Consider the following 55863-nt stretch of genomic DNA (forward strand, 5'->3'; position numbering starts at 1 on the left):
GTCGTATGTTCTATTCTGCTGACAGGACCACACGGGGGTGGAGTGGGAATGTCCGAGCACGAACAAGACGGCCAGGAGCGCGAGTTCGACCTCAGATGGGCGGACGACGCCGAGCACAAGGAGCCCTCGGCCCGGGCCCGTATGCTCGCCGCACGCTGGAAGCACAACCCTCCCGGCCCCGTACCGTTCCGCCCCGACCCCGACCACCGGTCGCCCCGCCGCCGCTCACCCGCCCGCCGCTCCCGCTCGTCGTGGATCTCCACAGCCCTGGTGTTCGGCTGTGTGGCAGCGGTGATCGTGCTGCTCGGGTACATCAACTTCCGGGCGCCGTAGCGGGGCCTGCACCGAAAGGGCAGGCCAGGCGGCTGCTAGCGTCCCGGCGCGTGGACGACAGCGTGTATGTGGGCAACGCGGGTGCGGACGCCGTGCTGGACCGTGGGTGGATTCTCGGGCACTTCAAGGACGTCGGGGATCCTCGTCGGAGTGAGGCCGTCGAGGTCAAGTGGGGTGTGCATCCCGAGGGTGACGAGCGGGCGGAGTGGGTGCGGGGTGAGGAGCGGACCGCGTTGCTGGTGCTGATCAGCGGGCGGTTCCGGGTGGAGCTTCCCGGGCGCAGTGTGCTGCTGGAGCGGCAGGGGGACTACGTCGTGTGGGGGCGCGGGGTCGATCACTCCTGGGTGGCGGAGGAGGAGTCGGTGGTGCTGACCGTCCGGTGGCCGTCCGTGCCGGGGTACGCGGTGGGTGCGGAGGGCTGACGCCTTTGCCACTCCTGGGGTCGATCACGACCCGTTCATGGGAGAGGCCGGGTGCACACTGGCAGTGGGACGAGTGCCTGACTGCGGGGTGATGCAGATGCACAGTCGCTTCCGGAGCGACCGGCGGTTGACCACCCGTATGGGGATCACGCTGTTCCTGCTCGGGTTGTTGTACGTGGGGTTCGTCGCGGCGCTGATCGTGCTGCTCAAGTCCTGGGTGCTGGTCGTGGTGGTCGCGGCGGGGCTGCTGGGGGCTCAGTACTGGTTCTCGGACCGGATCGCGCTGTACGCCATGCGCGGGCGGGTCGTGGAGCGGGAGGAGTTTCCCGAGCTGCACGGGGTCGTGGACCGGCTGTGTGCGATCGCGGACATGCCCAAGCCGGTGGTGGCCGTGTCCGATATGGACATGCCGAACGCGTTCGCGACCGGGCGGAACCCCGACCACGCCGTGGTCTGTGTGACGACCGGGCTGCTGCGGCGGCTGGAGCCTGCCGAGCTGGAGGGCGTCCTCGCGCACGAGCTGTCGCATGTGGCGCACAAGGACGTCGCCGTGATCACGGTCGCGTCCTTTCTGGGGGTGATCGCGGGGTTGATCGTGCGATTCGCCTTCTACTCGCAGTTGTTCGGCGGGGCACGCAGGGACCAGAACACGGCGGTGATCTTCGCGGCGGTGATGGGGATCTCCGCGGCCGTGTACGCGCTGAGCTTCCTGCTGATCCGCGCCCTGTCCCGGTACCGGGAACTGGCCGCCGACCGGGCCGCCGCGCTGCTCACCGGCCGGCCCTCGGCGCTGGCCTCGGCCCTCACCAAGGTCTCCGGCGACATCGCCCGCATCCCGACGAAGGACCTGCGCACGGCCCAGGCCTTCAACGCCTTCTACTTCACCCCGGCGCTGGGCCGCGAGCCCGGTGTCGCGCGGCTCTTCTCGACCCACCCGAGCCTGGAGCAGCGTCTCGACCAACTGGGCCGGATCTCCGCCGAGCTGGGCGAGGCGGCGGCACCCGGAGGGGTGTGACATGGGGCTGCTGGACATCCTGCTCGGCCGGACCAAGCCGGTCGTGGCGGATCTCGACCGGCTCTTCGCGCTGCCGTCGGCGGCCGTGACCCTGGAGGCCGCGGCCGGCTTCACCCCGACCGGGCAGGGCGCGGTCTGCTTCGCCACGGTCGAGGGCGCGGCCTTCGAGCAGAGCCACCGCGAGGTGCAGGCCCTGCTGGACGCCGACACCGAGCGCGACGGCCCACCGGTGGAACTGCGGCAGGACGACTACGGCTACTCCTGGCTGGTCTCGCACCGCGCCCCCGACCAGCTGCACGCGCTCGTGAACGACCTGCACGCCGTGAACAGCCAGATGGAGGTCAACGGCTTTGGCCCGCAACTGCTGTGCTCCCTGGCCGGGTTCCGCGACCGGGCCGGCCGACGGCTCGCCCTGGTCTACCTCTACAAGCGCGGCACCTTCTATCCGTTCGCTCCCCTGTCGGGCGGCGGGGCGCAGCGGCGCGACAACGCGCTGGAGCTCCAGGTGCGGTCGGCGCTCGCCGGCGATCTGCGGATCGAGCAGGATCTCGGCCGCTGGTTCCCGGTGTGGGGAGCGCCCGGGCTGTGACCGCCCCTCACGGGCCTGCGCGGCGTGAGTGAATGGCCGTATGAGTGAGCTGGAGTTGACCCCTTTCACGCACACCATCGGCGATGAACGGCTCAGCGGGCTGTCCGGCGGTGCCGTCGCGTCGGCGAGAGCGACCGCCGTGGTCCTGCACGGCGCGGGCAACGGCAGCAAGGAGCGGCTGATACCGCTGCTGTCGGAGTTCGCCGCGCACGGCTGCCACACGCTCGCCTTCGACTTCTCGGGCCACGGGGAGAGCACCGGCCTGCTGCGGGAGCTGAGCCTGCGCCGACGCTTCGAGCAGGCCGTGTCCGTGATCGACGCGCACGCGCCCGGGGACGTACCGCTGGTCCTGGTCGGCTTCAGCATGAGCGGTCAGACGGTCGCCGATCTCGCCCGGCACTACGGGGACCGGGTGGCGGCCCTGGGGCTGTGCGCGCCCGCGGTGTACGCGGCCGAGGCGTGGGACGTGCCGTTCGGGGAGGGTGACGGACCGTTCAGCGAGATCATCCGCCGGCCCGGCAGTTGGCGTACGTCGTCCGCCCTCGACGTGCTGCGGGCGTACGAGGGACGGGCGGTGCTCGCGGTGCCGGGCACGGACGAGGTCATCCCGCCCGCCGTGACGGAGGCCGTCTCGGAGGCCCTGGCCCGGCGCGCCCAGTTCACCCACTGGGAACTTCCCGAGGCGGAGCACCGGTTGGGCCTGTGGTTCCGGGACCGTCCCGACGACCGGCGGGCGTTCGTCACCGCCGTGCTGACCGGGCTCGGCGAGCAGGGCTGGACGGCGACCCGGGCGTGGGTGGCCAAGCAGCTCCCGGAGGGCCGTACGGTCGACAAGTCGTCTTTCCTGAAGGGTGGTTGGAGCGCCCAGATGCGGCGGCTCACTCTCGACGACGGCACCTCCCTCGCCCTGCGGACCTTCGTGAAGCCCTTCTTCCGGCGGCACGCCCCCGGGCTGCTGGCCCGCGAGGCGGACGTGCTCACGCTGCTGGCCGGGCAGGAGGGCGTGCCCGCCCCGGAGCTGATCGGCGTGGACGCGACCGCCGAGCACTGTGACCATCCGTCCCTGTTGATGTCCGTGCTGCCGGGGCGGGTCCGGGTCGACGAGGAGGACCTCGACGCGCGCGTGGAGCTGCTCGCGGCTCAACTGGCCCGGATCCACCGGGTCGTTCCCGAGGAGCGTCCGCGCGCGTACCAGGCGTGGACGTCGCCGGAGGGCGTTCCCCCTGGCTGGGAGCGGGCCGTGGACGTCATCCGCCGCGATCCCCCGCCGTACGAGGGCTGTTTCCTGCACCGGGACTTCCACCCCGGGAACGTGCTGTTCACGGGCTCGGGGGCCGGTCTGCGGATCGGCGGTGTCGTCGACTGGGTGGAGACCTCGTGGGGTCCCGCCGACCTGGATGTCGCCCACTGCTCGACGGCGCTCGCGCTGCTGCACGGCCCGGAGTACGGCCTCGGGTTCCGTGAGCGCTACGAGGCACACGGCGGCCGGCGCCTGGCCGACGGCCCGGACCATCTGTACTGGCGGCTGCTCGACGCCCTGGCCTACGTCCCCGACGCGGCGAAACTGGCGGTCCCTTGGCGGGAGCTGGGGCGGACCGACCTGACGCCGGAGGTGTTGGGCGGGCGTCTGGAGGCGTATGTGACGGGGCTGATGGAACGGTACGTCTGAGGCCGGGGCCGCCTCGGGCTTCGGGGCCTCGGGGCCTCAGGGCCTCAGGGCCTCAGGGCCTCAGGGCCTCGGGGCCTCGGGGTCTCAGGCCCGTACGTACACGCCCGCGCGTGCCGCGGTCGCGGCGGCCTCGGCGGCCCGGTCGGCCGTGGCGCCGTCGAGCCGGCCGCCGCTGATCAGCAGGTGGTAGTAGAGCGGGGCGGAGACGGCGCGGATCACCTCATGCGTGTCGGTGCCCTCGGGCACCTCGCCCCGGTCGACGGCCTGCCGTACGCAGGGAGCCCATTCCCTGACGCGGATGTCGTAGAAGCGCCGCAGCGCCGCGGCCGTCTTGGGGTCGCCGGTGGCGGCGGCGATCAGCGCCTTGAACAGCGGCCCCTGCCGGGGGTCCGTCAGGGTGCGCTGCACCAGCCGGGCGTTGGCCGTGAGGTCGCCGAGGAGCGAGCCGGTCTCGGTGCGGGGGGCGGACTGCTCGGCCATGTCCAGCAGGAGGTCGGCCACCAGCCCGGTGACCGTCGCCCAGCGGCGGTAGACGGTCGTCTTGCCGACTCCGGCGCGGCGGGCGATGTCGGCCAGGTCCAGGCCGGTGAAGCCCTGCTCGGTCAGGGCGTCCTCGGCCGCCCGCAGCACCGCTTCCCGTACCCGCGCCGTGCGCCCTCCCGGCCGCAGGGTCCCCGGCTCGCCTCCGTCAGCCATAACGGCACTCCTGTTCCATTAACCGTCTCGCCCTGCTACCTTAGTGACCACTAACGGAACTACAGACCCGTTAGTGGAGATCGAAAGGGGCCGAGATGGAATACAGGCGACTGGGCGCGTCCGGACTCATGGTTCCCGCGCTGAGCTTCGGAGCCGGCACCTTCGGCGGGCGGGGCCCGCTGTTCGGCGCGTGGGGCACGACCGACGCACAGGAGGCGCGCCGCCTGGTGGACATCTGCCTGGACGCCGGGATCACGATGTTCGACACCGCCGACGTCTACTCCGCCGGCGCCTCCGAGGAGGTGCTGGGGCAGGCGATCAAGGGCCGCCGGGACCAGGTGATCGTCTCCACCAAGACCGGTCTGCCGATGGGGGACGGACCGGGCGACGCGGGTTCCTCCCGCTCCCGTCTGATCACCGCCTGCGAGGACGCCCTGCGCAGACTGGGCACCGACCACATCGACCTGTTCCAGCTCCACGCCTTCGACGCCGGAACGCCGGTCGAAGAAGTGCTGGCCGCGCTCGACACCCTCGTCCAGGCGGGCAAGGTGCGCTACACCGGCGTCTCCAACTTCTCCGGCTGGCAGGTGATGAAGTCCCTCGCGACCGCCGAGCGGCACGGCCGTCCGCGCCATGTCGCCCACCAGGTGTACTACTCCCTCATCGGCCGCGACTACGAGTGGGAGCTCATGCCGCTCGCCCTCGACCAGGGCCTCGGTGCGATCGTCTGGAGCCCGCTCGGCTGGGGGCGCCTCACCGGCAAGGTCCGCCGCGGAGCACCGCTCCCGGCCGGCAGCCGGCTGCACCGCACCGCCGACCAGGGCCCGCCCGTCGCCGACGAGCACCTCTACGCCGTGGTCGACGCGCTGGACGAGATCGCGGAGGAGACGGGCAAGGCCGTGCCGCAGATCGCCCTCAACTGGCTGCTCCAGCGGCCGACCGTGTCCTCCGTCCTCATCGGCGCCCGCGACGAGCGGCAACTGCGCCAGAACCTCGGCGCCGTCGGCTGGAGCCTGACCCCGGACCAGACGGCGAGGCTCGACGCGGCGAGCCACCGCCCGGCGCCGTACCCCTACTTCCCCTACGAACGTCAGGAGGGCTTCGCCCGGCTGAACCCACCGGTGCTCCCCGCGCCGGGAACACCGGTGGACCGGCTTCAGCGCGCGTAGCGCATGAACGCCCGCACCATGTGGCACGTCGTGTCCGACGGCGGGTGGACACCGATCTGCTCGGCCGCGCAGCGGATCGTCTCGTTACGGGCCTGGTTCGGCATGTAGACGCCGGAGTCGAGCAGGGCGATGGCGAGTCGCATCGCCTTGAGGCGACGGTTGTGCGTGACGTACCACTCGCGCGGCCGGCCCGGCGGCAGCGGCCGCTTCTCCACGGGCGCGTACGGCAGGTCGAGCAGGACGGGACGCTTCGCGGTGGACTGGGTGGGCAACGGCTTCGACTTCAGAGCGGCAGCGGGCACAGACATCCTCCTGTCGCGACAGGGCGGCCACCGGAAGTCCTCTGCGACCCCGGCGCCACCCTCGAACACTGCTTATATTCTACCGCCGGGCACTGACAACGGGGAGTCCGCCAAGCGCGGCAAAAGCCCAGGTAAGCAAGGAAATTGGCGCCACGTCACAGCAGGTCCGCGAGGGGCGCCTGAGGTCGGCTGAAAATCGAACAGCGACGGCAGCGCGTACCGTGGGCGCATGGAGATCTGGATCAATCCGGCCTGTTCGAAGTGCCGTAGCGCCGTGTCGCTGCTCGACGCCGAGGGGGCCGACTACACCGTCCGCCGCTACCTGGAGGACGTGCCGAGCGAGGACGAGATCCGTGGCGTTCTCGCGCGCCTCGGTCTCGAGCCGTGGGACATCACGCGCACCCAGGAGGCGGCCGCCAAGGAGCTCGGGCTCAAGGAGTGGCCGCGGGACGCCGGTTCGCGCGACCGGTGGGTCAAGGCGCTCGCCGAGCACCCGAAGCTGATCCAGCGCCCGATCATCACCGCGGACGACGGCACGGCCGTGGTGGGCCGGACGGACGAGGCCGTGCGGGACGCACTGTCGCGCTGACCACCTCTCTTTTCGCATGTGGCGCAGGTCACTTCATTGACTCCTGTAACTGCTGAGTAACCTCGTTCGGTATCTCGTACATAGCGGCGTACGCTCCCCTACCTCTTCAGGAGGCGCGCATGTCGCGTAGGAGAACTCTCGGCCCAACGAAGAAGATCGCGCTGCTGGTGAGCGCGGCGGCGGTGGCGGGAGGCGGGGCCTTCGTCATGGCGAGCACGTCGAACGCCTCGCCGCCGACCACCAGGTCGGCGGCGGAGTCGACGGCCTGCCTGGGACTCGCCACCGCCCTCGGCAACAACGAGAAGTTCATCGCCGACCAGCAGGCCAATCCCGACGCGCAGTCGGAAGCCCGGATCGCCAACCGCGAGGCGGTCATCGAGGAGATCAAGCGGAAGCAGGAGGCGTCGGGGTGCACGGTTGGGGAGTCGGCTCAGGACTCCCAGGCCGCGCAGCCGTCGCAGCCCGCACAGGGCGGTGAACAAGCCGGCGGTGAACAGGCCGGCGGCGAGCAGGCCGGCGGTGGCCAGGACGCGGCCGAGGGCGGCGCCGAGGCTTCGCAGCCCGCGGAGTCCGCACCGGCGGAAGACTCCGGCGGTGGCGCCGCGGCCTCCGGGCAGCAGGTGTGCAACGGCTCCACCGTCACGCTCTCCGGCGAGGGCGGCGCTCCTGCCGCGTCCAGCAACCAGTTCCCGGTCGGCACACAGCTGAAGGTCACCAACCTGGACAACAACAAGTCCACGACGGTGGAGGTCACTTCGGCCTCCGGCAGCTGTGCGCTGCTCAACAACGCGGCCTTCGAACAGGTCCGTGAGCCCGGCAAGTTCCTGATCCGCCGGGCCGTGATCGAGAAGGTGGGGTGATGCCGGACGGCCGAACGGGTCACTGAGGCGCCGGCCCACCCCTCGGCCGCCCCCTCGGTACGTGTCACCGGTCCTGCTGCTCCCGGCCAGGAGCAGCAGGACCGGCACGTCCGGGTCACGCGGGCGCCGGTCACCGGCTTGACGGAGGGAAGCCGGTGACCGCCCCCCTCCCCCGGGCGGAAACGCCCTCTCGGCGCGAAGAACGGCGCGGGCACACCAGGTAACACGGGGTTCACATTCGAGCAATGGCCGGGAAATCGCCTGTTGACAGGCTGCCGGGCAGTTGACGCGGCGCATCGGTGCCGCAGCGCCGCAGCACCCGCGATACGCGCCCAGACACACCCCCGAAGGATGTGGCCCGTGACCTTCAAGGCTGAGTACATCTGGATCGACGGCACCGAGCCGACGGCCAAACTGCGTTCCAAGACCAAGATCATCACGGGCTCGCCCGCCGGTCTCGACGCGCTGCCGATCTGGGGCTTCGACGGGTCGTCCACCAACCAGGCCGAGGGCCACGCCTCGGACTGTGTCCTCAAGCCTGTCTTCACCTGCCCGGACCCGATCCGCGGCGGCGACGACATCCTGGTGCTGTGCGAGGTCCTGAACATCGACCTCACCCCGCACGCCAGCAACACCCGTGCCGCGCTGGCCGAGGTCGCCGAGAAGTTCGCCGCCCAGGAGCCGATCTTCGGCATCGAGCAGGAGTACACGTTCTTCCAGGACGGCTACCCGCTCGGCTTCCCCAAGGGCGGCTTCCCGGCCCCGCAGGGCGGCTACTACTGCGGTGTCGGCGCGGACGAGATCTTCGGCCGTGAGGTCGTCGAGGCGCACCTGGACAACTGCCTGGAGGCGGGTCTCGCCATCTCCGGCATCAACGCCGAGGTCATGCCCGGCCAGTGGGAGTTCCAGGTCGGCCCGGTCTCCCCGCTGGAGGTCTCCGACCACCTGTGGGTGGCCCGCTGGCTGCTCTACCGCACCGCCGAGGACTTCGACGTCGCCGCCACCCTCGACCCGAAGCCGGTCAAGGGCGACTGGAACGGCGCCGGCGCGCACACCAACTTCTCCACCAAGGCGATGCGCGAGACGTACGAGGCGATCATCACCGCCGCCGAGTCCCTCGGCGAGGGCTCCAAGCCGCTCGACCACGTCAAGAACTACGGCGCCGGCATCGACGACCGCCTGACCGGTCTGCACGAGACCGCCCCGTGGAACGAGTACTCCTACGGCGTCTCCAACCGCGGCGCCTCGGTCCGTATCCCCTGGCAGGTCGAGAAGGACGGCAAGGGCTACATCGAGGACCGCCGTCCGAACGCCAACGTCGACCCGTACGTGGTGACCCGCCTGCTCGTCGACACCTGCTGCTCGGCCCTGGAGAAGGCCGGCCAGGTCTGACCGGCACCACCCGGCTCCCGAGGGGGCGCTCACCGCTCGCGGTGGGCGCCCCCTCGCGTTGTCAGTGGGGCATGCCATGGTGGGGCGCATGGAGATCGACGGGGGCCTCGAGGTCAAGGTGAAGACGGAGAGCGGGCGGGCGCACACGCGGATCGCCGCGCGGGAGCTGCGGGAGTCGGTGGAGCGGATCGGCGGGGACGACGACCACTTCCTCATCGTGCAGCGGATACCGGACCGGCCGATGGTCTTCATCCAGACGGCACGCGACGGGGACGGGGCCTACGACCTCCAGCACCGCACGGGGTCCGTTCCGCACCTGTGGGTGACCCGGCTGACCGATCCAGGCCTCGTCGCCGAGGTGATGGTCCGCTGGGCGCGCCAGGAGGACGGCTGGGACACCGGAGTGACCTGGGAGCGCGAGGAGTTCGGGCTGCCCGCCCCTCCGCCCCCGCTCGCCCCCGAGGTCTCGGCGCGGGCCGAGGGGTACGTCCACGAGATGCTCCGGGACGGCTACCTGGACATCGAGACGATGATCCGCGAGACGGTGTACCTGACGCAGGGCAAGGAGGACTCCTCCCCCGTCTCCCCGGCGCAGGCCCGCGAGATCGTCGAGCGGCTGTGGCTGGAGCGCGTCGACGAGCAGGAGTCGTGGAGCGAACCGACCGACCCGGACCGGCTGGAGCGTGCTTTCGCTGCCCTGGACCGCGCCGGCATCGTCGCCCGCGAGGACTTCACCTGCTGCCGCGGCTGCGGCATGGCGGAGATCGGCGCGGAGGCCGACGGCAAGCCGGAGGTGCGGGGATTCGTGTTCTTCCACCACCAGTCCACACGCGGCGCGGCGGAGGGACACGGTCTGTCGCTCTACTACGGCGGATTCGACGGCTCCGAGGAGACGACGAGAGCCGTCGGGCATGAGGTCGTGGCGGCGCTGGCCGCGGCCGGGCTGTCCGCGGAGTGGGACGGTGACCCGGGCAAGGCGATCGATGTCGGGCCCCTGGAGTGGCGGAAGCGCCTGGTGGGATGAGGTTTCGGCATGCCGGCCGGATGTCCGGCATGTGTCCAAGGTGTGAGAGGAGGGTCCCGGCGCGGGGGCCTCTCTGCTTCAATGGGGCCATGGCCAGCTACCAGAAGTACACCGCGACGGGTCGTCATGACCTCGAGCCCTTCTGGCCGTCCCGTCAGGACTACGACTTCGACCGGGTGTGTTGCCGCGCGACGAACGCGCCGGCCCTCTAACGCCGTACACCCCGGCCTTCGGCCAGCGCGAACCGCGTACGTCCTCGGCGACCCCGACCACGAACTCGCGGCCGTCGACCTCTCCGACGAACTCCTCGCGCGAAAGAGCTGACCTCTCATGGCGACCACTCGTTCTCTGTCCACCGCCACCCTCAACACCCCTCCGACGAACAGCGCCCGGCATCGGCTGCGTGCCGTCGACCGGGACGAGGTGGTGACCGTCGCGGATCTGCTGCCGCCGGGTGCCACCTGGCTTCCGGCGCCGCAGCACACGCTGCCCACGCTGCCGGGCCGGCCGCCGATGGTCGGCTATCTGGTGCTCGTCCCGGCCGACCAGCAGCCGCCGTTCCCGGTGGCGGTGCCGGACCGCCCGGAGCCCGTCGCCCCGGAGTCGGGTCCCGAGCCGGGCGGCGAGCAGCTGATCCGCGTCGACACCGTGCAGCGCACCGCCCAGGTGGCCGGCCGGCCGCTCGACCTCACGTATCTGGAGTTCGAGCTGCTCGCCCACCTGGTGGCGCACCCGGGCCGGGTGCACACCAGGGACCAGCTGGTCGGCACGGTGTGGGGCTACGGGCACGTGGGGGACGGCCGTACGGTCGACGTCCATGTCGCCCGGCTGCGCCGCAAGCTGGGCGCGGAGCACCGCGACACCATCCGGACGGTACGCCGGGTCGGCTACAAGTACGTGCCTCCCGTGAGCCACTGAGCCACCGGCCCCATCCGTCTGCTGACGGCAGATCCCCGTTCCGTACCGCCGCCCCACCGGGCAGAGTCAGCGGCATGAGGCTTCTGATGCTGGGTGGTACGGAGTTCGCGGGGCGGGCCGTCGTGGAGGCGGCCCTGGGGCGGGGCTGGGACGTGACCGTCTTCCACCGGGGGCGGCACGAGGTGCTGGAGGGCGCGCGGTCGCTGCTCGGCGACCGCACCGCGCCCGGTGGTCTCGCCGCCCTCGCCGACGACCCGGGCGAGTGGGACGTCGTCGTCGACACCTGGTCGGCGGAGCCCCGCGCGGTGCGGGACACGGCGCGGCTGCTGCGGGGCCGCGCCGGCCGGTACGTGTACGTGTCGAGCTGCTCGGTGTACGCGTGGGCACCGCCCGCCGGGTACGCCGAGGACGCGCCCCTGGTGGAGGGCGCCTCGGCCGACGCGGAGCAGACCGCGTACCCGCAGGACAAGCGCGGCGGTGAACTGGCCGTGCTGGACGCGTTCGGCGAGGACCGGTCGGTGCTCGTCCGGGCCGGGCTGATCCTCGGCCCGTACGAGAACATCGGCCGGCTGCCCTGGTGGCTGGGCCGGATGGCGCGCGGTGGTCCGGTGCTCGCCCCGGGGCCGCGCGAGCTGCCCCTGCAGTACGTGGACGTCCGGGACCTGGCCGAGTGGATCCTGCACGCGGCCGAGCGGGAGCTGAGCGGGCCGTACAACCTGGCCGGTCCGCAGGGGCACGCCACGACGGGCACGCTGCTGGAGGCGTGTGCGCGGGTCACCGGCGGTGCGGCCGAACCGCGGTGGACGGCGCCGGAGGTGATCCTGGAGGCGGGCGTCGAGCCGTGGACCGAGCTGCCGGTGTGGGTGCCGCCGGGCAGCGACCTGCACGACGCGCTGCACAGCGCGGACGTCTCCCGGGCGGTGGAGGCGGGGCTGACCTGCCGGCCCGTGGCGGAGACCGTGGCCGACACCTGGAGCTGGCTCCAGGACATCGGCGGCACGGCGCCCCAGCGGCCGGACCGGCCGCCGGTGGGGCTCGACCCGGAGAAGGAGGCGAAGATGCTCGCAAACGGCGGAGGCGCATGAGGCAGATGAACCACCCCGTGAACCACCGCGCCGCGTCCCGAGGTGTACGTAGCACCACCCCCTGACCGGGTGTCCCGGCCCCGTGACCCCGCACCCCCGCTCGGCGAGACTGACGCCATGACCATCGACACGAAGAGCGGCTACAGGGCAGCGAAGGGGCGGGGCGTCGCGCTCGCCGCGCTACGGGGGCTGGGGGTGGCCCTCGTCTCGTTACCCGGGGCGGTGCTGTGCTTCACCCTGTCCCTGGTGTCCATGGCGCTCATCCCGATCGGCGTCGGGCTCGTCACCACGCCGTACGTGCTGAAGGGGGTGCGGGCGTTCGCGAACTGGCGGCGGGTGCTCGCGGCGGAGTGGGGCGGGGTGCGGATCCCGCCGGCGTACCGGCCGCTGCCGAAGGACGCCAACCCGTGGTCGGCCACGTTCGGGATGCTGCGCGACCCGGCGACCTGGCGGGACCTGATGTGGCTGCCGGTCGACATGACGGCCGGGTTCCTCACCGCGCTGCTGCCGGCCGCGCTGTGGCTGTACCCGCTGGAGGGCTTCGCGCTCGCGGCCGGGCTGTGGCGGGTCTTCCCCGAGGGGTACTGGTACGGGTTCGTCAAGGTCACCGGGCAGGTGTCCGCGTTCGGTGCCGCCGCCCTGGGCCTGGTCCTCCTCTTCTTCGCGCACTTCCTCACCCCGCGGCTGCTGGACGTCCACTTCCGGCTCACCCAGGCCGTCCTGGGCTCCGGCCAGCGCGAACTGGCCGAGCGGGTACGGGTCCTGACCGAGACGCGGCGCGACGCCGTCGACACCTCCGCCGCCGAGCTGCGGCGCATCGAGCGGGACCTGCACGACGGGGCCCAGGCCCGGCTGGTCGCGGTGGGCATGGACCTGGGCACCATCGAGGCGCTCCTCGACAAGGACCCGGCCAGGGCCAAGGAGCTGATCGCGCAGGCCCGCACGTCCTCGGTCGAGGCCCTCGCCGAACTGCGCGAACTGGTGCGCGGCATCCATCCCCCGGTCCTCGCCGAGCGCGGCCTCGGCGACGCGGTACGGGCGCTGGCGCTGCGGCTGCCGGTGACCACCGAGGTGAGCGTGGACCTGCCCGGGCGGGCGGAGGCGCCCGTGGAGTCCGCCGCGTACTTCGCCGTCAGCGAGGTGCTCACCAACGCGGTGAAGCACTCCGGAGCCGACCGGATCTGGGCCGACCTGCACCACGCCGACGGGATGCTGCGGGTGTCCGTCACCGACAACGGCAAGGGAGGTGCGGTGATCGGAGCCGGTTCCGGACTCTCCGGAGTCGAGCGGCGGCTCGGTACATTCGACGGCGTCCTGGCCGTCAGCAGCCCCGCGGGCGGTCCCACCATGGTCACCATGGAGATCCCTTGCGCGTTGTCCTAGCCGAAGACCTCTTCCTGCTGCGCGACGGGCTCGTCCGGCTGCTCGAGGCGCACGACTTCGAGATCGCGGCGGCCGTCGAGTCCGGCCCCGAACTGGCCGCCGCGCTGGCCGAGCTGGAACCGGACGTCGCCGTGGTCGACGTACGCCTGCCGCCCACGCACACCGACGAGGGGCTGCAGTGCGCGCTCGACGCCCGCCGCGAGCGGCCCGGTCTTCCGGTGCTGGTGCTCTCCCAGCACGTGGAGCAGCTCTACGCGCGTGAGTTGCTGGCCGACGGCAGCGGCGGGGTCGGGTATCTGCTGAAGGACCGGGTGTTCGACGCCGAGCAGTTCGTGGACGCCGTACGGCGGGTCGCCGCCGGGGGTACGGCGATGGATCCGCAGGTCATCCAGCAGCTGCTGGCGCGCCGGTCGGGTGACGACCGGCCGCTGGCGCGGCTGACGCCCCGGGAGCGGGAGGTGCTGGAGCTGATGGCGCAGGGCCGGACCAATGCGGCGATCGCCGGCCGGCTGGTGGTGACGGAACGGGCCATCGCCAAGCACACCGCGAACATCTTCGCCAAACTGGGACTGGAGGTCTCGGACGACGACAACCGCCGCGTGCTGGCGGTTCTGGCGTATCTCGACCACGGCCGGTGAAACCGGACTCGCTGGTTCACCGACCGTGGGGGATCAACAACTCCCGGTATGAAATGGGTTGTTGAGAACACAGAGCCCTCACGAATCTCGCATCAATTTCCGGGACCTCTGAACACCCGTGGGACCCCCTGCGTATGGATGGGAGCCGCTTCACTCCTGTCGGGCGCCTCATGCCCCCGAAAAAGGAAGTCAGAGGAGTTCCATGGGACGCAACACAAGAAAACGCCGGACGCCGATGGCCACCAAGGCCATAGCCGCATCGGCGGCCCTAGCGCTCGGTGGGGGCGGGCTGATCTGGGCAAACTTCTATGCCTCGGCGCATGAGGAGAACTCGGCGAACCAGACGAAGTCCGCGGGCGCTCAGGTCGCCACGATCCAGTGCCCGGACGTAGGCCAGAGTCTGACCGACGTGCCGGACGGCGCGCGCAAGGGCGTGGACAAGGAGCTGGCGAACCTCGACAAGCAGATCAGCGAGGCCTACACCCGGCTCGCCTCCACGCGTCAGGCACAGGCCGGTGACTCCGGCTTCGTCAACAACGCCATCCTCGGCCCGCTGAAGTCGAAGCGGACCGCCGCCATCGACCGGATCGGCATCAACATCAAGCGGGTGGGTGGCCAGGCGCCCGGCAACCTCGCCCAGATGGCCGAGTGCCAGGGCATGAACGCCGACGCGAACACCAATGACGGCCAGGCCGGGGGCGGTCAGAACCAGGACGGCCAGAACCAGGACGGTCAGGACCAGGGCCAGAACCAGGACGGCCAGGACCAGGGTCAGGGTCAGGACCAGGGCGGCCAGGACCAGGGCGGTCAGGACAACGGCCAGGACCAGGGCCAGGGCGGCAACGGCGGTCAGGACGGCAACGGCCCGGCGGCCGCGGACTTCGTCAACATCGAGGAAGTCCAGCCGAACTCCCGCAACCTGCCGAACGGTCTGGCGGCGAACGGTGACGGCGGCTCCACGGGCACCTTCACCACGCAGTGCGGCACCAACGAGAACGAGAACCGCAACTCGGACAACGTGATCGTGGCGCCGGGTGTCTCCAACGGTGCCCAGCACCAGCACGACTACGTCGGCAACCAGGCCAACAACGCCTTCGCGAGCGACGAGGACCTGGAGAACGGCGAGACGACCTGCCAGAACCAGGGCGACAAGTCGACGTACTTCTGGCCGGTCATCCGGATCCAGGACGGTTCGGACGACATCGACGCGGGTCAGCCGGGCGGTGGCCAGGACGGCAACGTCGGCAAGATCGTCGAGCCCGCGCAGGCGGAGCTGAAGTTCGTGGGCAACCGCACCAGCGACGTCGTCGCGATGCCGAAGGCCCTGCGGATCATCACCGGTGACGCCAAGTCCCTGACCAACGGCCTGAACAACGCCAACACGTCCTGGACGTGCACCGGCTTCGAGGACCGTCAGGTGACGGACAAGTACCCGATCTGCCCCGAGGGCAGCAGCATGGTCCGCTTGTCCAACTTCCAGAGCTGCTGGGACGGCCAGAACATCGACAGCGCCAACCACCGCACCCACGTGGACTTCGTGGAAGCGGACGGCAGCTGCTCGAACGGCTTCCAGGCCATCCCCCAGCTCCAGGTCCGTCTGGTCTACGACGTCCCGGCGCCGCAGATCAACAATGGACAGGTCCAGAACGCGTTCGCGGTGGACTCCTTCCCGGAGCAGCTGCACAAGCCGATCACGGACCACAACGACTTCATCAACTTCTTCGACGAGAACGTGATGAACGAGATGGTCCAGTGCATCAACAACGGCGAGAACTGCCAGTAGTAGTCGGCCGGTAGTACTCAGCCAGCGGAAAGCCGGCGGTGGGAATTCCCACCGCCGGCTTTCTCACGCTCGGAAGCCGTGCCGGATGTCCTCATGCCACCTTGATGACAACCTTGCCCGAGGCGTGACCGTTCTCGACGGTGGCGAGGGCGGCCGGGGCATCGGAGAGCGGATGGACCGCGGTGGTCACGGGTGCGAGGAGTCCGTCGAGGGCCAGCCGGGCGGACCGCTCCAGGTTCTCGCGGTCGATGCGACGCTCGACGAAACGCCCACCGAGGTCGGGCACGGACATGTCACCCACGGCGATGACCTCGCGGGGATCCCGGGCCAGCGGAGCGACCGCGCGCAGCGAGGTGCCTCCGACCAGGTCGACGATCCCGTCGAAGCCGTCCGGGACCAGCTCGCGTGCCGCGGCGGCGACGTCCTCGGCGGTGTAGTCGACGAACCGCACCCCGATGGCCTCGGCGTGCTCGCGTTTGGCGGTGCTCCCGGTGCCGATCACGCGCAGCTCGCGCCCGACGGCCAGCCGGGCGACGGCGAGGCCGACGCCGCCCCCGACCCCGTTGACCAGGACCGTGGCGCCGGCCGGGAGGCCGAGCTGGTCGAGCACGTCCACCGCGGTCGTCCCGGCCACCGGCAGCGTCGCCGCCATGGTCGCGGACAGACCCTCCGGGATGCGTGCGGTGTTCGGCGCGGACAGCACCGTCGTCTCGGCGTAGGTGCCGCCACCGGTGAGTGCGAAGCCGAAGACCGCGTCACCCACCTCGAGCCCGTCGACGTCCTCGCCCCGGGCGAGAACGGTTCCGGCTGCCTCCATGCCCAGCACGCGGGGAAACGGACGCCCGCCGTCGAACCCGTCGACCAGACCTGAGCGCACCACGTGGTCGAGGGGATTCACGCCGGCGACGTCGACCCGGATCAGCACCTCGCCGCGACCGGGCACCGGATCGGGACGATCGAAGAACTCCTGCACCTCGGGCCCGCCATACCTGCCGAAACCCCACGCCTGCCCCATCTTCCGCCGCCTCCCGTGCGACCGGCCCGGTGATTCCGGGCGTTGCCGCCATCCTCACCTCTGACATCGATGTGAGGGGCAACCGGCTGAGGCGCAGATCACAGCATCAGGCCGACCGCGCCACCGGTTCCGGGCCCGTGGACAGCTCCGCACGGTGTCGGCTGTTGGCACTGATCAGCACGTCGAGTGCATCCCGGGTCTCGATCAGGTGCGCGATGTCGGCGTCGATCCGGTCGCGCTCGCGCATCATCGCCGTGAACGTCTCCTCGGCGACCCCCAGGTCGTCCGGGACGTCCACACACGGCAGCACGGTCGCGATCACCCGGCTGGACATACCCGCGTCGAACAACTGCCGGATGAGCGACACGCGCTGGACCGCGGCACCGGAATAGTGACGCTGCCCCGCGCCGGAGCGTGAGCTGGTCAGCAGGCCCTGCTCTTCGTAGTACCGCAGTGAGCGCGGACTCACGCCCGTGCGCTTGGACAGCTCGCCTATCCGCATCCGGGAGAGCCTACGCCCGCGCGTGCCCCAGGTTCAGCCGCTGTGGCCGCCACCGTCGTGACCGCCCTTGTTGTGGCTGCCGCCGGGGTTCATGTGCTCGGAGCCTTCCTCCATGGTCCCGCCGAGGGTGCTCTGCAGCGCCGTGACCGTCTTCTGCTGGCCCACGGCGACCCACTTGCGGCCGACGAGGTAGTAGCCGCCGTAGTCCTTCGCGCCGTTCAGCCACTCGCGCTGGCCGCGGTCGGTGGAGAAGGTCGCGAGGACGTACTTCTCCTTGCCCTTCTTGCAGAGGGCCTGGCGGATCGTGTCGGCGTCGGTCTGCATGTTCGGCTTGCACTTGGCCTCGGCCGCGATGTGCTCCAGGCTGCCGGTCACTTCCTTCGGCACGGCCGCCTCGTCCTTGCCGCCGGATCCGCAGCCGGCCAGCGCCAGTATCGCCACCGCGCCGCTCAGCGCGAGCATCGGTCGGGTCACCCTCATCTGTTCCTCCGGTCCTTGTCACGGCACGGTCCGGACGCATGCCGCACGGAGCCCCGGCAAGGGCTCTCGCCTTCGATACGGCTGCGGAGCCCCCAGCGCTCAAATTCCGCTGCCTCCGTAGGCACGCCTGTGCGAGGGTGGCACGGTGAACCAGGACTGGGAAGATCGCGTCACCGCGCTGTGGGCCCGCTTCGACGACTACGCCGAAGAGGAAGCGGACGAGGCGCGCTTCCGTGCCGAGGTCGACGCCCTCGTCGCCGAGCTGCCGGACGGCAGCCCGCTCGGGCCGTTCGAGCAGGCCTGCGCCTGGGACTCCACGGGCCGCTCGGACAAGGCGGTCCCGCTGTACCGGGAGGCGCTGCGGCGAGGACTCGCGGACGCCAGCCCCTACAAGGCCCGCCGGACGAAGATCCAGCTGGCCAGCTCGCTGCGGAACATCGGCCGGGCCGAGGAGGGCGTCGCCCTGCTGTCGCCCGAGCTGGTCGCCCCGTCCGACGAGCTGGACGACCCGGTGCGTGCCTGTCTCGCTCTGTGCCTGTCCAGCCTGGGCCGGGACCGTGAGGCGTTGTCCTTGGCCCTGGGCGCGCTGGCCCCGCACCTGCCCCGCTACCAGCGGTCGATGGCGAACTACGCCCGGCTGCTCGTGGAGCCGCAGGAGCAGCCGGGAGTGTGACGCTCCACGGTCAGGTGACCATCCGACCATTCGCTCGTTCTGCTGAACGTGCAGTCACAGGATGTCGCCCAGCGCCCCGCACCCTCCTCCCCCACCGGCCCGGTCGTCGACGTCGAGCAGGCCGAGGCCGCGCTCGTCGAGCACTACCCGCGGCTCGTGCGGCTGGCCTACCTGGTGCTGCCGCCGGGCCTGGGCCGCAGCAGGCGCGTCGTGACCGCACACGCCCTCACCCAGCGCGCACTCCCCCGCAACCGCACACCGGCACCGGTGATCCCGGCCCAGTCGACCGGCCGTGACGGCGACCCCGGCTACGCCCTGGTCCGCCTCCAGGTGCTGCGCACGGCGCTGGAGGCGGGACTGCCGCTCCGGCGCAAGGCATGGCCCAAGCGGTCCCAGCTGCCGCCGCTGCTGCCCCAGGTGTGGGGCCTGAAGCTGTTCCCCCGGTCCGGCGGCGCCGACGAACTCGCCCTGGACCAGCGGCTGTCCACCCTGTCGGGACCGGCCCGGGCCGCCTACGCGCTGCGCGGCCTGGAGCGGCTCGCGGACGACGAGACGCGCGACGTGCTCACGGCGGCGGGTGTCGCCGACCCGGACGGCGCGCTGCTGGAGGCCGGCGGGATTCCCGCGCAGTACGGGCTGCTCGACTCCCCCGAGTTCGACCCCTGCTCGCTCCAGGCCCGGCCCACGGACCTGATGCGGCGCCGCCAGCATCTGAAGGCCGCGCTGGCGGCCGGGGCGGCGCTGCTGGTGTGCGGGGCACTGCTCGGTCTGCCCGGCGAGGGCTGGGGTCCCGACGGCGCCGCCGCACCCCCGTACGCGCGGAACCCGGCCGCCCAGGCCGCCCTGGACCCGGCGAAGCTGACCCGGGTCCCCCCAGCCGCGTGGCAGAGCTCGGCACGCACCGACTTCTCCGTGTGGCCGGCCCGCGGCGACCTCACCGGCGACTCGGCCCTGCTGCGCCGCGCCCTGGCCGTGTGGGCCCGCCCCGGCGAGGCGGTCCAGGTGTCGGCGACGCCCGGCACCCTGTCCGGCGGCCCGGCCGGACCGCCCCAGCTGCTGTACGCGGGGACGGTCGACGCCGCGCGCGTGGTGATCCTCTACGACGGTCTGCGCCTCGCCCGGTACGCAGAGCCCAAGGACGGCACACAGGGCGCCGCCCTCGACTTCGCCCGGGTCGACGGCGCCGGCCGGGCCGAGGCGGGCGCGGTGGTCCTGGGCCGGACCGACGGCAACGTCCGCTATCTGACGGCCCCCTGGGTGTCGAAGGCGGGCGAGCGGGATCTGCTGAAGCCGGGCTCCGGGGCGATGGACCTCGCCCTCACCGACGGGGTGACCGCGCCGCTGGCCAGCCCGGCCCTCAGGTCCGGTCCGTGCACGTCGTGGAATGTGCTGCAACTGGCCGACGGCAAGCGGACCCGGCTGCTGAGCGACCTCGGCGAACTGGTCCCGGCCCGGCTCACCGGCGGCCGGCCCGGCTCGCCGTCGGAGGCGTCCGGCGCGGCGGCGCTGCGCACCTGGCAGCCGTACGCCTGCTCGCTGGGCGCGGTGCGCTCGGCGGGTGTGCGCAGTGTCAACGCCTGGGCGTTCAACGAGCAGCCGCTGCCGGACGCGAGCGGCTCGGCGGCGTGGGTGTGCACCCGGGCCGAGACGTGGCGGGGCGGCGGGGCGCGGGTGCTGGCGCAGTTCCACACGCCGGGCGGGCGGTACGGGGCGGTGGCGGCGAAGGCCGAGAACGTCCCGGCGTGCGGGGCGCGTGATCCGCATGTGCTGGCCGGGGTGCTGTGGAAGTCGGAGGCGGGCACCTGGTACCTGCTGGCCGCGGGCAGCCGCCGGACCGCGTCGATCCGGGCGACGGGCGGGATCAGCGGGTCGGCGCGGGGCAGTCTGCTGACCCTGCGGGGCGAGCAGGGGGCCCGGGCCGAGCTGAAGGGGACGCTGCGGGACGGGCGTTCGCTGGGCGGGCTGCGCTGACCGGGCCGTTCTCGTGCCCGCCCGGTGCACCCGGCTGAACGTCCGCGATCGATCCGGTCCGTTCGAGGCTGGAATCGATCGGTAAGGTGTTCGTATGACTACCGGGGTTCGCCGCAGATTGGGAGTCGAAGAGCGGCGGCAGCAGTTGATCGGCGTCGCCCTCGAACTGTTCAGCCGCCGCTCGCCCGACCAGGTCTCCATCGACGAGATAGCGTCGGCCGCGGGCATTTCGCGGCCGTTGGTCTATCACTACTTTCCCGGCAAACTCAGCCTGTACGAGGCGGCGTTGCAGCGGGCGGCGGACGAACTCGCGGCCCGCTTCGTGGAGCCGCACGAGGGTCCGCTGGGAGCGCGGCTGCATCGCGTGATGGGCCGCTACTTCGACTTCGTGGACGAGCACGGGCCGGGTTTCTCCGCCCTCATGCGGGGCGGACCCGCGGTCGGCTCCTCGACGACCAACGCGCTCGTCGACTCCGTACGGCAGGCCGCGTATGTCCAGATCCTTTCGCACCTGGGCGTGACCGATCCGCCCGCGCGGCTGGAGCTGGTCGTCCGTTCCTGGATCTCGCTCGCCGAGTCGACGGCGCTGATCTGGCTGGACGGCCGGCGCATCCCGCGGGAGGAGCTGGAGAGCCAGCTCGTGCACGACTTCGCCGCGCTGGCCTCCGTGAGCGCCGCCTACGACCAGGAGATGGGCGCCCTGCTGCGCCGCATCTTCAAGGAGGAGCCGGCCGACGGCCCGTTCGCCGATCTGGCCGGCCGGCTCCTGACGCTGGCGACCTGAGGCCGCTCAGCCCTCGAACTTCCGGTAGGAGGCGTCCAGGTCGCGCACCTCGGCGGAGGCGTGCAGCACGATCCCGTCGGCGGTCTTCACATGGGTGCGCAGCAACTCCAGCGCGGCTTCGGTGAGCCGGGCCTTGGTCTCCTCGGTCCGGCCGGCGAGCAGCGCGATGTGGACGTGCACATGCGCGTGTCCCTCGGTGTCGGGCCCGACCACGACGTCCTCGGTCGGGCGGAACCGGCTCTTGCACGCCGGCGGCTTGGCGGCCGCGATGTCGACGGTCGCCTCGTGCAGCGCCTTGGCGAATCCGGTCCGGTCGAAGCCGTCCGCGAGGTCGGCGGAATAGTCGACGGTGATCTGCGGCATCGGTGACTCCTGGTCTGGGCGGGCAACGGGGTCACCCTAACCGCAGGGCCAGCAGGGCGATGTCGTCCTCCGGGTCGTGGCCGAAGCAGCCCAGGAGCACGTCGCAGAGGGTGTCCAGGCCGGTGGGGGCGTCGGCGGCGGCTGTGCGGAGTTGCTCCAGGGAGGTGTCCAGGGGGATGCCGCGGGTTTCGATGAGGCCGTCGGTGACCATGAGCAGGCGGTCGGCGGGGGTCAGGTGGTGCTCGGTCGGCGGAGGGCGTTCCAGGCCCAGGCCGAGCAGCGGACCGCACGCGTCGACGTACTCCGCGCCGCCCCCGTCGCGCAGGATCAGCGGCGGGATGTGACCGGCGTTGGCGATCCGCACCCGGCCGCTGCCGGGGTCGACCAGGGCCAGGCACACGGTGGCCGTGATGTCGGGGTGGTAGCGCTGGAGCATCCGGTCGAGCCGCCCGGCCAGCACGACCGGGTCGCTCTCGTCCACACAGTAGGCGCGCAACGCGTGCCGTATCTCGACCATGACGGTGGCGGCGTCCAGCGAGTGCCCGACGACGTCGCCGACCGCGGTGAGGACGCCGTCGCCGGTGCGCAGGGCGGCGTAGAAGTCGCCGCCGATCTCGGCCTGCCGGGAGGCGGGCACGTAGCGGACCTCGATGTCGACGCCGGGCAGGTGGGGCAGCTTGTGCGGCCGGGGCAGGAAGCTGTGCTGGAGGGTGAGGGCGACGTGCCGCTCCACCTGGTACAGCAGCAGCGGTTCGGCGGCGAGCGCGGCGGCCTGGGCGAGCCGGGCGAGCAGCCCGTCGTCCGCCGGGCCGCTGATCGCCGTACGCCGTACGGGCGTGGCCAGGCACACGGCCGTACGACCGTCCTGGGCGGTCGCCACGGTCAGCAGGGCGTCCTCCTCGACGCCCGGCCGGAAGATCCCGGCCGGCCACAGCGGCGCGGGGACGACGGCGCTGTGCACACCCGTACGGCCCTCCGCGAGCCGGGCGGCCAGCCGGGCCGCCGCCTGGTGCGCGCCGCTGTCCGCCGGTGCGGGGCGGCTGCGGGCCGTGCCCTCGTAGGGCTCGCCGTCCGGGGCGATCACGAACACCACGGCGGGCGAGCCGGTGAGGCGTGCGGCGCCGTCGGCGGCCGCGGTGGCGAGTTCCCGGGGGCAGCGCGCCGTCTGCACCGTGATGACGGCCTCGGACAGCAGGGTCAGCCGGTGGACGACGGTCTCGGCGCCCGCGGTGCGGCGCGCTCCGCGCACCGCGGCCCGGACGACGGCCTGGATCTCCAGGGGTTCGGCGGGCACGGTCAGATAGGCGTCGCCGCCCGCGTCAAGACCCCGGCAGCGGTCGCCGGGCGCGGTCCGGGCTGCCGAGAAGTGCACGACGGGCAGGGCGGCCATGGGCGGCAGGGCCCGGAGCCGACGGCACAGTTCGAAGCCGCTCATGTCCGGCAACCCCACGTCGACGAGGGCCACGTCGGGCAGGGTGCCGTCGCGCAGCCGGACGTCGAGTTCGACCAGCGCCTCGCCGCCGCTGGCGACGGGCACCACCCGGTGGCCGGCCCGGCTCAGCACCGCGCCCATGGCGTACCGGCTGGCCGCGACGTCGTCCACGACCAGCACGGTGGTGCCGGGGATGTGCTGCGTGCCGTTGCCGTCCATCTCGAGGAGCACCTCGGGGCCTGCGTGGGGGTGCGGACCGTCGGTCGCGGCCCGCACCGTCCAACGTAGTGCGCTATTCCGCGGCCCGGGTGAAGACGGCGACCGTGCGCCCCGGAACGGCGAACGTGCCCGATTCAGCCGCGTAGGAGGACGACTTGACGGTAGGGTCCGCCCCCGCCGCCTGCATCGGGTGCAGCCGGTAGCCGGTTCCGGCGAGCGTGGTGACCTGCTGTTCCTGCCGCTCGGGTGTGGCGTTGAAGACGACGACGAGATCGCCGAGCCGCAGGGTGATCACGCCGGGCGTCTCCTCCTTGCCGGACAGCGGGAAGGAGAGCTTCGACTGCACCTGGCCGGCCGTGGCGAGGGAGAACGCCGGCTCCGTGGAACGGATCCTCAGCAGGTCCCGGTACGCGGCCGAGGTGCCCTCGATCTGCTCGCAGCCGACCTTGACCGCGCTCAACAGGGGCTTGCCGTAAGGCCACTTGTCCTTGTTGTCGGCCGCCATGGGCAGGCCGCGGCCGAAGCCGTTGCCGTCGGCGCAGTTCCAGTGGACGGCGTTGAACCAGTCGCCGCTGTCGTAGGAGTTGCGGTCCAGGGACTTGGAGCGCAGCAGGTCGGTGCCCGCCTGGGAGAGGGCCGGGCCCTGGGAGAGGGTGGCCGTCGCCATGGCGAGGACCTGCATCCGGGCCCGGTCGGACGCGCTCGTCGTGGCGGGCAGTTTGAAGGCGAGGGCGTCGAAGAGCGACTCGTTGTCGTGCGCGTCGGCGTAGGCGAGGGCGTCTCCGGGGGCGGCGGCGTATCCGGCGGGCTGGCCGTTGTAGTCGACGTCGGCGCCGGTGACTTCCTTGCCGTCGGTGTCGGTGAACCGGTAGCCGGCGAGGTTGCCGGAGAGACCGACCTTGATGAGGTCCTGGTAGTGCAGCAGTCGGGCCTTCTGCTCGGCCGGGGTGCCGTTGTGCTGCGAGGAGTTGGGGTCGGTGTACAGGCCGGACGCGAAGCCCTGGACTCCGGGGTCCTCGTCGAAGGGGCCGCCGCCGCGCACGGCGTCACGGGCGCGGTCGGAGAAGGTGGCGATGCCGGTGCCGGCCATGTTCTTCTGCGTGGCCTGCTCGAACCGGGCGTCGTCGGCGATCTCGCCGAAGTTCCAGCCCTCGCCGTAGAGGATGATCTTCTTGCCGTCGACGCCGTCCTTGGCGAGGGTGAGCGCGTCGAGGGCCTTGCGGACCGCGAGGATGTTGGCCTTCGGGTGGTGGCCCATGAGGTCGAATCTGAAGCCGTCGACCTTGTACTGCTTGGCCCAGGTGACGATCGAGTCGACGACGAGCTTGCCCATCATGGCGTTCTCGGTGGCGGTGTTGGCGCAGCAGGTGCTGTTCGCGACCGAGCCGTCGGCGAGGAGCCGCTGGTAGTAGCCGGGCACGATCCGGTCGAGGACGCTCGTCCGCTCCTGGCCGCTCGCCGCGGTGTGGTTGTAGACGACGTCCATGACGACCCGCAGGCCGTCGTCGTTCAGCGCCTTCACCATCTCGCGGAACTGGACCGTGCGGGCCGTGCCGTCCGGGTCGGTGGCGTAGGAGCCCTCGGGGACGGTGTAGTGGTACGGGTCGTAGCCCCAGTTGTAGGCGTCCTTCGCGGCGATCTTCCCGACGCACTCCTGCTGCCGGTCGGAGTCGGCCGGGTAGGAGGCGAGGTCGCAGTCGACGCGCGCCTGGTCGGCCTTCTTCTCCGGGATGGTGGCGATGTCGAACGCGGGCAGCAGATGCACGTACGAGGTGCCCGCCTTCGCCAGCTCGCGCAGATGCTTCGAGCCGTCGCTGTTCTGGTCGGTGAAGGCGAGGTAGCTGCCGGGGTGCTTCGCCGTGCGGTCCTCGACGGAGAAGTCCCGGATGTGCAGCTCCTGGATCTGGGCGTCCCTCAGCGGTACGGCCTTGGGCTTCTTCAGGGACTTCCAGCCACTCGGGGCGAGTGATCCGTCGCCCAGGTCGACGACGAGGCTGCGCTCCGAGTCGGCGGTGAGGGCCAGGGAGTAGGGGTCGGTGACCTTGTTGGTGACGACCTTGCGGACGCTGGGGGCCCAGACCTTCACGACGTACCGGTAGGGCTTGCCCTTCCAGGACTTCGGGCCGGTGACGGACCAGACGCCGGTGGTGGCGTCGCGCCGCATCGGGACGGTGGAGTCGCCGATCTCCAGGGACACCCGCCGCGCGGTCGGTGCCCAGACGGACAGCGTGGGGCGGCCCCGGGAGAACGTCGGTCCCAGGTCTGCCTTGGTCGCACCGGAGTACAGGTCGTCGAGGACACCGGCGATCTGGACGCCCGTCGCCGCGAGTACGGCCCCGTTCCCGGCGTGCTGTGTGGCGACGACCTGGCCGCGCAGGGCGTCGCGGACCCGGTCGCGGTCGCGCGGGTCGACGGTCCAGGCGTCGTACTCCTTCAGATGCGGGAACTTGGCCTTCTGGGCGTCGGTGAGCTCGGTCTTCGCCAGGCGCAGCCACTTCGCGTCACCGGTCAGGGCGCCGTCCTTCACCGCGATCGAGCCGTCGCGGGCGTAGAGGAGCTGGGTGGAGGCGGCCGCGTCGGAGCCGTTCCAGGCGAGGGTGTCCCGGTCGATCCAGACCGCCTTGGACGTGGTCAGGTCGAGCGCGGCGGCGGCACCCACCGGCTGCGGGAGCAGGTACTTCTCCTGGCCGCTCAACAGCCACACCTCGTGGCCGTTCGCCTTGAGGTCGAGCGACTGGTCGGAGGGCAGGTCCTTCTCGTCGCCCTTGTGGAGGATGTAGCTGAGGCTGGTGGCACCGTCGGTGAGCGGTACCTCGAAGACCGCACCATAGGTATCAGTCTTGACCGGCTCGAGGGGGTTCGACCAGTCGGTGGGGTTCGCGGCGCCGGTCCAGACGTGCAGGCCCCAGCCGTCGTACTTCCCGTCGGCCCGGTGGTAGTGCAGGACGGCCTTGGTCTTGTCCGGGGCCGGGTAGTCGGCGGCCGGCTTCTCCGTGCGGACGGTCTCCTTGCCCTGCTCGATCCAGACCTCGCCGGTCTTGGTGACGTCGATGGTGCGGTCGGCGGAGACGTCCTTGTCGCCGTCCTTGTCGATGACCAGGAAGTTGACGTTCGAGGCGCCGGGCTTGAGCTTGACGTAGGCGAAGGCTCCGTAGGCGTCCCGGCCGGTGAAGGGGTGGCTCTCGGGCCATGGCGTGGCCTCGCCGTCGGCGAGGTCGCCCCAGGCGTACAGGCCCCAGTCGGCGTAGTTTCCGTCGGCGCGCTTGTAGTGGACGATCGCGTGGTCGCGGGAGGAGGCGCTGGGCGGCTCCTCGACGGGCGGGGTGCCGGTGGTGGAGGCGGCCAGGGCGCTCGCGGTGCGGCCGGCCGAGTCGACCACGACCGCCTTGTAGCGCAGGGCCGTGCCGGGCGGTACGTCCTTGGCGACCGTGTGCGTGACCTTGTACGGGGCGTGGTCGGCGGAGCCGAGGGTCTGCCACTTGCCGTTGCCGGTCTGGGCCGCGAAGACGACCCGGTTGAGCCGGCCACCGTCGACATCGGCGGAGAGCTCCACGGTGCCGGTGGCACCGGCCGCCGGGGCCTTCAGGGTGATCGTCGGCTTCGTGACCGGCTCGGCGAGCTTGCCGGCCGCCTTGAGGACGATCGCCGAGCCGGCCGGGACGGTGACGGTGAGCTTCTTGTCGCCGTCGCTCTTCAGGGCGGCGTCGCTGCCGTAGACGCCCTTGAAGGCCATGCCGGCCGAGCCGGTGGCGAAGGTCGCGGTCTTCTTCTCGGCGGCGTTGTTGAAGGCGACGACATACTCGGTGCCGCGCTTCGCGTCCGTACGGGAGAAGGCGTACACCCCCGGGCCGTCGGCCGCGTACCGCTCCTGCTGGACGCCGTCGGCGAGGGCGGGATGGGCCTTGCGGAGCTTGGCGAGAGCGCTGATCTGGCGGTAGAGCGGCGCCTTCGTGTCGTAGGCGTCCTCGGCATGGGTGCGGTCGGTGCCGATCCGGTCGTCGTCGAGGTAGTCGGCGGTGCGCGAGGCGAACATGCTCTGCCGGGCGTCCTTGTCGCCGCCCGCGCCCGTGAAGCCCTGCTCGTCGCCGTAGTAGACGACGGGGTTGCCGCGGCTGAGGAACATCAGCTCGTTGGCGAGCCGGTCCTTGGCGAGGATCTGGGCGTCGGTGGCCTTGGGGTCGTCCTGCTTGAGGAAGGTCCCGATCCGGCCCATGTCGTGGTTGCCGAGGAAGGTGACCTGCTCGTACGCGTTGGCCTTGCCGGTCGTGTACGTGTAGTCGTCGCCGAAGACGCCCGCGAGCTGCTGCGCGCTGCCGCTCTGGGAGGCGTACTGGCGGGCCGCCTCCTGGAAGGGGAAGTCCAGCGTGGCGTCGAGCCGCCCCTGGGTGACGTACGGGGAGGTGACGGCGGTGTCGGCCGAGTACACCTCGCCGAACATGAAGAAGTCGTCGCGCCCCTGCCGTGCCGCGTAGGCGTCGAGGGCGGTGGCCCACTGCGTCCAGAACTCCATGTTGACGTGCTTCACGGTGTCGATCCGGAAGCCGTCGACGTCGAAGTCCCGCACCCAGCGCTGGTAGATCCTCTCCATGCCCCGGACGACCTCGGGCCGCTCGGTCCACAGGTCGTCGAGGCCGCCGAAGTCGCCGTGCTCGGAGCTCTCACCGGCGAAGGTGGAGTCGCCGCGGTTGTGGTACATCGTCGGGTCGTTGAGCCAGGACGGGACCTTGGCGTTCTTCTTGGCGGCCGGGGCGGTCGGCGTGCGCGGGAAGGAGCCGGTGCCGACGGGCGGGAACTTCTTCGTGCCGTCCGCGTAGTCGGTGTCGTCGAAGGGCTTGCCGTCCTTGGTCAGGTACGGGAAGGCGCCCTTGGAGAGGTAGTCGTACGACTTCTCCTCATAGTCGACGACATCGGCCGTGTGGTTGGTGATGACGTCGAAGAAGACCTTCATGCCCTTGGCGTGGGCCTTGTCGATGAGGGTCTCGAGGTCCTTGTTGGTGCCGAAGTGCGGGTCGACCTGGGTGAAGTCGGTGATCCAGTAACCGTGGTAACCGGCGGAGGCGTTGGCCCCCGTACCCTGCACCGGCTGGTTCTTGAAGATCGGGGCCATCCACAGGGCGGTGGTGCCGAGGCCCTTGATGTAGTCGAGCCTCTTGGTCAGGCCCTTGAGGTCGCCGCCCTGGTAGAAGCCCTTGTCGGTGGGGTCGTAGCCGGTGGCGAGGCGGGAGCCGGTCAGGCCGCCCTTGTCGTTGCGCGGGTCGCCGTTGGCGAAACGGTCCGGCAGGACGAAGTAGAACTGCTCACGGGTGGCGTCGTGGCGGGCGGGCTCGGCGGCGAGCTTCGCGTCGGACGGAGGCGCCGGTGGGGTGGCCGCTCCGGCGGCGAGAGGCTGGACGAGTGCTGCGGCCAGCGCGGTGGCGGTGACCGCGGCGACCCGTCCGGCACGGGAGGTTCGGCGCCTTGAGGGCGCACGCCATCTCGGTATCACTGACGTGGACTCCTTGCGATTGCGGCTCTCACGGGTCCGACCCCGCGCGACCGTATCGCCGCCGAAACGCTTACAGCAAGAGTCCTGAAACCATCGGAAAGAACTTTCAACAAGTGGAGTTGGTCTGCGTCAGCAGCCCCAGCCGCCACGGGAGCGTGTTGTAGGGGCCGCTCGCCGAGGGGTTCAGGCCCTGGTAGAGGTACTGGAGCCGGCAGGGATTGACCGTGAGGGTCTGGTCGTTGGTGTGACGGACCATCTCGCCGTGGCTGATGTCCTGGCTCCAGGGCGTACCACTGAAGGTGACGTTGTTGGAGCGCGCGAAGGGGTTGGACTCGGTGTCGGCCAGCGGGGTCCAGCTCCCGGCGATGCTGTTCGACGTCCAGGAGCGGAAGTACCGCTTGCCGTTGCCGCCGATCGCCTCGTTGAGCAGCAGATACGTGTTGGAGTCCTTGAGCTTGTAGACGTTGGCGGCTTCCCAGAGGCGGTACTTGTTGGAGTCCTGGAGCGCGATGACGGTGTTGGTGAAGCCGTTCGGGAAGGCGGCCAGGCTGGTCTCCGAGCGGTACAGGTGGCCGTTGTCGTCGGAGGAGAACAGGTAGCACTTGGCGCTGTCGCAGACGTTCCAGAAGTCGACCCAGTAGCCGCTGCCGATGTTGTCCTTGATGATCTGCGGCATGCCGTTCGCGTAGAACTTCTTCGGCGCGGTCCACGACCTGGGGTTGGCGATGTCCGCCGTCGTCGAGTAGGCCGCGTTGTCGCCGGTCTGGTAGACGAGGTACCAGAGCTTCTGCGGCGCGAACCAGAACACCTGAGGCGCCGCCTTGTACCCGGCACCGATCGCCGTCTGGTCCAGGTAGTGGTGCTGCGCGGAGGCGGCCTCCTGCCAGCTGGCGAAGTTCAGGTACACCATGTTGTAGGCGCCGCTGGTGCTGGCGGTGCTGGCGAAGACATGCCAGCGGCCGTTGTGGTACACGACGGACGGGTCCTTGATGGCGCTGAGCTGGTGGGTCGCGTCCGACTTCGGGGAGATCAGCACATTGCTGGAACTCCACTTGAAGCTGCCGGGCAGGGCCGCCGCCCGCTGCTCCGAGGACGCGGCGGACGGCGCCACCAGGGCACCCATTAACAGGGCCAGGCCTCCGATCAGGACTCCCAGATGCCTTGTCAGGCGCATCGTGTCTCCTATCGCTTGAGGGTGTAGGTGACGAGCGAGCGGGCCGGAACCGTGGCCTTGAGCGACCCGCCGGTGACCGGCACGGCCGACTGCCGGGCGGTGCCCTGGGAGCCGTTGGTCAGGTACGGGGTCGCCGTTCCGGTGGTGAACCCGATGTTCTGGAGGCCGAAGGACACCGGGGTGGCACTGGAGGCCGCGTTGAGCGCCACGACCGTCACCGTGCCGTCGGTGTTGCGGAACGCCGACAGCCTGAGGTTGCCGTCGGACGTGGTGGCGCCGATGCGGGTCGCCCCGGGCCGGATGAAGCGGCTGTAGTTCGCCAGGGCCCACAGGCGCTTGGAGACGTGGTAGTTCGCGCCGTCCATCTGGATCAGCCCACGCGTGGCACCGGTCGAGGCGCCGTACCAGTACACATAGCCGCTGGTGTTGCCCTTGGTCAGGGCGTCGTGCACGGCGCCCGCGACCGTGAAGCCGTCGTAGCCGCTGCCGTCGTCCCAGGCCTCGTTCCAGGTGGTGCCGTCGGGCGACCACTCCGACATCCAGGTCCGCTTGCCGGTCGGCAGCGGCCCGTCGATCTTGCTGGCGTACGTGTGGCCGGCGTGCGTGTCGACGAAGCCCCGGGCCGTCGCATCGGCCTCGATGGCGCTGGTGTAGTTCTTCTGCTGGTTCCAGCCGAAGGAGTCACAGCAGACGACCTGGTAGCCACCGGCCCTCGCCACCGGGCCGAAGACCTTGGTGAACTCGACCGCCTGGGCGGGCGTGAGCCGCATGGAGTCGTAGGTGGCCGTCCAGTCGGGCTCGTTGGTGAACCCGAGGTCGTTGATCCGGATGCCCTCCTGGGCGTAGAACTTCGCGTACTGGACCAGGTAGTTCGCGTACGCCTTGCGCCAGTCGCCGCTCGCGCAGCTCGCACCCGCCAGGCCGCACAGGGTGCCGCCGTTCGCGTCGGTGCCGTTGGTCTTCATATAGCCGGGGGCCGTCCAGGCGTCGGCGTAGAAGCGGTTCACGCCGTACGCCTTGGCCTGCTGGGCGAGCCAGACCTGGCCCTTGTCGTTGCGGTCCCACACGTACTTGGGGGTCGCGTTCGGCCCGCCGGGGTCGGTCGGCTGAATCCCCGAGTCGATGCCGAGGCGCAGGATGCTCAGCCCGACACCGGTGCTCCGGCTGAACAGCAGGTCGAGGATCTCGCGTTGGCGCTCGGCGGGCAGGCCCTGCGAGCCGCGCATGATCGCGGCCCGGCCGAAGTGCTCGGAGATGCCGAAGCCGTCGATGGGCTGATGCCGGGTGGCCCCGTCGATGGTCGCGGAGACGTCCGCCCGGGCGTCCGTCGGCGAGGCCCCCGCGGTGACACCGGCGGTGGTCATCAGCACCGCCAGGGACGTCACCGTCCACCGTCTGAGACCTCTGAGTCCGCGCAGCGTGATCCGTCCCGTCATGGGAGCGCTCCCAGTGGTATGAGGTCGCCCCCCGGGGTTTCCGAGGGGCGAGTGTTCGAGATGCTGAACAACGTTCAGGGAGTTGCCACTGTGGAGGGAACGTAGGGCAGCGTTCCGGGAGCGTCAATCCCTCATGCGCCGCAACTGGAGCCCAGCGCTCAGCAGTTGGACCGGCCCGCGTGGATCGCGAGAGCCGTGTTCGCGCCGAGGGTGGCGGTGAACTGACCACCGGAGTTCACGGTCACGGTCGTGTTGTTCTGCACGTTGCAGTACGTCCCCGCCGGCAGCGAGGTCTGGTAGGTCCGGCTCAGCGCACCCGACTCGTGGTTGATCGCCACGAAGCCCTTGCTCCCCCGCCCGAACGCGATGGCGTCGCCCCCGTTGTCCCACCAGTTGGTGACGGCCTGCCCGCGCGTGGCATTGCGGAAGCCGACCATGGATTTGATCTCCGGCCAGTTGTGCTGACACTTCCAGCCATCCTGCCAGCAGGCGTTCACCTGGCCGCCGTTCGGCGGACCGGCGTCATGGTCGCTGAACTCGTAGCCGGAGTTGATGTCCGGGGCACCGTAGGGCCAGGCCAGCATGAAGACGTTGGCGAGGGTGTAGTTGGCGTTGTCCTTGTAGCTGAGGGTCGAGCCGTTGCGCTCGGTGTCGTGGTTGTCGACGAAGACCCCGGAGACACCGCTGCCCATATAGCCCCAGCCCTCGCCGTAGTTCTTCAGATAGGCGAGGTTCTCGTTGTTGAAGACCCGCTTGAGGTCGTAGGCGTAGCGGAACTCCTGGACATCGCCGTTACTCGTGTATTCGGTGGGCTGGACGGCCTCGCCGGAGCCGTGGATGACCTCCTGCTTCCAGTAGACCGACGGGTTGCTCAGCCGGGACTTGATGTTCGCCAGGTCGGCCGTGTCCATGTGCTTGGCCGCGTCGATGCGGAAGCCGTCGACACCGAGGGAGAGCAGGTCGTTCATGTACCCGGCGATGGCCCCGCGGACGTAGTCCTCACCGGTGTCGAGGTCGGAGAGGCCGACCAGCTCGCAGTGCTGGACGTTCCAGCGGTCCTGGTAGTTGCTGATCTGGGAGGTGCAGTCGTCGAAGTCGGGCGCGGAGTACAGGCCCGGATAGCTGTACTTGCCGTACGACGAGCCGCCGGTGCCGGTGCCGCTGCCGGCCGCCATGTGGTTGATGACCGTGTCCGCGACGACCTTCACACCGGCCGCGTGGCAGGTGTTCACCATGTTCCGGAAGGCCGTGCGGTCACCGAGCCGGCCGGCGATCTTGTAGCTGACCGGCTGGTACGACGTCCACCACTGGGAGCCCTGTATGTGCTCGGCGGGCGGGGAGACCTGGACGTAGCCGTAGCCGGCGGGCCCGAGGGTGTTGGTGCACTCACGGGCGACGGAGGCGAAGTTCCACTCGAAGAGGACGGCGGTGACGTCCTTGGTGCCAGGTGGGGAGGCCTGTGCACTGGTCGGGTTCATGACAACCGAAGCCGCGACGAGCGCGACGGCGGAGGCGAGGAATCTGCGCGCCATGTGGGGTTTCCTTCTTCGTTGAAGGTTCTTGCAGCAAGGTTCAGAAACCTTGCGGTGACGCAGATGATAGAGGCCCGCCACCCGAAAGGGCAGCGAGCCGTACGGAATTCAAAGGAACTCAGGCGGTGATCGCCGTGCTCCACCACACGGTGGCGTCGGCGGGCACCTTCGCCTCGTCGTCGACCAGGACGACCTCGCCGCTCGCGACCAGCACCCGGCCGTACGCCGGCATGGCCACCGACTCCCCCGTGGTGTTCGCGACGCACACGAACTCCCCGCGCCGGAAGGCGAGCACGCCCTCGGGCGCCCGCAGCCACTCCACGGACGTACCGGCCCCCAGGTCGGGCTGCTCACGGCGCACGGCGAGCGCGGCCCGGTACAGCTCCAGGGTGGAGCCGGGCTCCCCGGTCTGCGCCTCGACGCTCAGCTCGCCCCACCCGTCCGGCTGCGGCAGCCAGCTGCCCCCGTCGCCGAAGCCGTACGACGACCCGGTCCGGGTCCACGGGATCGGCACCCGGCACCCGTCGCGGAAGCCGTCCTGGCCGGCGCCCCGGAAGTACGCCGGGTCCTGGCGCACCTCGTCGGGCAGGTCGACGACGTCGGGCAGCCCGAGTTCCTCGCCCTGGTAGACGTAGGCCGAGCCGGGCAGCGCCAGCATGAGCAGGGACGCGGCCCGGGCCCTGCGCAGCCCCAGTTCCCGGTCGCCGGCCAGCCGGATCTGGGTGCCGAGCCCTGCCGGGTTGGCGAAGCGGGTGGCGTGCCGGGTCACGTCGTGGTTGGACAGGACCCACGTGGCGGGTGCGCCGACCGGGCGCATGGCGTCCAGGGTGCGGTCGATGACCTCGCGCATCTCCTCGGCGTCCCAGTGGGTGCTGAGGTACTGGAAGTTGAACGCCTGGTGCAGCTCGTCCGGGCGGACGTAGTGGGCGGTGCGCTCGATGGTCGGGGTCCAGGCCTCGGCGACGAAGATCCTCTCCCCCGCGTACTCGTCGAGGATGAGCCGCCACTGCCGGTAGATCTCGTGCACGCCCTCCTGGTCGAAGAACGGCATGACATCGTTGCCCAGCAGCTTCACCTGGTCGTGGGATCCAAGGTCGGGCAGCCCCTCCGCCTTCACCAGACCGTGGGCGACGTCGATACGGAAGCCGTCGACGCCCATGTCCAGCCAGAAGCGCAGGATGGAGCGGAACTCGTCGCCGACCGCCGGGTGCTCCCAGTTGAAGTCGGGCTGCTCGGGGGCGAAGAGGTGCAGGTACCACTCTCCGGGCGTGCCGTCGGGTTCGGTGACCCGGGTCCACGCCGGGCCGCCGAAGATCGACTCCCAGTCGTTGGGCGGCAGTTCGCCGTGCTTCCCCTTGCCGGGGCGGAAGTGGTAGCGCTCCCGCAGCGGCGAGCCCGGGCCCTCGGCGACGGCCCGCTTGAACCACTCGTGCTGGTCGGAGGAGTGGTTCGGGACCAGGTCGACGATGATCCTGAGGCTCAGCTCATGGGCGTCGCGGATCAGCGCGTCGGCGTCCAGGAGGTTGCCGAACATGGGGTCGACGGCCCGGTAGTCGGCGACGTCGTAGCCGGCGTCGGCCTGCGGCGAGGCGTAGAAGGGGCTGAGCCACACGGCGTCCACGCCGAGGTCGCGCAGATACGGCAAACGGGTGCGGACACCTTCCAGGTCGCCCATGCCGTCGCCGTTGCTGTCGGCGAAGCTGCGCGGGTACACCTGGTAGATCACCGCGTCCCGCCACCAGTCGCGGCGCTTGGCGACGGTGGGGGTCATGGCAGGGGCGGCAAAGGGCTGCTGGCTCATGTCGTCCTTGGTGCGTAACAGGATGTCGGTCATGGAAGGCGTGGACGGGGTGTTGGGGCGGCCGCGGCACAGCGGGGTCGGATGAGCACCACGGCCGCCACACCCGCGCCCCTCAGGGGCGCGGGGAACTGCGCGAGCAACCACGACGAAAGCCGCAGCCGAACGCCGAAACGGGGGTCACCCCTTCGTGCCACCGGCGGTAAGCCCGGTCACCAGGTTCTTCTGCACGAGGTAGAAGAAAATGGCAGCCGGTATCGCGATCAGCACAGCCGTCGCGGCCATCAGATTCCGCTGTGCGTCATGCTCACTCACAAAGGTCTGCAGACCGACGGCAAAGGTGTACTTGTCGTCGCTCAGCATGAACGTCGAGGCGAACGCGACCTCCCCGAAGGCCGTGAGGAAGCTGTAGAACGCCGCGACCGCGAGGCCGGGCTTCGCGAGCGGCAGGATGAGCCGCGCGAACGTGCCGAAGGGGGTCAGCCCGTCGACGCGCCCGGCCTCGTCGATCTCGAACGGGATGGTGTCGAAATAGCCCTTCATCAGCCAGGCGCAGTACGGCACGATCGTGGTGCAGTTGACAAGGATGAGACCAAGGTAGCTGTCGACGAGCTGGAGATCCGAGAGGATCTGGTACATCGGCACGATCAGTACCGCGATGGGGAACATCTGGGTGACCAGCAGCACCCACATCAGCTTCCGGTAGCCGGGGAAGCGCATGCGGGAGACGGCGTAGCCGGTGGACGCCGCGACGACGACGCCGATGAGCGTCGTGCCCAGCACCACGACCAGCGTGCTCGTCAGCCAGTCGAAGAAGCTCGTGTCCTTCAGGACGAACGCGTAGTTGTCGAGCGTCATCTTGCCCCAGATGCGCCCGGGGTGCAGGTAGTCGTCCTTGTCCGGGCCGAGGGACAGGAAGACCAGCCAGGCGATCGGGAAGAGCGCGGTCAGGCTCGCGCCGATCAGCACGGCGTGCGAGGCGAGGGAGCCCGCGCGGCTCTGCTCGCCGCGGCGGCGGACCTTGCGCGGGTCGCCCGCGGGGCGCCGCCCGGTCGCCGGGGCGGAGGTCTCGACGGTGGTCGTGCTCGTCGTACTCATGGGAACTCCTGCCTCAGATCGCGAGCTGCTGCTCGTTGCGGTTAAGCCAGCGGCGGTAGAACGAGGTGAAGACGATCAGGAGGGACAGGAGGAGGATTCCGTAGGCGGCGGACTGGGCGTAGTCGCGCGGCTGCTGCCCGAAGCCCAGCTGGTAGGCCCAGGTCACGAGGATCTGGGCGTCGGGGGCGGTGTTGCCGAACAGCAGGAAGATGATGGCGAACTGGTTGAAGGTCCAGATGACGCCGAGGAGGACGACCGTCGTACTGACGGACCTGAGGCCGGGCAGGGTGACGTAGCGGAACCGCTGCCAGGCGTTGGCGCCGTCCATCTCGGAGGCCTCGTACAGGCTCGCGTCGATCGACTGCAATCCGCCGAGCAGCGAGACCATCATGAACGGCACACCGCACCAGGTGTTGACCATGATCGCGGAGAACCGCTGCCAGAAGGTGTCCTCCAGCCACAGCGGCGTCGGCAGATGCAGGAACTCCAGGCCGCTGTTGATGATGCCGCCGTCGGCGAGCATGAACCGCCAGCCGAAGACGGTGACGAAGGTCGGCACCGCCCAGGGCAGCACGAGGATCATCCGGTAGAGGGTGCGGCCGCGCAGCTTCTGGTTGAGCAGCAGCGCGAGGCCGAGACCGATGCCGTAGTGCAGGGTGACACAGGCCGCGGTCCAGAAGACCGTCCACAGGAAGTGCGACCAGAAGCGGTCGTACGACGTCGGGCCCCACAGGATGTCGGCGTAGTTGTCCAGGCCGATGAACTTGTAGGTGGCGTCGATCTCGTTGACGCCGATCGTGCGGGCGGTGTTGAGGCTGGTGGCGTCGGTGAGCGTGAGGTACAGGCCGTACGCCAGCGGGTACAGCACGAGCACCCCGAGGACGATCGCCACCGGGGCGATCATCGCGTAGGCGTACCAGTGCTTGTGGAAGCCGTTCTTCAGCCGCTGGGCCGGCCCGGGGCGCGGTTCCCGCTCACCGCGCCGCTTGCCGGTCGCTCGGTCGATGACGACTGTCATGGTTCGACACCTTCTGGAAGTTCAAGGAGTTCTGGGGACTGCCCAGGCGCAGGCGCGGGCCGGGGCCGCCGGATCCCCGCCCCCGTGCCAGGGGGATCCGGCGGCCACGCGGCGGTCACTTGGAGAAGTCGGGCACCAGCTTGGTGATGGCGGTCTCGGCATCGCCGAGGCCCTTGTCCAGGGACTCCTTGCCGCTCGCGATCTCGAGCAGCTCGTCGTCGAGCGGGACCCACAGGGAGCTGTACTCGGGCAGCGCCGGGCGCGGCTGGGCGGCGGACAGCACGCCCTGGTAGCCGGCGATGCCGGGGTCGGCCTTGACCTCGGCGGTGTAGGCGTCCTCGCGGGTGGGGAGCGTGGAGTTCTTGAGCGCGATGGTCTCCTGGGTCTTCGCCGAGGTCATGAACTTCACGAACTTCAGCGAGGCCTCCTGGTGGGCCTTGTCCGAGCCCGCGTACACGGAGAGGTTGTGGCCGCCGGTCGGGGCGCCCGCCTTGCCGGTGGAGCCGGCCGGGACGGTGGCGATGCCGAGGTTGTTCTTGTCCTTGAAGGCGGAGCCCTTGTAGAAGTTGGTGATCTCCCACGGGCCCTGGACGATCGAGGCGACCTTGCCGCTGACGAACGCCTCCTGGATGTGGGCGTAGGCATCGGCGGTGGTGTCGGCCTTGTGCAGGCCCTTGCCCTTGAAGAGGCCCTGCCAGGTGCCGTAGCCCTTCTTGGCATCCGGCGAGGTCACGGTGATCTTCTTGGCGTCGACGTCGACGGTGTCGGCGCCCTCGCCGTAGAGGAAGCTCTGCGCGTAGTAGGCCTGGGTGGAGCCCCAGTAGCCGTCGACGCCGGTCTTGTCCTTGATCGTGGCGGCGGCCTTCTTCAGGTCGTCCCAGGTCTTGGGGGCCTCGACGCCGGCCTTCTCGAACAGGGCCTTGTTGTAGACGAGGGCGAGGGTGTCCGTGGTGAAGGGGACGCCGTAGGTCTTGCCCTCGTACTTGGCCTGCTCGATCAGGCTGGGCTGGAACTTGTCCTGCTCGGCGAGGGCCTCGGTGCCGTCGAGCGGCGCGAAGAAGCCCTTCTTGGCGAAGGCCGGGGTCCAGCCGACCTCGGAACGCAGCACGTCGGGGGCGCCCTTGGAACCGGCGGCGGTGTCGAACTTGTTCTGCGCCTGGTCGAAGGGGACGTTGACGTAGTTGACCTTGACGTCCTTGTTGGCCGCCTCGAACTCCTTGACCAGGGCCTTGTACGTCGGCGCCTCGTTGGTCGCGTTGGAGGTGTCCCACCAGGTGATGGTGACCGGGCCGCCGGCCTCGTCGCCGCTGTCGCTTCCGCCGCACGCCGTCGCCGCCAGGGCGAGGGACGCCACCAGCGCGGTGGCCGCTATGCCACGCCGCATGAGTTCTCCTTGAGGGTCAGCCCGTTCGTGCTGCCGACTGCGCCGTTGGCCGCCGGGCGTCGGTGAGATTAGCCGCGCTTCACGGACTTGCGAAAGACCTTGCAGCAAAAAGTTGCAAGCGGTGCGGATGGTTACCCCGCCGTGACCTCTCTCCTGCCCCTCCCGGACCCGGATTTGCGGCTGTTCGGCGGGGACTCGGACAGCTGTGCAAGACTCTGCAAGCACTTGCCATCCGCTTCCGTCGGGGGAATCATCCGTTGCGGATCGGACGCCGGCCACGACCTCTTCTCGACCATTTGGGGACCGCGATGACCCAGCAACCCGCCGCCGGCCGTGGGACGGCACGCACCAGGCGTCCCGTCGGTGCGCAAGGAGATCCCCGGCCGCTACAGTCCGGTCCTGTGACCACACGGCTTGCCGACATCGCCGCCCAGGCGGGGGTGAGCGAAGCGACCGTCAGCCGCGTCCTCAACGGGAAGCCGGGCGTCGCCGCCACCACCCGCCAGTCCGTCCTGGCCGCCCTCGACGTACTGGGCTACGAACGCCCGGTGCGGCTGCGCCAGCGCAGCGAGGGCCTGGTGGGCCTGATCACCCCGGAGCTGGAGAACCCGATCTTCCCGGCCCTGGCCCAGGTCATCGGCCAGGCGCTGACGAGGCAGGGCTACACGCCCGTCCTCGCCACCCAGACGCCGGGCGGCTCGACGGAGGACGAGCTCACGGAGATGCTCGTCGACCGCGGGGTCGCCGGCATCATCTACGTCTCCGGGCTGCACGCGGACACCACCGCCGACATGCAGCGCTACGACCGGCTGCGGGCGCAGGGCGTGCCGTACGTGCTGGTCGACGGGTTCTCGCCGAAGGTGCAGGCGCCGTTCATCTCCCCCGACGACCGCGCCGCGATGAGCCTGGCGGTCACGCACCTGGTGTCCCTGGGGCACCAGCGGATCGGGCTGGCGCTGGGGCCGAAGCGGTTCGTGCCGGTGCAACGCAAGATCGAGGGGTTCGTGCGCACCATGCAGGACCAGTTGGGTCTGGGCGCCGAGGCCGTCGAGTCGGAGCTGGTCCAGCACTCCCTGTACACCCTGGAGGGCGGCCAGGCCGCGACCACGGCGTTGATCGAGCGGAACTGCACGGCCGTGGTGTGCGCGAGCGACATGATGGCGCTGGGCGCGATCAGGGCGGCGCGGCAGCTGGGCCTGGACGTGCCGAAGGACATCTCGGTGGTCGGCTTCGACGACTCGCCGCTGATCGCCTTCACCGACCCGCCGCTGACCACGATCCGCAAGCCGGTCCCGGCGATGGGCCAGGCCGCCGTCCGCACGCTACTGGAGGAGATCGGCGGGACTCCGGCCCCCCACAGCGAGTTCGTGTTCATGCCGGAACTGGTGGTGCGCGGTTCGACCGCTTCGGCACCTGGGGATCGCGCTCGCTCCTGACGTCATGGCCTGATCTCGCCGTAGAGAGAACATGCGACCCCGGCCTCGCCGGGGGATGATCGGTGGGGAAGTCCTTTTCTGGCAGACTTTGTGCCTATGGGTGACACGACCGTGACGAAGCCGGAAGGCCGGGAATCGGCCCTTCCGCAGACCGTTACGGCCGAGAGCGGTCCGGGTGCGTCGCGCGGACTGCGCGCCCCGCGCCGGCCCCGGTTCTGGTTCGAGATCCTGCTGATCGCGGTGAGTTACTGGACGTACTCACTGATCCGCAACGCCGTGCCCGAGCAGCGGGGCGAGGCGCTGCGCAACGCCGACTGGATCTGGAAGGCCGAGCACCATCTGGGCATCGCCGTCGAGGAGCCGATCAATCACACCGTGAACGCGGTGACTTGGCTGATCATCGGCATGAACTACTACTACGCGACGCTCCACTTCGTGGTGACGCTGGGTGTGCTCGTGTGGCTGTTCCGTCGCCATCCCGGCCGGTACGCGGCGACCCGTCTGGTGCTGTTCGCGACCACCGCCGTCGCCCTGGTCGGCTACTACCTGTATCCGCTGGCGCCCCCGCGGCTGATGAACGGCAGCGATTTCATCGACACCGTCATGGTCCACCAGACCTGGGGATCGATGGCCTCCGGCGACCTGAAGCACATGTCCAACCAGTACGCCGCGATGCCGTCGATGCACATCGGCTGGTCCCTGTGGTGCGGCCTGACGATCTTCGCGCTGGCGTCGATCCCCTGGGTGCGGGTGCTGGGCCTGCTGTACCCCACGCTGACCCTGGTCGTCATCGTCGCCACCGCGAACCACTTCTGGCTCGACGCGGTGGGCGGCATGCTCTGCCTGGCCTTCGGCTTCACGGTGGCCAGGCTCTGGTACGGCACCCAGCCGTACGCACTGCCACGCCTGGTACCGACGCGATCCGCCTCGCCCAAACGCCGTCAGCGGGGTCGCGCCGGCCGCGGGCCGTCGGCCTAGCGCTCCGCCACCCCGTAGAACAGCTCCTCCACCACGCCCCGTGCCCTGCGGGCCGTGCGGCGGTACGCGTCGAGCATGTCGCCCGCGTGGCCGGGGCCGTAGCCCAGGTAGCGGCCGACGGCGGCCAGTTCTCGGGGCTCGGTGGGGAACGTGTCGCCGGCCCGGCCGCGGACCAGCATCACCGCGTTGCGCACGCGGGTCGCGAGGACCCAGGCCTCGTCCAGGGTCGCGGCGTCCTCCTCCGTGATGAGCCCGGCCGTGCGGGCGGCGGCCAGGGCCTCCCGGGTGCGGGTGGTGCGCAGGCCCGGCTCCGCCGAGCCGTGCCGCAGTTGCAGCAGCTGCACGGTCCACTCCACGTCGGACAGGCCGCCGGGACCCAGCTTGGCGTGCAGTTTGGGGTCGGCGCCGCGCGGCAGCCGCTCGGACTCCATCCGGGCCTTGAGCCGCCGGATCTCGCGTACGGCCTCGTCGTCGAGCCCGTCCGCCCGGTAGCGCAGCGGGTCGATCAGCTCGATGAACCGGCGGCCCAGGTCCTCGTCCCCGGCGACGGGCTCGGCCCGCAGCAGCGCGTGCGACTCCCACGTCAGGGACCACCGGCGGTAGTACGCCTCGTACGACTTGAGGGTCCGTACGAGCGGCCCGGACTTGCCCTCGGGGCGCAGATCGGCGTCGATGAGCAGGGGCGGGTCGGCGCTGGGGATCTGGAGCAGGCGGCGCATCTCGGAGACGACCTTGTTGGCGGCCTGCCCGGCCTCGTGCTCGTCGACACCGTCCCGCGGCTCGTGCACGAACAGCACGTCCGCGTCGGAGCCGTAGCCCAGCTCGTGCCCGCCGAAACGGCCCATGCCGATGATCGCGAACCGGGTGGGCAGGCTGTCGCCCCAGCCCTCCCGCACCACGGCCCTGAGCGTGCCGGCGAGCGTCGCCGCCGTCAGGTCCGACACCGCGCCGCCGACCCGGTCCACCAGCGCGCCCTGGTCGGCCTCGGCGGGCTGCTCCTCGGTGCCGTAGGAGCCGACGATGTCGACGGCGGCCGTACGGAACAGCTCGCGGCGGCGCACCCCACGTGCCGCGGTGACCGCCTGGGTGGCCCCGTCGGCCCGTTTCACCGCGGCGAGTATCTCCTGCTCCAGATGGGTGCGGGAGCGCGGTTCGAGACCGCCGCCGTCCCCGTCGCCGAGCAGCGCCACCGCCTCCGGGGCGCGCATCAGCAGGTCGGGCGCGAGCCGCCCGGCGGACAGCACACGGGCGAGGTTCTGCGCGGCGGCGCCCTCGTCCCGCAGCAGCCGCAGGTACCAGGGCGTCTTGCCGAGCGCGTCCGACACCTTGCGGAAGTTGAGCAGGCCCGCGTCCGGATCGGCGGAGTCGGCGAACCAGCCCAGCAGGACGGGCAGCAGGGTGCGCTGGATGGCGGCCTTGCGGGTGACGCCGGAGGCCAGCGCCTCCAGATGACGCAGGGCCGAGGCCGGGTCGCCGTAGCCGAGGGCGACCATGCGCTCCCGGGCCGCCTCGGGCCGGAGCCGGGCCTCTCCGGGAGCGAGCTGGGCGACCGCGTCGAGCAGCGGCCGGTAGAACAGCTTCTCGTGCAGCCGGCGTACGACGGTGGCGTGGCGCCGCCACTCGCGGTGCAGGTCGGCGACCGGGTCGGCGCGCAGGCCGAGGGAGCGGCCGATGCGGCGCAGCTCGGCCTCGTCCTCGGGGACGAGGTGGGTCCGCCGCAGCCGGAACAGCTGGATCCGGTGCTCCATGGAGCGCAGGAAGCGGTAGGCCTCGTCGAGCTTGGCGGCATCGGCGCGCCCGACGTAGCCACCGGCGGCGAGGGCCTTGAGCGCGTCGAGGGTGGTGCCGCTGCGCAGGGAGGTGTCGGTCCGGCCGTGCACCAGCTGGAGCAGCTGCACGGCGAACTCGACGTCCCTGAGGCCGCCCGGGCCCAGCTTCAGCTGGCGGTCGACCTCGGCGAGGGGGATGTTCTCCACGACCCGGCGGCGCATCTTCTGCACGTCGGGGACGAAGTTCTCGCGCTCGGCGGCCTTCCACACCAGGGGCTGGACGGCGGCGACGTACTCCGCGCCGAGGTCGAGGTCGCCGGCCACCGGGCGGGCCTTGAGCAGCGCCTGGAACTCCCAGGTCTTGGCCCAGCGCTGGTAGTAGGCGAGGTGGCTGGAGAGGGTCCGCACGAGCGGACCGTTTCTGCCCTCGGGCCGGAGGTTGGCGTCCACAGGCCAGATGGAGCCCTCGACCGTGGTCTCCGAGCAGATCCGCATCATGTGCGAGGCGAGCCGGGTCGCGGCCCGCACGGCCTTGGTCTCGTCGGCCCCCTCGATCCCCTCCCCCACGAAGATGACGTCCACGTCGGAGACGTAGTTCAGCTCGTGGCCGCCGCACTTGCCCATCGCGACGACGGCGAGCCGGCACAGGGCCGCGTCCTCGGGGGCCGCGGCCTCCGCGATGCCGAGGGCGGCGCGCAGGGTGGCGGTGGCGAGGTCGGCCAGCTCGGCCGCGGACTCGGCGACGCCGGTGGTGCCGCACACGTCCCGGGCGGCGATGGACAGCAGGCAGCGCCGGTAGGCGACGCGCAGGGAGACCGGGTCGGTGGCCTCCGCGAGACCGGCCTCGAACTCCTCCACCCCGGGGTGCAGGTCGTACGCCTCGTACATGACGAGCGCCTGCCAGTCGCCCGGGTGCCGGGTGAGGTGGTCGGCGAGGGCGGTGGAGGCGCCGAGCACGCCGAGCAGCCGGTCGCGCAGCGGCTTGGCCGCGATCAGCGTGTCGAGCAGTTCCCGGCGGGCGCCGGGGTTCGGCTGGGCCTCCAGCAGCCGGACGAGACCGAGCAGCGCGAGATCGGGGTCGGCGGTCCCGCCCAGCGCTTCCAGCAGCACCGGGTCGTCGCGCAGGAGCACGAGCTCGGCACTGTCCAGGAGCCGTTCGGCGGCGGTGGCGTCGGTGAAGCCGTGCCGCAGCAGCCGTGTGAAGGTACTGCTCCTGCGCCCCGGCGCCGCCGTCATCCCGGGCCTCCTTCGGACTCGCCTCGGTCTTCTTCGGTCTTCTTCGGATCAAGGTCGTACGGCTTTGAGCGTAACCGCAGAGCCCGGGTCGGGCTCCGATGAGTTCGGTGGACGGACAGGGTCTGCCCTGTGAAACGAGAGTCGGGAGGACACTCATGACCACCATGCACCCCGAGACCCGGCTGGACCGCCGCTACAGCGACGAGACGGCCACCGCGACCGACTGGCGGGAGGCCGAAGCGCGGCTCACGGCGGCGGAGCTGTTCTGGATCACGACGGTACGTCCGGACAGGCGCCCGCATGTCACCCCGCTGCCCGCGATCTGGTCGGACGGCGCCCTGCACTTCTGCACGGGCCCGGAGGAGCGCAAGGCGCGGAACCTCGCGGAGAACCCGCACGTCGTGCTCACCACCGGCACGCCCACGTGGGACCAGGGCTACGACCTGGTGGTGGAGGGCGAGGCGAGGCGCGTGACCGCCGACGCGCGGCTACGCGAACTGGCCACCGCGTGGGAGACGAAGTACGGCCGTTTCTGGCACTTCGAGGTACGGGAGGGCTATTTCCACCACGGTGCGGGACACGCGGCCGTCTACGCGGTGGCGCCGCGCACCGTTTTCGGCTTCGGTAAGGGGGAGCCGTTCAGCCAGACGAGGTGGCGGTTCGCCTGATGCCTGACGAAGGAGTCACGCCATGGACTTCACTCTCGAAGTGATCCCGCTGCCCGTCACCGACATCGACCGCGCCCGGGACTTCTACCGGGACAAGGTCGGCTTCCACGTCGACATCGACCAGGAGGTCATGCCCGGGATGCGGATCGTCCAGCTGACCCCTCCGGGCTCCGGCTGCTCGATCGCCCTCGGCGAGTCCATCTGGGAGATGACACCCGGCCCCACCCCGGCCCCCGGCTCGTACCAGGGCCTGCAACTGTGCGTCGCCGACATCAAGGCGGCCCACGCGGAGCTCGTCGAACGCGGCCTCGACGTCTCGGAGCCGGTCCAGTACGCGCCGGACGACGGCGCCACGTTCATGCACTTCACGGACCCGGACGGCAACGGCTGGGCGGTCCAGGAGTACCGCCGCCGGGCGACGGAGCCGCTGCACCAGCTGCTGGCGGACCTCAAGCGACAGGGGGCGTGACGCTGCCGGGCGCCACCGGAGCGAACGAGGGGCCGACGGTCCACGACCGTCGGCCCCATCTGCCGTATCAGCGGGAAAGCCCGCTCTGACCTGCCCCTACAGCGCCGGCAGGTTCTTCCGCAGCTCGAACGCCGTGACCTCGCTGCGGTACTCCTCCCACTCCTGCCGCTTGTTGCGCAGGAAGAAGTCGAAGACGTGCTCGCCGAGGGTCTCGGCGACCAGGTCGCTGCGTTCCATCAGGGTCAGGGCCTCGCCGAGGTTCTGCGGGAGGGGTTCGATGCCCATCGCGCGGCGTTCGGCGTCGGAGAGGGCCCAGACGTCGTCCTCGGCGCCCGGCGGGAGTTCGTAGCTCTCCTCGATGCCCTTGAGGCCGGCGGCGAGCAGGAGGGCGTAGGCCAGGTAGGGGTTCGCGCCCGAGTCGAGGGAGCGGACCTCCACCCGCGCCGAGCCGGTCTTGCCGGGCTTGTACATCGGGACGCGGACCAGCGCCGAGCGGTTGTTGTGGCCCCAGCAGATGTACGAGGGGGCCTCGCCGCCCGCGCCCGCCGTGCGCTCCGCGCCGCCCCAGATGCGCTTGTAGGAGTTGACCCACTGGTTGGTGACCGCGGAGATCTCCGCCGCGTGCCGCAGCAGGCCCGCGATGAAGGAGCGGCCCACCTTCGAGAGCTGGTACTCCGAGCCGGACTCGTAGAAGGCGTTGCGGTCGCCCTCGAAGAGCGACAGGTGCGTGTGCATGCCGCTGCCCGGGTGCTCGGAGAACGGCTTCGGCATGAAGGTCGCCTGGACGCCCTGCTCCAGCGCCACCTGCTTCATGACCAGGCGGAACGTCATGATGTTGTCGGCCGTGGAGAGCGCGTCGGCGTACCGCAGGTCGATCTCCTGCTGGCCCGGGGCGCCCTCGTGGTGGGAGAACTCGACCGAGATGCCCATCGACTCCAGCATGGTGATCGCCTGGCGGCGGAAGTCCATGCCGACGTTGGTCGGGGTGTGGTCGAAGTAGCCGGAGTTGTCCGCCGGCGTCGGACGGCTGCCGTCCAGCGGCCGGTCCTTCAGCAGGAAGAACTCGATCTCCGGGTGGGTGTAGAAGGTGAAGCCCAGGTCGGAGGTGCGGGCCAGGGCGCGCTTGAGGACGTAGCGCGGGTCGGCGAAGGACGGGGAGCCGTCCGGCATGAGGATGTCGCAGAACATGCGGGCCGTACCCGGGGCCTCCGCACGCCAGGGCAGGATCTGGAAGGTCGACGGGTCCGGCTTGGCGATCATGTCGGACTCGTAGACCCGGGCGAAGCCCTCGATCGCGGAGCCGTCGAAGCCGATGCCCTCGTCAAAAGCCTGTTCCAGCTCGGCCGGGGCCACGGCGACGGACTTGAGGAAGCCCAGCACGTCCGTGAACCACAGGCGTACGAACCGGATGTCGCGCTCCTCCAAGGTCCGGAGCACGAACTCCTGCTGCTTGTCCATCTTCCGCTTCCCCATCCTTGCTGGTCAGGCCGCCTTCTCTTCCGTACCACGGGAGGCGGTCGGGCACCTGAGCATCCCACCACACCACCATTTCGTACGCGTTGCGCACCATGATCGCCCGGCCGGCCCGGGGCCGAACGCCTCACGTACGGCAGGTGAACTGCTCTTCCGCCCATAGTGCCTGCTCGCGGCGACATCCGTAACGGCCGGTCCGCTTCGCTGCGCCACTCGCTTAATTTGCATCTCAGATGCAACTTTAAATACCGTGCTCGCAGTCGAGCACCGAGGAGCCCCGATGCTGTCCGAGCAGTCCGCCGCCACCGTCCGCGCCACACTCCCCGCCGTCGGCGGGGCCCTCGGCGCGATCACCGAGCGCTTCTACGCCGGCCTGTTCGCGGCCCGCCCCGAACTGCTGCGGGACCTGTTCAACCGGGGCAACCAGGCCGCCGGCACCCAGCGGCAGGCACTCGCCGGTTCCGTCGCCGCCTTCGCGACGCACCTGCTGGACCGTCCGGAGCAGCGGCCGGACGCGATGCTGCAGCGCATCGCCCACAAACACGCCTCGCTGGGCGTCACGCCCGAGCAGTACGGCCTCGTCCACGAGCACCTGTTCGCCGCCATCGCCGAGGTGCTCGGCGACGCCGTGACGCCCGAGGTCGCCGCCGCCTGGGACGAGGTCTACTGGCTGATGGCGAACGCCCTGATCGCCGTCGAGAAGCGGCTGCGCGAGGAGAGCGGCGGGCCCGGCTGGCGGACCTGGGAGGTCGTCGAGCGCGTCACCGAGACCGCGGACGTCGCCACCTTCCGCTTGCGGCCCGCCGACGGCTCTCCCGTGCGGGACTTCCGCGCGGGCCAGTACGTCTCCGTCCGCGTCGCCCTCCCGGACGGCGCCCGGCAGATACGGCAGTACAGCCTCTCCGGTGCGGCGGGACCGCTCCGCCAGATCAGCGTGAAGCGCGTGCACGGCGACGGCGCCCCCGACGGCGAGGTCTCGAACCACCTCCACGCGCGCGTGCACGAGGGCGACCTCCTGGAGCTGTCGGAGCCGTACGGAGACCTGGTCCTGGACGCCGGCCCCGACACACCGCTGCTGCTGGCCTCGGCGGGCATCGGCGTGACCCCGATGACCGCGATGCTGGCGCACCTCGCCGGCTCGGGGCACCGCGCCCCGGTCACCGTCGTCCACGGCGACCGCTCGCCCGCCGCCCACGCCCTGCGCGCCGATCACGAGGCCTACGCGGCCAAGCTGCCGGACTCGGCCGTCCATCTCTGGTATGAGCAGGACGCCCCCTCGGGCACGCACTCCGGGCGGGTCGACCTCACCGGCGTCCCGGTCGCGCCGGGCACGCGCGCGTACCTGTGCGGGCCCCTGCCGTTCATGCGGGCGGTACGGGCCCAGCTGATCGCCAAGGGCGTGGCCCCGGCCGACATCCACTACGAGGTGTTCGGGCCGGACCTGTGGCTGGCGGGGCAGGCCTGAGGCGCTGAGCGAACTAGCTTCCGCGCGAGATCTCCAGCAGCAGCGCCCCGGTCGGCTCCGCCACGATGTCCCGGACCGTGACCGGGTCCAGTGAGGCGAAGAACGCCTCCTGGGCCCGGCGCAGGGCTCCGCGCAGCCGGCAGGCGGAGTTCAGCGGGCAGGGGGTGGTGCCCTCGCAGTCGACGACGTCGCCGTCCCCCTCGAAGGCGCGCACCACGGCGCCCACCGACGCCGTACGGCCCTGCTCCGTCAGGGTGAGGCCGCCGCCGCGGCCGCGGCGGGCCTCGAGCAGCCCCATGTGCTGGAGCTCGGCGACGACCTTCGCCAGGTGCGTGTACGGCACGTCCATACCGTCCGCGACCTCCCGGGTCGTCGGACTCGACTCGCCCGCGACGGCGAGCCGCATGAGAACCCGCAGGGCGAGGTCGGTGGAGCGCAGCAGCCGCATGCACGCAGCGTATGTAATGGGAATCTGCGGCTCAAATTATCCGGCCCCGGGTTTCCGAAGCTGTCGGGCACCTGTCGGCGCCGTATCGATTCAGCCCATTCCCTCCGCCGCTCTACGAGGCGCCCTGTTCCCCGCATTACGATCAGCTGACCCGACCGTCCCACCTTTCCCACGAAGGGCACCTCATGGGCTCCGCCAACAAGAGCAGCACGGCACGCAAGGCGCGGATAGAGGAGATGCGGCGCGCCGAGCAGTCCCGTGAGCGGCGCAACCGGATCCTCGTCATCGCGGCCAGCGTGGTGGTCGTCTGCGGTCTCGTCGGCGGCGGTGTCGTGCTCGTGCGGTCCCAGTCCGGCGACGGCGGAAGTGACACCGCGGCGAGCGACTCCTCGGCCAAGGGGAAGTTCGTCACGGGCGAGGACGGCGTGAAGACCTGGCAGGGGAAGCTGGCCCGCAACCACGTCACCAAGGACGTGAAGTACGCCTCCGAGCCGCCGGTCGGCGGCGACCACAACCAGGCCTGGATGAACTGCAACGGGGACGTCTACACCAAGCAGCTCGACAACACCAACGCCGTGCACTCGCTGGAGCACGGCGCGGTGTGGGTGACGTACAACGCCGACGCGAAGAAGGCCGACATCGACGCGCTCGCGGCGAAGGTGAAGAAGACGCCGTACACGCTGATGAGCCCGATGGACGACCAGAAGGACCCGATCATGCTGTCGGCGTGGGGCCACCAGCGCACGGTGAAGAGCGCGAGCGACCCCGACGTCGACAAGTTCTTCGAGAAGTTCGTCCAGGGCGAGCAGACGCCCGAGCCGGGTGCCGCCTGCACGAACGGGCTGTCGCAGTGAGGCACGTCGGTCTGATCGCCGGGGCCGCCGTGACGGCGCTCGTCGCGGCCGGTGCGATCACCTACGCCGTCGCCGGGGACGACGGCAGCAGCCGTACCCCCTCCGCCGAGTCCGCGGACGCCGGGTTCGCGCGGGACATGGCGGTGCACCACCAGCAGGCCGTGGAGATGTCGTACATCGTGCGCGACCGCACGAAGGACGAGGACGTGCGGCGCCTCGCGTACGACATCGCGCAGACCCAGGCCAACCAGCGCGGCATGATGATCGGCTGGCTCGATCTGTGGGGGCTGCCCAAGGTGTCCTCCGAGCCGATGGCCTGGATGGACATGGGCGGCATGGCCTCCGGCAAGGACGGCGCGCTGATGCCGGGCATGGCGACCAACACCGAGATGAAGAAGCTCGGCACGCTGAACGGCAAGCAGGCGGAGATCTTCTACCTGCAGCTGATGACGGACCATCACAAGGGCGGCGTCCACATGGCCGAGGGCTGTGTGGAGAGGTGCACGGTCGGCGTCGAGAAGCGGCTCGCCCAGGGCATGGTGGAGGCGCAGCAGTCGGAGATCGGCCTGATGACGGACCTGCTGAAGGAGCGGGGCGCCGCGCCGCGCTCGTAGCGTACGGACCCCTTGGGGCGTAAGCCTCAAATCGCCCTGTCTTACGGCGCCTTGGGCACTTCTTGGCCTGCCCAGGGCGCTTCTTGGGCTTCGCATTCCCCTGACATGAACGGTTCGTCGCGAGAGTGGCCGGGCCGGTACCTACACACCGCTCGATCGAGTGACAATAGGCGACATCCCTTGATGGTCCGCCGAGTGGCTGACTACGTTCGACAAGCGACCTGCGACACAGGTGCGGCGCCAGCGCGCGGGGCCCCTGCTCCACCAGAGGATGGTTCAGGGCCTCTCCGCCGCCCCTGGCCACACCCGCCGGGTCAGGTCGTGAGGGACCCCGCCCTCTCGTGACGGACCGCGGACGCGATCCGCGTCGCCGCCCGAGTGAGAAAGCGGGCGACCAGTGCGCCCAACACCGTTCGGGGCGTGCCGGTGTGCGGCCCAGCTGTACGCCGCCCAGGAACGGTTCCATGAGATCCAGCCGCGAGCTGGATCACGGCAGCAGAGCTGCTGTCCCTGTCGGCATCAGCACCCGGCGTGCGCTCGGCCCCGGCCTCTCCAAGGGGTCGGGGCCGCACCATTGAATATCACCGGAACCTGAACGAAGCCGTGCTGACCGTCACCGGCCTGGACTCCTCCGGCGACGACGGCGACGAGGTCGCCAGCTCCGGGACGAAGCAGGTCGACTCGCCGGCCAACTCGGCGTGGGTCACCGCCGTCGGCGGCACCTCGCTGGCCGTCGGCAAGGGCGACCAGTACCTCTGGGAGACCGGCTGGGGCACCGAGAAGGCCACCCTGTCGGCCGACGGCAAGAGCTGGACGGACTTCCCCGGCGCCTTCACCTCCGGCGCGGGCGGCGGCACCAGCAAGACGGTGGCGGAGCCCGGCTACCAGCAGGGCGTCGTACCGGACGCGCTGGCCAAGGCCGACAACGCCACCGGCAACCGGGTCGTGCCCGACATCGCGGCGATCGCCGACCCGAACACCGGCTTCCTGGTCGGCCAGACGCAGACCCAGCCGGACGGGAAGACGCAGGCGTACGGCGAGTACCGCATCGGCGGCACCTCCCTCGCCGCGCCGACGATAGCGGCCATCCAGGCCCTGGCCCAGGAGGCCCGGGGCGGCAAGCCGATCGGCTTCGCCAACCCGGCGATCTACGCCAAGGCCGGCTCGAAGGCCTACCACGACGTCACCGACGACCCGACGGGCTCCGGCCTCGCCGTGGCCCGCGTGGACTTCGTGAACGGCTACGACGCCACGGACGGTCTGGCCACGTCCGTGCGCAGCCTGGGCAAGGACAGCTCGCTCGCGGCCGTGAAGGGCTACGACGACGTCACCGGCGTCGGCACCCCCGCGAGCGGCTACGTCGAGTCGTACCGCCGTCGCTGATCACCGACCGTGGACGGGGTGGTGTGGGGTCACTCACACCACCCCATTGCGTCGCTCTGACGATTACACTGGGCCCGTGCCTCAACTACGTCTCGCCCTGAACCAGATCGATTCGAGCGTCGGCGACCTCGCCGGGAACACCGAGTCGATCGTCCGCTGGACCCGGCACTCCGCCGAGCAGGGAGCGCATCTCGTGGCGTTCCCCGAGATGGTGCTGACCGGGTATCCCGTCGAGGACCTGGCCCTCAGGTCGTCCTTCGTGGAGGCCTCCCGGGCGGCGCTGCGCGCTCTGGCCACCCGCCTGGCCGACGAGGGCTTCGGGGAGTTGCCGGTGATCGTCGGCTATCTCGACCGCAGCGCGACCGCCCAGCCGAAGTACGGCCAGCCGGCCGGCGCGCCGCAGAACGCGGGGGCGGTGCTGTACGGCGGCGAGGTCGTCCTCAACTACGCCAAGCACCACCTGCCGAACTACGGCGTCTTCGACGAGTTCCGCTACTTCGTGCCCGGCGACAGCATGCCGGTGCTGCGCGTCCACGGTGTGGATGTCGCCCTGGCCATCTGCGAGGACCTCTGGCAGGACGGCGGCCGGGTCCCGGCGGCGCGCTCGGCGCGGGCGGGCCTGCTGGTGTCGATCAACGCGTCCCCCTACGAGCGCAACAAGGACGACACGCGCCTGGAGCTGGTCCGCAAGCGGGCCCAGGAGGCCGGCTGCACGACCGCGTACCTGGCCATGATCGGCGGCCAGGACGAGCTGGTGTTCGACGGCGACTCGATCGTCGTGGACAAGGACGGCGAGGTCGTGGCGCGGGCGCCGCAGTTCGACGAGGGCTGCGTGGTCCTGGACCTGGACCTGCCGGCGGCGTCGGAGGACGCGCCCACGGGTGGCGTCGACGACGGTCTGCGCATCGACCGCGTGATCCTCTCGGAGAAGCCGCTCGCTCCCTACGAGCGGGAACTCCCCGGTGGCTACGCGGACCGCCTGGACGACGACGAGGAGGTCTACTCGGCGCTGGTCGTGGGCCTGCGGGCGTACGTCGCGAAGAACGGCTTCAAGTCGGTCCTGATCGGCATGTCGGGCGGCATCGACTCGGCGCTGGTCGCGGCGATCGCGTGCGACGCGGTGGGCGCGCAGAACGTGTACGGCGTGTCGATGCCGTCCAAGTACTCCTCGGACCACTCCAAGGACGACGCGGCGGAGATGGCCCACCGCACGGGCCTGAACTACCGGACCGTGCCCATCGAGCCGATGTTCGACGCGTACATGGGTTCGCTGGGCCTGACGGGCCTGGCGGAGGAGAACCTCCAGTCGCGCCTGCGCGGCACGCTCCTCATGGCCATCTCCAACCAGGAGGGCCACATCGTCCTGGCCCCCGGCAACAAGTCGGAGCTAGCGGTCGGCTACTCGACGCTCTACGGCGACTCCGTCGGGGCGTACGGCCCCATCAAGGACGTGTACAAGACGTCGATCTTCCGCCTGGCCGAGTGGCGCAACAGGGCCGCCCGGGAACGCGGCCAGACCCCGCCGATCCCCGAGAACTCCATCACCAAGCCCCCGAGCGCGGAACTCCGCCCGGGCCAGGTCGACACGGACTCGCTCCCCGACTACCCGGTGCTGGACGCGATCCTCGACCTGTACGTCGACCACGACAAGGGCGCGGACGAGATCGTGGCGGCCGGTTTCGACCGGGAGCTGGTCACGAAGACCCTGCGCATGGTCGACACGGCGGAGTACAAGCGACGCCAGTACCCGCCGGGCACGAAGATCTCGGCGAAGGGCTTCGGGAAGGACCGACGGCTGCCGATCACGAATGGGTGGCGGGAGTCGGTCTGACCTGGTAGGGGTCCGGTTTCACAGCACGGACTCCCACAGCTCAGCCGAAGACGAGCCCGACGTCCTCGTCCAGGCAGAGTCTCATGACGACGATCAGTTGGCGGGTGTCATCGATGCGCCGCCGGAGGACCGGGTCGCTGCCGCCGTGCTGCCGCTTGCCGATGATCGCTTCCAGTCGGGGCAGCATGGCGGCGCACTGAGCGGGCGTGAGGTCGGGCCCGTCGTCGTCGGCATGGTCGAGCAGCGGTGAGCCACTCTTTCGCGCGGCCGCGTCGGTCAGACAGCGTCTCGTCTCCGAGCCCGATAAGCCGCCGCCTTGACCCGATTGCCGCACTCCTCCATTCCGCACCAAGCACGCCGCGCACCCCGTGACCGGTCGAGGTAGATGCGCGTACAGCCGGGGCGGCCGCACTCCTTGAGGCAGACGTGGGGGTCGGCCAGCAACGTGATGCCGTTTCGGGCCAGTTGGGACAGTGTCGCGGAGAGGCTCCCCGACACGTGCACGCCCCGGTCGCTGAGTTCGAGCGCGCACACCGGCCCGGCAGCCGTGCCGTTGACGATGTCGAGGCTGCGGGGGTCGAAGGGGCGGTCGAGCACGCGGTCGAGGGCCAGGCGGTAGAGCGCTTCTCGCAGGGCGAGTGCTGACGCGAAGGTCGTCGCGTCAGCTGTGACCCGGTCCGGGAGCCCGGCGCACGCGGCCACCCATCGTTCCAGGTCCGCGGGCGCCGACAGGAGGTCGACGGGCTTGTCTCGGCGGGACAGCACGGTGCCGGTCAGGTCGAGGGCCGGGTCGCCGCTCACGAAGGTGAAAGCCACGTCACCATCTTGACCGGTGACGGGAGCGGTGACAACATCGTCACCCCCTTGAGTGGTGACATCGACGCGAAACGGGAGGACGCGTGGACGAGATCCGCGATATCGAGGCCGTCGTCTTCGACGTCCTCGGCACGCTCGTCGACGAGTCCGGCGGGCTTCGAGCCGCGATCCGCGAAGCGACCCCCGCGTCCGACGAGGCGGCTGTCGGCGACCTGGTCACCCTGTGGCAGCAGTACTGCGAGCGCGAGCAGCAACGCATCCAGCAGGGGCACCGCCCCTACGCCAACACCCAGGTCATCGACGCGGAAGCCGCCCGGCGTGTCGCCGAGCGGGCCGGGATCGAGGAGCCGGCGGTCGTCGACCGGCTGGCCACGGCGGGGCAGCGCCTGCCTCCATGGGACGACTCCGTCGCCGGGCTGGAGCACCTCGCGCGGCGGTTTCCCGTGATCGGGCTCTCCAACGCCAGTCGCACCGCCCTGCCGCGGCTCAACGCGCATGCGGGGCTGCGCTGGCATCAGGCCCTGTCCGCCGAGACCGTACGCACCTACAAGCCGGCGCCGGAGGTCTACCGGCTCGCCGTCGACACCGCCGGATGCCCACCGGAGCGCGTCCTCATGGTGGCGGCCCACGCCTGGGACCTGCGCGGAGCGCGGGCGGTGGGTCTGCGGACCGCCTACGTCCGTCGGCCGGTCGGGGATCCGCCGACGAGCTCCGACGACTTCGACGGACGGTTCGACGGACTCGATCAACTGGTCGGCGCACTGACAGCGGGTCAGCCCGCGCCAGGGTCACCTTGACCATCAGCACCAGCCCGGACGCCTCACGCCTGCGGGACGCCGAGCCAGTCGCCTAGAGCGCGAGACACACGCGACGGCGTTTCGACAGGGGCGAGGTGCCCGACCTCGGCCAGCAGGGTCACGGGGGGATTTCCGGGGAGCAGGTCGCGCAGGCGGGCTGCCTGGTCGGCGGGAAGCCAGGGGTCCTGCTCGCCCCAGCCGATCGTCACCGGGCAGCGCACCTGCCCCAGGCGTTGCGCGACCGGGCGAGTGTGTTCGGGCCGGAGCGCCGCGATCTGCCGGTAGAACGCCGGCCGGCCCGACGCCCCCAGCCATGGCTGCGTCAAGGCGTCCACCCAATCGGCTGTCACCTGGTGGCGTGCCGCGCCGGCGATGTACTCCCTGACCAGGGCCGTGTGCAGCGCGGCCGGAAGCTGCGCGAACACGTCGGCGTGGTCGGCGACCAGACGGAAGAACGGCGATCCCCAGGGATCGAGTGTCAGCGCGTCCCAGAGAAACAGGCTCGCGTACTCGCCGCCGTGAAGCAGATGAGCCCCGAGCGCCACGGCTCCTCCGATGTCGTGCGCGACGACGTAGGGCCTGTCCAGGCCCCAGTGCGTGAGCAGCTGGGCGAACCGCGACATCTGGGAGGCGAGATCGACCGGTACCGCCGGATCCTGCGGCGACCGGCCGTAACCGGGCATGTCCCACAGGAACACCCGATGACTGCTGCTCAGGTGCCGTGCGGCCTCCGCCCAGACCTGTGACGACCACGGTGTGCCGTGGCAGAACACCACATCCCCCAGCGGAGCCCGCCCCTCGGGAGCCAGTACGTATGTCGCGACGCCGGTCCCGTCGACGGTGAGGTGGACAGGATCCGGCAGCCGCGCATCACTCGCATTCATACGGTGACGCTAGAACCTCAGGTCGACCTGAGGTCAAGCGGGGACAATGGCCTCATGAAGATCGGAGAGGTCGCCCACCGTCTTGGCGTGGCGGTGCATGTGCTGAGGCACTGGGACGACATGGGCGTCGTCGTGCCCGACCGCACACCGTCGGGCCATCGGGACTACAGCGAGGAACACCTGCATCGTTTGCGGGTCCTGCGGGCGTGCCAGGGCGTCGGCATGAGCCTGCCGGAGATCCGGCAGGTTCTGCACCGGGGTGAACCCGAGCGGCAGGGCGCGATCGAGCGGCAGCTCCACCGGATCCGGACGCAGCGAGCGCAGCTCGAGGATGCCGAACGCTTCCTCGTCCACGTGATCGACTGCGAGCACGGTCTGCTCACCAGATGCGCTTCGTGCACGAACTACGCCGAGAGCGTCCCGCTGCGCGGGAACGAGCACGTGACGCCGTCGACAACGTCCTGACAGCCCTGGACACACAGAGCGGCGGCCCGTGGGACCAACCCCACGG

49 protein-coding genes and 2 pseudogenes are annotated in these 55863 nt (G+C 70.7%); 30 read left to right on the forward strand and 21 right to left on the reverse strand.

The window, feature by feature from the left end; all coding sequences use genetic code 11:
- Positions 1 to 48 precede the first annotated feature (48 nt).
- The 5 genes from ACFT4A_RS37045 (at position 49) to ACFT4A_RS37065 (ending at position 4028) form a co-directional block, all read left to right on the forward strand.
- A complete protein-coding gene (locus ACFT4A_RS37045; RefSeq protein WP_382839534.1) occupies positions 49 to 333 on the forward strand; it encodes a hypothetical protein in 285 nt (94 codons plus the stop codon).
- Between the two features lie 50 nt (positions 334 to 383).
- A complete protein-coding gene (locus ACFT4A_RS37050) occupies positions 384 to 755 on the forward strand; it encodes a signal peptidase I (RefSeq protein ID WP_382839537.1) in 372 nt (123 codons plus the stop codon).
- Positions 756 to 852: 97 nt separating this feature from the next.
- Positions 853 to 1770 carry a zinc metalloprotease HtpX gene (htpX, locus tag ACFT4A_RS37055; protein ID WP_382839540.1) on the forward strand — a complete coding sequence of 306 codons (918 nt, stop codon included), beginning with the start codon at positions 853 to 855 and terminating at the stop codon, positions 1768 to 1770.
- Position 1771: 1 nt separating this feature from the next.
- Positions 1772 to 2359 (forward strand): hypothetical protein, encoded by a 588-nt coding sequence (locus ACFT4A_RS37060; RefSeq protein ID WP_382839543.1) that lies wholly within the window; start codon positions 1772 to 1774, stop codon positions 2357 to 2359.
- 40 nt (positions 2360 to 2399) lie between these two features.
- On the forward strand, positions 2400 to 4028 hold the full coding sequence (locus tag ACFT4A_RS37065) for an alpha/beta fold hydrolase (protein WP_382839546.1): 1629 nt from the start codon (positions 2400 to 2402) through the stop codon (positions 4026 to 4028).
- An 84-nt stretch (positions 4029 to 4112) separates the two neighbouring features.
- On the opposite strand, the gene ACFT4A_RS37070 is transcribed toward ACFT4A_RS37065, so the two are convergent.
- Positions 4113 to 4724, reverse strand: coding sequence for a TetR/AcrR family transcriptional regulator (locus tag ACFT4A_RS37070; RefSeq protein WP_382839548.1), 612 nt, complete (start codon positions 4722 to 4724; stop codon positions 4113 to 4115).
- A 95-nt stretch (positions 4725 to 4819) separates the two neighbouring features.
- On the opposite strand from ACFT4A_RS37070, the gene ACFT4A_RS37075 reads away from it, so the two are divergent.
- Positions 4820 to 5893 (forward strand): aldo/keto reductase, encoded by a 1074-nt coding sequence (locus tag ACFT4A_RS37075; protein WP_382839551.1) that lies wholly within the window; start codon positions 4820 to 4822, stop codon positions 5891 to 5893.
- Here the strand turns inward: ACFT4A_RS37075 and ACFT4A_RS37080 are convergent.
- On the reverse strand, positions 5881 to 6195 hold the full coding sequence (locus tag ACFT4A_RS37080; RefSeq protein WP_382839553.1) for a hypothetical protein: 315 nt from the start codon (positions 6193 to 6195) through the stop codon (positions 5881 to 5883). The genes ACFT4A_RS37075 and ACFT4A_RS37080 overlap by 13 nt on opposite strands.
- 229 nt (positions 6196 to 6424) lie before the next feature.
- Here ACFT4A_RS37080 and ACFT4A_RS37085 point away from each other — a divergent pair, with 229 nt between their 5' ends.
- The 10 genes from ACFT4A_RS37085 to ACFT4A_RS37130 all read left to right on the forward strand — a co-directional run bounded on the left by ACFT4A_RS37085 (position 6425) and on the right by ACFT4A_RS37130 (position 15867).
- On the forward strand, positions 6425 to 6784 hold the full coding sequence (locus ACFT4A_RS37085) for an arsenate reductase family protein (protein WP_382839556.1): 360 nt from the start codon (positions 6425 to 6427) through the stop codon (positions 6782 to 6784).
- Between the two features lie 119 nt (positions 6785 to 6903).
- Positions 6904 to 7644, forward strand: coding sequence for a hypothetical protein (locus ACFT4A_RS37090; RefSeq protein ID WP_382839559.1), 741 nt, complete (start codon positions 6904 to 6906; stop codon positions 7642 to 7644).
- A 360-nt stretch (positions 7645 to 8004) separates the two neighbouring features.
- Positions 8005 to 9036, forward strand: coding sequence for a glutamine synthetase (glnII, locus tag ACFT4A_RS37095; protein ID WP_382839561.1), 1032 nt, complete (start codon positions 8005 to 8007; stop codon positions 9034 to 9036).
- A gap of 88 nt (positions 9037 to 9124) precedes the next feature.
- Positions 9125 to 10060, forward strand: a complete 936-nt coding sequence (locus ACFT4A_RS37100; RefSeq protein ID WP_382839563.1) for a DUF6891 domain-containing protein — start codon at positions 9125 to 9127, stop codon at positions 10058 to 10060.
- Between the two features lie 89 nt (positions 10061 to 10149).
- Complete coding sequence (locus ACFT4A_RS37105; protein WP_255961307.1) at positions 10150 to 10272, forward strand: hypothetical protein; 123 nt, start codon at positions 10150 to 10152, stop codon at positions 10270 to 10272.
- A gap of 118 nt (positions 10273 to 10390) precedes the next feature.
- Positions 10391 to 10978 (forward strand): winged helix-turn-helix domain-containing protein, encoded by a 588-nt coding sequence (locus tag ACFT4A_RS37110; protein ID WP_382839565.1) that lies wholly within the window; start codon positions 10391 to 10393, stop codon positions 10976 to 10978.
- Positions 10979 to 11052: 74 nt separating this feature from the next.
- Positions 11053 to 12063 (forward strand): SDR family oxidoreductase, encoded by a 1011-nt coding sequence (locus ACFT4A_RS37115; protein ID WP_382839568.1) that lies wholly within the window; start codon positions 11053 to 11055, stop codon positions 12061 to 12063.
- 117 nt (positions 12064 to 12180) lie between these two features.
- A complete protein-coding gene (locus tag ACFT4A_RS37120; protein ID WP_382839570.1) occupies positions 12181 to 13446 on the forward strand; it encodes a sensor histidine kinase in 1266 nt (421 codons plus the stop codon).
- Complete coding sequence (locus tag ACFT4A_RS37125) at positions 13431 to 14084, forward strand: LuxR C-terminal-related transcriptional regulator (RefSeq protein WP_382839573.1); 654 nt, start codon at positions 13431 to 13433, stop codon at positions 14082 to 14084. Before ACFT4A_RS37120 ends, ACFT4A_RS37125 begins: the two co-directional genes overlap by 16 nt.
- A gap of 202 nt (positions 14085 to 14286) precedes the next feature.
- Positions 14287 to 15867 carry a DUF1996 domain-containing protein gene (locus tag ACFT4A_RS37130; RefSeq protein WP_382839576.1) on the forward strand — a complete coding sequence of 527 codons (1581 nt, stop codon included), beginning with the start codon at positions 14287 to 14289 and terminating at the stop codon, positions 15865 to 15867.
- Positions 15868 to 15958: 91 nt separating this feature from the next.
- Here the strand turns inward: ACFT4A_RS37130 and ACFT4A_RS37135 are convergent, their stop codons facing one another.
- The 3 genes from ACFT4A_RS37135 to ACFT4A_RS37145 form a co-directional block, all read right to left on the reverse strand.
- Positions 15959 to 16882: an NADP-dependent oxidoreductase gene (locus ACFT4A_RS37135; RefSeq protein ID WP_382839579.1), complete on the reverse strand. Its 924-nt coding sequence runs from the start codon at positions 16880 to 16882 to the stop codon at positions 15959 to 15961.
- A gap of 106 nt (positions 16883 to 16988) precedes the next feature.
- Complete coding sequence (locus tag ACFT4A_RS37140; RefSeq protein ID WP_382839582.1) at positions 16989 to 17384, reverse strand: MerR family transcriptional regulator; 396 nt, start codon at positions 17382 to 17384, stop codon at positions 16989 to 16991.
- 33 nt (positions 17385 to 17417) lie between these two features.
- Positions 17418 to 17864, reverse strand: a complete 447-nt coding sequence (locus ACFT4A_RS37145; protein WP_382839585.1) for a hypothetical protein — start codon at positions 17862 to 17864, stop codon at positions 17418 to 17420.
- A gap of 145 nt (positions 17865 to 18009) precedes the next feature.
- Between ACFT4A_RS37145 and ACFT4A_RS37150 the strand changes: the two genes are divergently transcribed.
- From ACFT4A_RS37150 to ACFT4A_RS37160, 3 genes are all read left to right on the forward strand, one after another.
- The gene (locus tag ACFT4A_RS37150; RefSeq protein ID WP_382839587.1) at positions 18010 to 18537 is read left to right on the forward strand and encodes a tetratricopeptide repeat protein; all 528 of its coding nucleotides are present in this window, start codon (positions 18010 to 18012) and stop codon (positions 18535 to 18537) included.
- Between the two features lie 48 nt (positions 18538 to 18585).
- Positions 18586 to 20508, forward strand: coding sequence for a hypothetical protein (locus tag ACFT4A_RS37155; protein WP_382839590.1), 1923 nt, complete (start codon positions 18586 to 18588; stop codon positions 20506 to 20508).
- 94 nt (positions 20509 to 20602) lie between these two features.
- The gene (locus tag ACFT4A_RS37160; RefSeq protein WP_382839592.1) at positions 20603 to 21292 is read left to right on the forward strand and encodes a TetR/AcrR family transcriptional regulator; all 690 of its coding nucleotides are present in this window, start codon (positions 20603 to 20605) and stop codon (positions 21290 to 21292) included.
- Between the two features lie 6 nt (positions 21293 to 21298).
- On the opposite strand, the gene ACFT4A_RS37165 is transcribed toward ACFT4A_RS37160, so the two are convergent.
- The 10 genes and pseudogenes from ACFT4A_RS37165 to ACFT4A_RS37210 form a co-directional block, all read right to left on the reverse strand.
- Positions 21299 to 21655, reverse strand: coding sequence for a 5-carboxymethyl-2-hydroxymuconate Delta-isomerase (locus ACFT4A_RS37165; protein WP_382839595.1), 357 nt, complete (start codon positions 21653 to 21655; stop codon positions 21299 to 21301).
- 31 nt (positions 21656 to 21686) lie between these two features.
- Positions 21687 to 23306: a SpoIIE family protein phosphatase gene (locus tag ACFT4A_RS37170; RefSeq protein WP_382839646.1), complete on the reverse strand. Its 1620-nt coding sequence runs from the start codon at positions 23304 to 23306 to the stop codon at positions 21687 to 21689.
- 73 nt (positions 23307 to 23379) lie between these two features.
- Positions 23380 to 28791 carry a pullulanase-type alpha-1,6-glucosidase gene (gene pulA / locus ACFT4A_RS37175; protein ID WP_382839597.1) on the reverse strand — a complete coding sequence of 1804 codons (5412 nt, stop codon included), beginning with the start codon at positions 28789 to 28791 and terminating at the stop codon, positions 23380 to 23382.
- A gap of 106 nt (positions 28792 to 28897) precedes the next feature.
- Positions 28898 to 29872: pseudogene (locus tag ACFT4A_RS37180) on the reverse strand (non-reducing end alpha-L-arabinofuranosidase family hydrolase); the annotation flags it as partial.
- 101 nt (positions 29873 to 29973) lie between these two features.
- Positions 29974 to 31401 carry a glycoside hydrolase family 30 beta sandwich domain-containing protein gene (locus ACFT4A_RS37185; RefSeq protein ID WP_382839600.1) on the reverse strand — a complete coding sequence of 476 codons (1428 nt, stop codon included), beginning with the start codon at positions 31399 to 31401 and terminating at the stop codon, positions 29974 to 29976.
- A 158-nt stretch (positions 31402 to 31559) separates the two neighbouring features.
- Positions 31560 to 32933, reverse strand: coding sequence for an alpha-amylase family protein (locus tag ACFT4A_RS37190; RefSeq protein ID WP_382839603.1), 1374 nt, complete (start codon positions 32931 to 32933; stop codon positions 31560 to 31562).
- 118 nt (positions 32934 to 33051) lie between these two features.
- Entirely contained in the window at positions 33052 to 34734 is a 1683-nt protein-coding gene (locus ACFT4A_RS37195; protein WP_382839648.1) for a glycoside hydrolase family 13 protein, read from the reverse strand.
- A 177-nt stretch (positions 34735 to 34911) separates the two neighbouring features.
- On the reverse strand, positions 34912 to 35829 hold the full coding sequence (locus ACFT4A_RS37200; protein ID WP_382839605.1) for a sugar ABC transporter permease: 918 nt from the start codon (positions 35827 to 35829) through the stop codon (positions 34912 to 34914).
- Positions 35830 to 35842: 13 nt separating this feature from the next.
- Positions 35843 to 36847, reverse strand: coding sequence for a carbohydrate ABC transporter permease (locus ACFT4A_RS37205; protein WP_382839607.1), 1005 nt, complete (start codon positions 36845 to 36847; stop codon positions 35843 to 35845).
- A 115-nt stretch (positions 36848 to 36962) separates the two neighbouring features.
- Positions 36963 to 38231, reverse strand: coding sequence for an extracellular solute-binding protein (locus ACFT4A_RS37210; protein WP_382839610.1), 1269 nt, complete (start codon positions 38229 to 38231; stop codon positions 36963 to 36965).
- Positions 38232 to 38632: 401 nt separating this feature from the next.
- Here ACFT4A_RS37210 and ACFT4A_RS37215 point away from each other — a divergent pair, with 401 nt between their 5' ends.
- The gene (locus ACFT4A_RS37215) at positions 38633 to 39667 is read left to right on the forward strand and encodes a LacI family DNA-binding transcriptional regulator (RefSeq protein ID WP_382839612.1); all 1035 of its coding nucleotides are present in this window, start codon (positions 38633 to 38635) and stop codon (positions 39665 to 39667) included.
- Positions 39668 to 39763: 96 nt separating this feature from the next.
- On the forward strand, positions 39764 to 40645 hold the full coding sequence (locus tag ACFT4A_RS37220; protein ID WP_382839616.1) for a phosphatase PAP2 family protein: 882 nt from the start codon (positions 39764 to 39766) through the stop codon (positions 40643 to 40645).
- On the opposite strand, the gene ACFT4A_RS37225 is transcribed toward ACFT4A_RS37220, so the two are convergent.
- Positions 40642 to 43650, reverse strand: a complete 3009-nt coding sequence (locus ACFT4A_RS37225; protein WP_382839618.1) for a bifunctional [glutamine synthetase] adenylyltransferase/[glutamine synthetase]-adenylyl-L-tyrosine phosphorylase — start codon at positions 43648 to 43650, stop codon at positions 40642 to 40644. The genes ACFT4A_RS37220 and ACFT4A_RS37225 overlap by 4 nt on opposite strands.
- A gap of 155 nt (positions 43651 to 43805) precedes the next feature.
- Here ACFT4A_RS37225 and ACFT4A_RS37230 point away from each other — a divergent pair, with 155 nt between their 5' ends.
- Together ACFT4A_RS37230 and ACFT4A_RS37235 are read left to right on the forward strand one after the other, a co-directional pair.
- On the forward strand, positions 43806 to 44318 hold the full coding sequence (locus ACFT4A_RS37230; protein ID WP_382839621.1) for a pyridoxamine 5'-phosphate oxidase family protein: 513 nt from the start codon (positions 43806 to 43808) through the stop codon (positions 44316 to 44318).
- 22 nt (positions 44319 to 44340) lie between these two features.
- Entirely contained in the window at positions 44341 to 44787 is a 447-nt protein-coding gene (locus ACFT4A_RS37235) for a VOC family protein (RefSeq protein WP_189724672.1), read from the forward strand.
- A 96-nt stretch (positions 44788 to 44883) separates the two neighbouring features.
- Here ACFT4A_RS37235 and glnA read toward each other — a convergent pair whose 3' ends face one another.
- Complete coding sequence (gene glnA, locus ACFT4A_RS37240) at positions 44884 to 46245, reverse strand: type I glutamate--ammonia ligase (protein ID WP_215121869.1); 1362 nt, start codon at positions 46243 to 46245, stop codon at positions 44884 to 44886.
- Positions 46246 to 46540: 295 nt separating this feature from the next.
- Here glnA and ACFT4A_RS37245 point away from each other — a divergent pair, with 295 nt between their 5' ends.
- Positions 46541 to 47725, forward strand: coding sequence for a globin domain-containing protein (locus ACFT4A_RS37245; protein ID WP_382839625.1), 1185 nt, complete (start codon positions 46541 to 46543; stop codon positions 47723 to 47725).
- Between the two features lie 13 nt (positions 47726 to 47738).
- Here ACFT4A_RS37245 and ACFT4A_RS37250 read toward each other — a convergent pair whose 3' ends face one another.
- A complete protein-coding gene (locus ACFT4A_RS37250; protein ID WP_382839628.1) occupies positions 47739 to 48173 on the reverse strand; it encodes an RrF2 family transcriptional regulator in 435 nt (144 codons plus the stop codon).
- Positions 48174 to 48358: 185 nt separating this feature from the next.
- Between ACFT4A_RS37250 and ACFT4A_RS37255 the strand changes: the two genes are divergently transcribed.
- The 4 genes and pseudogenes from ACFT4A_RS37255 to ACFT4A_RS37270 all read left to right on the forward strand — a co-directional run bounded on the left by ACFT4A_RS37255 (position 48359) and on the right by ACFT4A_RS37270 (position 52855).
- A complete protein-coding gene (locus ACFT4A_RS37255; RefSeq protein ID WP_382839631.1) occupies positions 48359 to 49027 on the forward strand; it encodes a DUF3105 domain-containing protein in 669 nt (222 codons plus the stop codon).
- On the forward strand, positions 49024 to 49641 hold the full coding sequence (locus tag ACFT4A_RS37260) for a DUF305 domain-containing protein (protein WP_382839632.1): 618 nt from the start codon (positions 49024 to 49026) through the stop codon (positions 49639 to 49641). The genes ACFT4A_RS37255 and ACFT4A_RS37260 overlap by 4 nt, the downstream gene beginning before the upstream one ends.
- A gap of 627 nt (positions 49642 to 50268) precedes the next feature.
- A pseudogene (locus ACFT4A_RS37265) lies at positions 50269 to 51024 on the forward strand (S8 family serine peptidase); the annotation flags it as partial.
- 76 nt (positions 51025 to 51100) lie between these two features.
- Positions 51101 to 52855, forward strand: coding sequence for an NAD+ synthase (locus ACFT4A_RS37270; RefSeq protein ID WP_382839634.1), 1755 nt, complete (start codon positions 51101 to 51103; stop codon positions 52853 to 52855).
- Between the two features lie 40 nt (positions 52856 to 52895).
- Here ACFT4A_RS37270 and ACFT4A_RS37275 read toward each other — a convergent pair whose 3' ends face one another.
- Both ACFT4A_RS37275 and ACFT4A_RS37280 read right to left on the reverse strand, forming a co-directional pair.
- The gene (locus ACFT4A_RS37275) at positions 52896 to 53042 is read right to left on the reverse strand and encodes a hypothetical protein (protein ID WP_382839635.1); all 147 of its coding nucleotides are present in this window, start codon (positions 53040 to 53042) and stop codon (positions 52896 to 52898) included.
- A gap of 89 nt (positions 53043 to 53131) precedes the next feature.
- Positions 53132 to 53671, reverse strand: a complete 540-nt coding sequence (locus ACFT4A_RS37280) for a CGNR zinc finger domain-containing protein (protein WP_382839637.1) — start codon at positions 53669 to 53671, stop codon at positions 53132 to 53134.
- Positions 53672 to 53754: 83 nt separating this feature from the next.
- On the opposite strand from ACFT4A_RS37280, the gene ACFT4A_RS37285 reads away from it, so the two are divergent.
- Positions 53755 to 54468: a haloacid dehalogenase type II gene (locus ACFT4A_RS37285; protein ID WP_382839639.1), complete on the forward strand. Its 714-nt coding sequence runs from the start codon at positions 53755 to 53757 to the stop codon at positions 54466 to 54468.
- A gap of 23 nt (positions 54469 to 54491) precedes the next feature.
- On the opposite strand, the gene ACFT4A_RS37290 is transcribed toward ACFT4A_RS37285, so the two are convergent.
- Positions 54492 to 55352: an alpha/beta fold hydrolase gene (locus ACFT4A_RS37290; RefSeq protein WP_382839641.1), complete on the reverse strand. Its 861-nt coding sequence runs from the start codon at positions 55350 to 55352 to the stop codon at positions 54492 to 54494.
- Between the two features lie 54 nt (positions 55353 to 55406).
- Between ACFT4A_RS37290 and ACFT4A_RS37295 the strand changes: the two genes are divergently transcribed.
- Complete coding sequence (locus ACFT4A_RS37295) at positions 55407 to 55817, forward strand: MerR family transcriptional regulator (RefSeq protein ID WP_382839643.1); 411 nt, start codon at positions 55407 to 55409, stop codon at positions 55815 to 55817.
- Positions 55818 to 55863: the final 46 nt, after the last annotated feature.

Origin of the sequence: Streptomyces sp. NPDC057099 (assembly GCF_042671245.1) — a bacterium.
In the GTDB taxonomy this organism is placed as follows: domain Bacteria; phylum Actinomycetota; class Actinomycetes; order Streptomycetales; family Streptomycetaceae; genus Streptomyces; species Streptomyces purpurascens.

Excerpts from the sequence above, each read along its gene's own strand:
- ACFT4A_RS37225 (WP_382839618.1), bottom strand. The coding sequence starts at position 43,650 with ATGACGGCGGCGCCGGGGCGCAGGAGCAGTACCTTCACACGGCTGCTG.
- ACFT4A_RS37135 (WP_382839579.1), bottom strand. The coding sequence starts at position 16,882 with ATGGGGCAGGCGTGGGGTTTCGGCAGGTATGGCGGGCCCGAGGTGCAG.
- ACFT4A_RS37170 (WP_382839646.1), bottom strand. The coding sequence starts at position 23,306 with ATGGACGGCAACGGCACGCAGCACATCCCCGGCACCACCGTGCTGGTC.
- ACFT4A_RS37275 (WP_382839635.1), bottom strand. The coding sequence starts at position 53,042 with ATGCTGCCCCGACTGGAAGCGATCATCGGCAAGCGGCAGCACGGCGGC.
- ACFT4A_RS37060 (WP_382839543.1), top strand. The coding sequence starts at position 1,772 with ATGGGGCTGCTGGACATCCTGCTCGGCCGGACCAAGCCGGTCGTGGCG.
- ACFT4A_RS37075 (WP_382839551.1), top strand. The coding sequence starts at position 4,820 with ATGGAATACAGGCGACTGGGCGCGTCCGGACTCATGGTTCCCGCGCTG.
- ACFT4A_RS37165 (WP_382839595.1), bottom strand. The coding sequence starts at position 21,655 with ATGCCGCAGATCACCGTCGACTATTCCGCCGACCTCGCGGACGGCTTC.
- ACFT4A_RS37145 (WP_382839585.1), bottom strand. The coding sequence starts at position 17,864 with ATGAGGGTGACCCGACCGATGCTCGCGCTGAGCGGCGCGGTGGCGATA.
- ACFT4A_RS37130 (WP_382839576.1), top strand. The coding sequence starts at position 14,287 with ATGGGACGCAACACAAGAAAACGCCGGACGCCGATGGCCACCAAGGCC.
- ACFT4A_RS37065 (WP_382839546.1), top strand. The coding sequence starts at position 2,400 with ATGAGTGAGCTGGAGTTGACCCCTTTCACGCACACCATCGGCGATGAA.
- glnA (WP_215121869.1), bottom strand. The coding sequence starts at position 46,245 with ATGGACAAGCAGCAGGAGTTCGTGCTCCGGACCTTGGAGGAGCGCGAC.
- ACFT4A_RS37120 (WP_382839570.1), top strand. The coding sequence starts at position 12,181 with ATGACCATCGACACGAAGAGCGGCTACAGGGCAGCGAAGGGGCGGGGC.
- ACFT4A_RS37105 (WP_255961307.1), top strand. The coding sequence starts at position 10,150 with ATGGCCAGCTACCAGAAGTACACCGCGACGGGTCGTCATGACCTCGAG.
- htpX (WP_382839540.1), top strand. The coding sequence starts at position 853 with ATGCACAGTCGCTTCCGGAGCGACCGGCGGTTGACCACCCGTATGGGG.
- ACFT4A_RS37195 (WP_382839648.1), bottom strand. The coding sequence starts at position 34,734 with ATGAGCCAGCAGCCCTTTGCCGCCCCTGCCATGACCCCCACCGTCGCC.
- ACFT4A_RS37235 (WP_189724672.1), top strand. The coding sequence starts at position 44,341 with ATGGACTTCACTCTCGAAGTGATCCCGCTGCCCGTCACCGACATCGAC.
- ACFT4A_RS37255 (WP_382839631.1), top strand. The coding sequence starts at position 48,359 with ATGGGCTCCGCCAACAAGAGCAGCACGGCACGCAAGGCGCGGATAGAG.
- ACFT4A_RS37045 (WP_382839534.1), top strand. The coding sequence starts at position 49 with ATGTCCGAGCACGAACAAGACGGCCAGGAGCGCGAGTTCGACCTCAGA.
- ACFT4A_RS37100 (WP_382839563.1), top strand. The coding sequence starts at position 9,125 with ATGGAGATCGACGGGGGCCTCGAGGTCAAGGTGAAGACGGAGAGCGGG.
- ACFT4A_RS37220 (WP_382839616.1), top strand. The coding sequence starts at position 39,764 with ATGGGTGACACGACCGTGACGAAGCCGGAAGGCCGGGAATCGGCCCTT.
- ACFT4A_RS37110 (WP_382839565.1), top strand. The coding sequence starts at position 10,391 with ATGGCGACCACTCGTTCTCTGTCCACCGCCACCCTCAACACCCCTCCG.
- ACFT4A_RS37290 (WP_382839641.1), bottom strand. The coding sequence starts at position 55,352 with ATGAATGCGAGTGATGCGCGGCTGCCGGATCCTGTCCACCTCACCGTC.
- ACFT4A_RS37140 (WP_382839582.1), bottom strand. The coding sequence starts at position 17,384 with ATGCGGATAGGCGAGCTGTCCAAGCGCACGGGCGTGAGTCCGCGCTCA.
- ACFT4A_RS37210 (WP_382839610.1), bottom strand. The coding sequence starts at position 38,231 with ATGCGGCGTGGCATAGCGGCCACCGCGCTGGTGGCGTCCCTCGCCCTG.
- ACFT4A_RS37115 (WP_382839568.1), top strand. The coding sequence starts at position 11,053 with ATGAGGCTTCTGATGCTGGGTGGTACGGAGTTCGCGGGGCGGGCCGTC.
- ACFT4A_RS37160 (WP_382839592.1), top strand. The coding sequence starts at position 20,603 with ATGACTACCGGGGTTCGCCGCAGATTGGGAGTCGAAGAGCGGCGGCAG.
- ACFT4A_RS37070 (WP_382839548.1), bottom strand. The coding sequence starts at position 4,724 with ATGGCTGACGGAGGCGAGCCGGGGACCCTGCGGCCGGGAGGGCGCACG.
- ACFT4A_RS37190 (WP_382839603.1), bottom strand. The coding sequence starts at position 32,933 with ATGGCGCGCAGATTCCTCGCCTCCGCCGTCGCGCTCGTCGCGGCTTCG.
- ACFT4A_RS37295 (WP_382839643.1), top strand. The coding sequence starts at position 55,407 with ATGAAGATCGGAGAGGTCGCCCACCGTCTTGGCGTGGCGGTGCATGTG.
- ACFT4A_RS37230 (WP_382839621.1), top strand. The coding sequence starts at position 43,806 with ATGACCACCATGCACCCCGAGACCCGGCTGGACCGCCGCTACAGCGAC.
- ACFT4A_RS37090 (WP_382839559.1), top strand. The coding sequence starts at position 6,904 with ATGTCGCGTAGGAGAACTCTCGGCCCAACGAAGAAGATCGCGCTGCTG.
- ACFT4A_RS37185 (WP_382839600.1), bottom strand. The coding sequence starts at position 31,401 with ATGACGGGACGGATCACGCTGCGCGGACTCAGAGGTCTCAGACGGTGG.
- ACFT4A_RS37200 (WP_382839605.1), bottom strand. The coding sequence starts at position 35,829 with ATGAGTACGACGAGCACGACCACCGTCGAGACCTCCGCCCCGGCGACC.
- ACFT4A_RS37205 (WP_382839607.1), bottom strand. The coding sequence starts at position 36,847 with ATGACAGTCGTCATCGACCGAGCGACCGGCAAGCGGCGCGGTGAGCGG.
- ACFT4A_RS37250 (WP_382839628.1), bottom strand. The coding sequence starts at position 48,173 with ATGCGGCTGCTGCGCTCCACCGACCTCGCCCTGCGGGTTCTCATGCGG.
- ACFT4A_RS37245 (WP_382839625.1), top strand. The coding sequence starts at position 46,541 with ATGCTGTCCGAGCAGTCCGCCGCCACCGTCCGCGCCACACTCCCCGCC.
- ACFT4A_RS37085 (WP_382839556.1), top strand. The coding sequence starts at position 6,425 with ATGGAGATCTGGATCAATCCGGCCTGTTCGAAGTGCCGTAGCGCCGTG.